The sequence below is a fragment of the Chitinimonas lacunae genome (genome assembly GCF_042650885.1).
GTDB lineage: Bacteria > Pseudomonadota > Gammaproteobacteria > Burkholderiales > Chitinimonadaceae > Chitinimonas_A > Chitinimonas_A lacunae.
Map to the genome: position 1 here is coordinate 2,467,431 of NZ_JBHSBU010000001.1, position 54,704 is coordinate 2,522,134.

Annotated in this window: 65 protein-coding genes (1 of these 65 only partly in view); 19 read left to right on the forward strand and 46 right to left on the reverse strand. The window is 60.0% G+C overall.

Translation table 11 applies throughout. The features are described 5' to 3' along the window. Positions 1–15 precede the first annotated feature (15 nt). The 5 genes from phoU to ACFOW7_RS10305 all read left to right on the forward strand — a co-directional run bounded on the left by phoU (position 16) and on the right by ACFOW7_RS10305 (position 6,362). The gene (phoU, locus tag ACFOW7_RS10285; protein ID WP_378163813.1) at positions 16–717 is read left to right on the forward strand and encodes a phosphate signaling complex protein PhoU; all 702 of its coding nucleotides are present in this window, start codon (positions 16–18) and stop codon (positions 715–717) included. Positions 718–818: 101 nt separating this feature from the next. Beyond that, positions 819–2,315 carry an exopolyphosphatase gene (gene ppx, locus ACFOW7_RS10290; RefSeq protein WP_378163815.1) on the forward strand — a complete coding sequence of 499 codons (1,497 nt, stop codon included), beginning with the start codon at positions 819–821 and terminating at the stop codon, positions 2,313–2,315. A gap of 2 nt (positions 2,316–2,317) precedes the next feature. Then, the gene (gene corA, locus ACFOW7_RS10295; protein ID WP_378163817.1) at positions 2,318–3,403 is read left to right on the forward strand and encodes a magnesium/cobalt transporter CorA; all 1,086 of its coding nucleotides are present in this window, start codon (positions 2,318–2,320) and stop codon (positions 3,401–3,403) included. Positions 3,404–3,915: 512 nt separating this feature from the next. Continuing rightward, entirely contained in the window at positions 3,916–4,851 is a 936-nt protein-coding gene (locus ACFOW7_RS10300) for a DMT family transporter (RefSeq protein ID WP_378163819.1), read from the forward strand. A gap of 125 nt (positions 4,852–4,976) precedes the next feature. Then, entirely contained in the window at positions 4,977–6,362 is a 1,386-nt protein-coding gene (locus tag ACFOW7_RS10305; protein WP_378163821.1) for a NupC/NupG family nucleoside CNT transporter, read from the forward strand. Between the two features lie 13 nt (positions 6,363–6,375). Here ACFOW7_RS10305 and ACFOW7_RS10310 read toward each other — a convergent pair whose 3' ends face one another. Continuing rightward, positions 6,376–7,341, reverse strand: a complete 966-nt coding sequence (locus ACFOW7_RS10310; RefSeq protein ID WP_378163824.1) for a LysR family transcriptional regulator — start codon at positions 7,339–7,341, stop codon at positions 6,376–6,378. Between the two features lie 122 nt (positions 7,342–7,463). On the opposite strand from ACFOW7_RS10310, the gene ACFOW7_RS10315 reads away from it, so the two are divergent. Then, positions 7,464–8,063, forward strand: coding sequence for a short chain dehydrogenase (locus ACFOW7_RS10315; protein WP_378163826.1), 600 nt, complete (start codon positions 7,464–7,466; stop codon positions 8,061–8,063). Positions 8,064–8,162: 99 nt separating this feature from the next. Here the strand turns inward: ACFOW7_RS10315 and aceK are convergent, their stop codons facing one another. Continuing rightward, positions 8,163–9,920 carry a bifunctional isocitrate dehydrogenase kinase/phosphatase gene (gene aceK, locus ACFOW7_RS10320; protein ID WP_378163829.1) on the reverse strand — a complete coding sequence of 586 codons (1,758 nt, stop codon included), beginning with the start codon at positions 9,918–9,920 and terminating at the stop codon, positions 8,163–8,165. Positions 9,921–9,986: 66 nt separating this feature from the next. Then, positions 9,987–10,580: a pseudouridine synthase gene (locus tag ACFOW7_RS10325; RefSeq protein ID WP_378163831.1), complete on the reverse strand. Its 594-nt coding sequence runs from the start codon at positions 10,578–10,580 to the stop codon at positions 9,987–9,989. 158 nt (positions 10,581–10,738) lie between these two features. Between ACFOW7_RS10325 and icd the strand changes: the two genes are divergently transcribed. Next, entirely contained in the window at positions 10,739–11,986 is a 1,248-nt protein-coding gene (gene icd / locus ACFOW7_RS10330) for an NADP-dependent isocitrate dehydrogenase (protein WP_378163833.1), read from the forward strand. A 93-nt stretch (positions 11,987–12,079) separates the two neighbouring features. Here the strand turns inward: icd and ACFOW7_RS10335 are convergent, their stop codons facing one another. After that, positions 12,080–12,283, reverse strand: a complete 204-nt coding sequence (locus ACFOW7_RS10335) for a cold-shock protein (protein ID WP_378163835.1) — start codon at positions 12,281–12,283, stop codon at positions 12,080–12,082. A 286-nt stretch (positions 12,284–12,569) separates the two neighbouring features. Here ACFOW7_RS10335 and clpS point away from each other — a divergent pair, with 286 nt between their 5' ends. Beyond that, a complete protein-coding gene (gene clpS, locus ACFOW7_RS10340) occupies positions 12,570–12,878 on the forward strand; it encodes an ATP-dependent Clp protease adapter ClpS (RefSeq protein ID WP_378163837.1) in 309 nt (102 codons plus the stop codon). After that, positions 12,878–15,148: an ATP-dependent Clp protease ATP-binding subunit ClpA gene (gene clpA, locus ACFOW7_RS10345; RefSeq protein ID WP_378163840.1), complete on the forward strand. Its 2,271-nt coding sequence runs from the start codon at positions 12,878–12,880 to the stop codon at positions 15,146–15,148. Before clpS ends, clpA begins: the two co-directional genes overlap by 1 nt. Positions 15,149–15,441: 293 nt before the next feature. Here the strand turns inward: clpA and xerD are convergent, their stop codons facing one another. From xerD to ffh, 7 genes are all read right to left on the reverse strand, one after another. After that, positions 15,442–16,410 carry a site-specific tyrosine recombinase XerD gene (gene xerD / locus ACFOW7_RS10350; protein ID WP_378163842.1) on the reverse strand — a complete coding sequence of 323 codons (969 nt, stop codon included), beginning with the start codon at positions 16,408–16,410 and terminating at the stop codon, positions 15,442–15,444. A gap of 302 nt (positions 16,411–16,712) precedes the next feature. Then, entirely contained in the window at positions 16,713–17,090 is a 378-nt protein-coding gene (gene rplS / locus ACFOW7_RS10355; protein ID WP_378163844.1) for a 50S ribosomal protein L19, read from the reverse strand. Between the two features lie 5 nt (positions 17,091–17,095). Then, positions 17,096–17,881, reverse strand: coding sequence for a tRNA (guanosine(37)-N1)-methyltransferase TrmD (trmD, locus tag ACFOW7_RS10360; RefSeq protein ID WP_378163846.1), 786 nt, complete (start codon positions 17,879–17,881; stop codon positions 17,096–17,098). A gap of 3 nt (positions 17,882–17,884) precedes the next feature. Next, on the reverse strand, positions 17,885–18,367 hold the full coding sequence (gene rimM, locus ACFOW7_RS10365; protein WP_378163848.1) for a ribosome maturation factor RimM: 483 nt from the start codon (positions 18,365–18,367) through the stop codon (positions 17,885–17,887). A 98-nt stretch (positions 18,368–18,465) separates the two neighbouring features. Beyond that, positions 18,466–18,714 carry a 30S ribosomal protein S16 gene (gene rpsP / locus ACFOW7_RS10370; RefSeq protein ID WP_378163850.1) on the reverse strand — a complete coding sequence of 83 codons (249 nt, stop codon included), beginning with the start codon at positions 18,712–18,714 and terminating at the stop codon, positions 18,466–18,468. 117 nt (positions 18,715–18,831) lie between these two features. Further along, the gene (locus tag ACFOW7_RS10375; protein ID WP_378163852.1) at positions 18,832–20,025 is read right to left on the reverse strand and encodes a DUF805 domain-containing protein; all 1,194 of its coding nucleotides are present in this window, start codon (positions 20,023–20,025) and stop codon (positions 18,832–18,834) included. Positions 20,026–20,172: 147 nt separating this feature from the next. Then, on the reverse strand, positions 20,173–21,525 hold the full coding sequence (gene ffh, locus ACFOW7_RS10380; protein WP_378163855.1) for a signal recognition particle protein: 1,353 nt from the start codon (positions 21,523–21,525) through the stop codon (positions 20,173–20,175). A gap of 132 nt (positions 21,526–21,657) precedes the next feature. Between ffh and ACFOW7_RS10385 the strand changes: the two genes are divergently transcribed. The 9 genes from ACFOW7_RS10385 (at position 21,658) to ACFOW7_RS10425 (ending at position 30,266) form a co-directional block, all read left to right on the forward strand. Next, entirely contained in the window at positions 21,658–22,470 is an 813-nt protein-coding gene (locus tag ACFOW7_RS10385; RefSeq protein WP_378163857.1) for a cytochrome C assembly family protein, read from the forward strand. A gap of 427 nt (positions 22,471–22,897) precedes the next feature. Then, positions 22,898–24,607, forward strand: a complete 1,710-nt coding sequence (gene pilB, locus ACFOW7_RS10390) for a type IV-A pilus assembly ATPase PilB (RefSeq protein ID WP_378163859.1) — start codon at positions 22,898–22,900, stop codon at positions 24,605–24,607. A 25-nt stretch (positions 24,608–24,632) separates the two neighbouring features. Beyond that, positions 24,633–25,865 (forward strand): type II secretion system F family protein, encoded by a 1,233-nt coding sequence (locus ACFOW7_RS10395; protein WP_378163861.1) that lies wholly within the window; start codon positions 24,633–24,635, stop codon positions 25,863–25,865. Beyond that, the gene (locus tag ACFOW7_RS10400; RefSeq protein WP_378163863.1) at positions 25,855–26,727 is read left to right on the forward strand and encodes a prepilin peptidase; all 873 of its coding nucleotides are present in this window, start codon (positions 25,855–25,857) and stop codon (positions 26,725–26,727) included. Before ACFOW7_RS10395 ends, ACFOW7_RS10400 begins: the two co-directional genes overlap by 11 nt. Next, a complete protein-coding gene (gene coaE, locus ACFOW7_RS10405) occupies positions 26,715–27,380 on the forward strand; it encodes a dephospho-CoA kinase (RefSeq protein ID WP_378163865.1) in 666 nt (221 codons plus the stop codon). Before ACFOW7_RS10400 ends, coaE begins: the two co-directional genes overlap by 13 nt. Positions 27,381–27,434: 54 nt before the next feature. After that, entirely contained in the window at positions 27,435–28,193 is a 759-nt protein-coding gene (gene zapD / locus ACFOW7_RS10410) for a cell division protein ZapD (protein WP_378163867.1), read from the forward strand. Further along, positions 28,190–28,399, forward strand: coding sequence for a DNA gyrase inhibitor YacG (locus ACFOW7_RS10415; protein ID WP_378168007.1), 210 nt, complete (start codon positions 28,190–28,192; stop codon positions 28,397–28,399). Before zapD ends, ACFOW7_RS10415 begins: the two co-directional genes overlap by 4 nt. Positions 28,400–28,630: 231 nt before the next feature. Beyond that, positions 28,631–29,389 carry a GNAT family N-acetyltransferase gene (locus tag ACFOW7_RS10420; RefSeq protein ID WP_378163869.1) on the forward strand — a complete coding sequence of 253 codons (759 nt, stop codon included), beginning with the start codon at positions 28,631–28,633 and terminating at the stop codon, positions 29,387–29,389. Positions 29,390–29,414: 25 nt separating this feature from the next. Further along, the gene (locus tag ACFOW7_RS10425) at positions 29,415–30,266 is read left to right on the forward strand and encodes a lysophospholipid acyltransferase family protein (RefSeq protein ID WP_378163871.1); all 852 of its coding nucleotides are present in this window, start codon (positions 29,415–29,417) and stop codon (positions 30,264–30,266) included. Here ACFOW7_RS10425 and ACFOW7_RS10430 read toward each other — a convergent pair. After that, positions 30,199–31,023 (reverse strand): symmetrical bis(5'-nucleosyl)-tetraphosphatase, encoded by an 825-nt coding sequence (locus ACFOW7_RS10430; RefSeq protein ID WP_378163873.1) that lies wholly within the window; start codon positions 31,021–31,023, stop codon positions 30,199–30,201. The genes ACFOW7_RS10425 and ACFOW7_RS10430 overlap by 68 nt on opposite strands. Before the next feature lie 91 nt (positions 31,024–31,114). Here ACFOW7_RS10430 and ACFOW7_RS10435 point away from each other — a divergent pair, with 91 nt between their 5' ends. Further along, entirely contained in the window at positions 31,115–31,996 is an 882-nt protein-coding gene (locus tag ACFOW7_RS10435; RefSeq protein WP_378163875.1) for an HDOD domain-containing protein, read from the forward strand. A 140-nt stretch (positions 31,997–32,136) separates the two neighbouring features. Here the strand turns inward: ACFOW7_RS10435 and rplQ are convergent, their stop codons facing one another. From rplQ to rpoC, 34 genes are all read right to left on the reverse strand, one after another. Next, positions 32,137–32,529 (reverse strand): 50S ribosomal protein L17, encoded by a 393-nt coding sequence (gene rplQ, locus ACFOW7_RS10440; RefSeq protein WP_378163877.1) that lies wholly within the window; start codon positions 32,527–32,529, stop codon positions 32,137–32,139. Between the two features lie 26 nt (positions 32,530–32,555). Further along, positions 32,556–33,539, reverse strand: coding sequence for a DNA-directed RNA polymerase subunit alpha (locus tag ACFOW7_RS10445; protein ID WP_378163878.1), 984 nt, complete (start codon positions 33,537–33,539; stop codon positions 32,556–32,558). A gap of 40 nt (positions 33,540–33,579) precedes the next feature. Then, entirely contained in the window at positions 33,580–34,200 is a 621-nt protein-coding gene (gene rpsD, locus ACFOW7_RS10450) for a 30S ribosomal protein S4 (protein ID WP_378163880.1), read from the reverse strand. 15 nt (positions 34,201–34,215) lie between these two features. Beyond that, positions 34,216–34,608: a 30S ribosomal protein S11 gene (gene rpsK, locus ACFOW7_RS10455; RefSeq protein ID WP_378163882.1), complete on the reverse strand. Its 393-nt coding sequence runs from the start codon at positions 34,606–34,608 to the stop codon at positions 34,216–34,218. 15 nt (positions 34,609–34,623) lie between these two features. Further along, positions 34,624–34,986, reverse strand: coding sequence for a 30S ribosomal protein S13 (rpsM, locus tag ACFOW7_RS10460; RefSeq protein WP_378163887.1), 363 nt, complete (start codon positions 34,984–34,986; stop codon positions 34,624–34,626). 75 nt (positions 34,987–35,061) lie between these two features. After that, a complete protein-coding gene (gene rpmJ / locus ACFOW7_RS10465; protein ID WP_018748524.1) occupies positions 35,062–35,175 on the reverse strand; it encodes a 50S ribosomal protein L36 in 114 nt (37 codons plus the stop codon). 29 nt (positions 35,176–35,204) lie between these two features. Further along, the gene (infA, locus tag ACFOW7_RS10470; protein ID WP_378163890.1) at positions 35,205–35,423 is read right to left on the reverse strand and encodes a translation initiation factor IF-1; all 219 of its coding nucleotides are present in this window, start codon (positions 35,421–35,423) and stop codon (positions 35,205–35,207) included. A gap of 42 nt (positions 35,424–35,465) precedes the next feature. After that, a complete protein-coding gene (gene secY / locus ACFOW7_RS10475) occupies positions 35,466–36,764 on the reverse strand; it encodes a preprotein translocase subunit SecY (RefSeq protein WP_378163892.1) in 1,299 nt (432 codons plus the stop codon). A gap of 35 nt (positions 36,765–36,799) precedes the next feature. Further along, positions 36,800–37,234, reverse strand: coding sequence for a 50S ribosomal protein L15 (gene rplO / locus ACFOW7_RS10480; RefSeq protein WP_378163894.1), 435 nt, complete (start codon positions 37,232–37,234; stop codon positions 36,800–36,802). A gap of 2 nt (positions 37,235–37,236) precedes the next feature. After that, positions 37,237–37,422, reverse strand: a complete 186-nt coding sequence (gene rpmD / locus ACFOW7_RS10485; protein ID WP_378163896.1) for a 50S ribosomal protein L30 — start codon at positions 37,420–37,422, stop codon at positions 37,237–37,239. Continuing rightward, positions 37,415–37,936: a 30S ribosomal protein S5 gene (gene rpsE / locus ACFOW7_RS10490; protein WP_378163898.1), complete on the reverse strand. Its 522-nt coding sequence runs from the start codon at positions 37,934–37,936 to the stop codon at positions 37,415–37,417. The genes rpmD and rpsE overlap by 8 nt, the downstream gene beginning before the upstream one ends. Before the next feature lie 12 nt (positions 37,937–37,948). Continuing rightward, complete coding sequence (gene rplR / locus ACFOW7_RS10495; protein ID WP_378163900.1) at positions 37,949–38,302, reverse strand: 50S ribosomal protein L18; 354 nt, start codon at positions 38,300–38,302, stop codon at positions 37,949–37,951. A gap of 15 nt (positions 38,303–38,317) precedes the next feature. Continuing rightward, a complete protein-coding gene (gene rplF, locus ACFOW7_RS10500) occupies positions 38,318–38,851 on the reverse strand; it encodes a 50S ribosomal protein L6 (protein WP_378163902.1) in 534 nt (177 codons plus the stop codon). Positions 38,852–38,862: 11 nt separating this feature from the next. Then, entirely contained in the window at positions 38,863–39,258 is a 396-nt protein-coding gene (gene rpsH, locus ACFOW7_RS10505; protein ID WP_378163904.1) for a 30S ribosomal protein S8, read from the reverse strand. An 11-nt stretch (positions 39,259–39,269) separates the two neighbouring features. Further along, complete coding sequence (gene rpsN / locus ACFOW7_RS10510) at positions 39,270–39,575, reverse strand: 30S ribosomal protein S14 (protein WP_378163906.1); 306 nt, start codon at positions 39,573–39,575, stop codon at positions 39,270–39,272. Positions 39,576–39,582: 7 nt separating this feature from the next. Further along, positions 39,583–40,122, reverse strand: coding sequence for a 50S ribosomal protein L5 (gene rplE / locus ACFOW7_RS10515; protein WP_378163909.1), 540 nt, complete (start codon positions 40,120–40,122; stop codon positions 39,583–39,585). Between the two features lie 10 nt (positions 40,123–40,132). After that, positions 40,133–40,450, reverse strand: coding sequence for a 50S ribosomal protein L24 (rplX, locus tag ACFOW7_RS10520; protein ID WP_378163911.1), 318 nt, complete (start codon positions 40,448–40,450; stop codon positions 40,133–40,135). A gap of 11 nt (positions 40,451–40,461) precedes the next feature. Beyond that, positions 40,462–40,830 carry a 50S ribosomal protein L14 gene (gene rplN, locus ACFOW7_RS10525; protein WP_028446080.1) on the reverse strand — a complete coding sequence of 123 codons (369 nt, stop codon included), beginning with the start codon at positions 40,828–40,830 and terminating at the stop codon, positions 40,462–40,464. 206 nt (positions 40,831–41,036) lie between these two features. Next, the gene (gene rpsQ / locus ACFOW7_RS10530; protein ID WP_378163914.1) at positions 41,037–41,300 is read right to left on the reverse strand and encodes a 30S ribosomal protein S17; all 264 of its coding nucleotides are present in this window, start codon (positions 41,298–41,300) and stop codon (positions 41,037–41,039) included. Positions 41,301–41,302: 2 nt separating this feature from the next. Next, on the reverse strand, positions 41,303–41,491 hold the full coding sequence (gene rpmC / locus ACFOW7_RS10535; RefSeq protein ID WP_378163916.1) for a 50S ribosomal protein L29: 189 nt from the start codon (positions 41,489–41,491) through the stop codon (positions 41,303–41,305). Between the two features lies 1 nt (position 41,492). Next, the gene (gene rplP / locus ACFOW7_RS10540; RefSeq protein WP_378163919.1) at positions 41,493–41,909 is read right to left on the reverse strand and encodes a 50S ribosomal protein L16; all 417 of its coding nucleotides are present in this window, start codon (positions 41,907–41,909) and stop codon (positions 41,493–41,495) included. Further along, positions 41,893–42,597, reverse strand: coding sequence for a 30S ribosomal protein S3 (gene rpsC, locus ACFOW7_RS10545; RefSeq protein WP_378163921.1), 705 nt, complete (start codon positions 42,595–42,597; stop codon positions 41,893–41,895). The genes rplP and rpsC overlap by 17 nt, the downstream gene beginning before the upstream one ends. Positions 42,598–42,604: 7 nt before the next feature. Further along, entirely contained in the window at positions 42,605–42,934 is a 330-nt protein-coding gene (rplV, locus tag ACFOW7_RS10550) for a 50S ribosomal protein L22 (RefSeq protein ID WP_378163923.1), read from the reverse strand. A 9-nt stretch (positions 42,935–42,943) separates the two neighbouring features. Beyond that, a complete protein-coding gene (gene rpsS / locus ACFOW7_RS10555) occupies positions 42,944–43,219 on the reverse strand; it encodes a 30S ribosomal protein S19 (protein ID WP_378163925.1) in 276 nt (91 codons plus the stop codon). 6 nt (positions 43,220–43,225) lie between these two features. After that, positions 43,226–44,056: a 50S ribosomal protein L2 gene (gene rplB / locus ACFOW7_RS10560; protein ID WP_378163927.1), complete on the reverse strand. Its 831-nt coding sequence runs from the start codon at positions 44,054–44,056 to the stop codon at positions 43,226–43,228. 12 nt (positions 44,057–44,068) lie between these two features. After that, the gene (gene rplW / locus ACFOW7_RS10565; protein WP_378163929.1) at positions 44,069–44,374 is read right to left on the reverse strand and encodes a 50S ribosomal protein L23; all 306 of its coding nucleotides are present in this window, start codon (positions 44,372–44,374) and stop codon (positions 44,069–44,071) included. Beyond that, the gene (gene rplD / locus ACFOW7_RS10570) at positions 44,371–44,994 is read right to left on the reverse strand and encodes a 50S ribosomal protein L4 (protein WP_378163931.1); all 624 of its coding nucleotides are present in this window, start codon (positions 44,992–44,994) and stop codon (positions 44,371–44,373) included. The genes rplW and rplD overlap by 4 nt, the downstream gene beginning before the upstream one ends. Next, on the reverse strand, positions 44,994–45,638 hold the full coding sequence (gene rplC, locus ACFOW7_RS10575; RefSeq protein ID WP_378163933.1) for a 50S ribosomal protein L3: 645 nt from the start codon (positions 45,636–45,638) through the stop codon (positions 44,994–44,996). Before rplC ends, rplD begins: the two co-directional genes overlap by 1 nt. A gap of 131 nt (positions 45,639–45,769) precedes the next feature. Beyond that, entirely contained in the window at positions 45,770–46,081 is a 312-nt protein-coding gene (rpsJ, locus tag ACFOW7_RS10580) for a 30S ribosomal protein S10 (protein WP_378163935.1), read from the reverse strand. A 12-nt stretch (positions 46,082–46,093) separates the two neighbouring features. Next, complete coding sequence (gene tuf / locus ACFOW7_RS10585; RefSeq protein ID WP_378163937.1) at positions 46,094–47,284, reverse strand: elongation factor Tu; 1,191 nt, start codon at positions 47,282–47,284, stop codon at positions 46,094–46,096. Between the two features lie 62 nt (positions 47,285–47,346). Further along, on the reverse strand, positions 47,347–49,440 hold the full coding sequence (gene fusA / locus ACFOW7_RS10590) for an elongation factor G (protein WP_378163939.1): 2,094 nt from the start codon (positions 49,438–49,440) through the stop codon (positions 47,347–47,349). A gap of 62 nt (positions 49,441–49,502) precedes the next feature. After that, on the reverse strand, positions 49,503–49,973 hold the full coding sequence (rpsG, locus tag ACFOW7_RS10595; RefSeq protein WP_378163942.1) for a 30S ribosomal protein S7: 471 nt from the start codon (positions 49,971–49,973) through the stop codon (positions 49,503–49,505). Between the two features lie 144 nt (positions 49,974–50,117). After that, positions 50,118–50,492, reverse strand: coding sequence for a 30S ribosomal protein S12 (rpsL, locus tag ACFOW7_RS10600; RefSeq protein WP_378163944.1), 375 nt, complete (start codon positions 50,490–50,492; stop codon positions 50,118–50,120). Between the two features lie 163 nt (positions 50,493–50,655). Continuing rightward, a protein-coding gene (gene rpoC / locus ACFOW7_RS10605; protein ID WP_378163946.1) for a DNA-directed RNA polymerase subunit beta' crosses the window boundary here: on the reverse strand, positions 50,656–54,704 show its 3' portion. Its footprint extends 139 nt past the window's final position; the window shows 4,049 of its 4,188 coding nt (coding positions 140–4,188); its start codon lies beyond the right edge, outside the window — the gene reads right to left on this strand; the stop codon is at positions 50,656–50,658.

Consider the following 54,704-nt stretch of genomic DNA (forward strand, 5'->3'; position numbering starts at 1 on the left):
AAGAGGAAAATTCCGATGTCAGAGCATATTTCCAAGCAGTTCGACGCCGAACTCGAATCGATCCGCGGCAACGTGCTCGGCATGGCAGGACTGGTCGAGGAGCAGTTCCGCGACGCCATGAAAGCGCTGGCCGAAGGCGATGCCAATCTGATCGAGAAGGTCGTCACCACCGAGGTCCAGGTCGATGCCCTGCATCTGCGCATCGACGACGAATGCACCCTGATGATTGCCCGCCGCCAGCCGGCTGCGAGCGATCTGCGCATGGTGCTGACGGTGATCAAGGTCATCAACGATCTGGAGCGGATCGGCGACAAGGCCGCCAAGATCGCCCGCCGTGCCAGACAGATCAACGAAGCCGGCCGGGTCCATGTGCCGCGTTTCCGCGATCTGGAGCATCTGGCCGAACTCGCCACCGATATGCTCCATGTGGCGCTCGACGGCTTCGCCCGGCTCGACCCGAGCGTGGCGGCCCAGGTGGCACGCGACGATCTGCGGCTCGATGAGGAATTCAAGGGCCTGCAACGTCAACTGATCACTTTTATGATGGAAGACCCGCGCACCATCAGCCTGTCGCTCGAAATCATCGAAGTGGCCAAGGCGATCGAACGGGTCGGCGACCATGCCAAGAATGTGGCCGAGTATGTGGTCTATCTGGTCAAGGGCGTCGATGTGCGCCATGCCGATGTCGAGACCATCGTCCGCAAAGCCGCCAACTGAGCTCCCTCACACCGATAAGCCCCCGCGCCGATGCTGCGGGGGCTTGTTTTTCATCCGGCCGCTTCCGACAATTCGCCGATGCCTGCCGGAAAATCCATACCATGACCCATTGCCCGACCATCGCCGCCGTCGATCTCGGCTCCAACAGTTTCCGCCTCCAGGTTGCCCGGGTGGTGGACGACCAGCTCTATATGCTCGACTCGCTCAAGGATACGGTGCGCTTCGGCGCCGGCCTCGATGCGCGCGGCCATCTCGACGAGAAAAGCCAGACCCGGGCACTTGCCGCGCTGGCCCGCTTCGGCGAGCGATTGCGCGGTCTGCCGCGCGAATGCGTGCGGGCCGTTGCCACCAATACCTTGCGGGTGGCACGCAACAGCAGCGATTTCCTGCCCCGCGCCGAAGCGGCGCTGGGCTTTCCGATCGAAGTGATCGCCGGGCGCGAGGAAGCGCGGCTGATCTATCTGGGCGCCTCGCACAGTCTGCCGGCCAGTCGCGACAAGCGGCTGGTGGTCGATATCGGTGGCGGCTCGACCGAGTTCATCATCGGTCAGCAATTCAAGCCGCTCAAGACCGAAAGCCTGTTGATGGGCTGCGTCAGCTACAGCCTCAAATATTTCCCCGACGGCCGGATCAGCAAGCAGGGCCTGCGCGAAGCCGAACTGGCCGCCCGGGCCGAATTGCAGGCGATCGCCGGCGAATTCGGCCACGAGCACTGGCAGCTCGCCATCGGCACTTCAGGCACCGCCCGCTCGCTGTCCGACATCATGGAACTCAATGATTTCAGCAGCGGCGGCATCACCGTCGAGGGGATGGAGCGGCTGCGCCAGCATCTGCTCAAGGCCGGCCAGATCGATGCCGTGCAGCTCAACGGCCTGCGCCCCGACCGCCGGCCGGTGCTGCCGGGCGGTTTCGCCATCATGGCCGCCGTGTTCGCAGAACTCGGCATCGAGCGGATGACCATCACGCTCGGCGCCCTGCGCGACGGCGTGCTGTATGACCTGATCGGCCGCCAGCACCAGCGCGATCTGCGCGAAGTCACCGTGTCGCAATTCAAGCGCCGCTACCATGTCGATGTGGCCCAACAGGCCCGGGTCGCCCGGCTGGCCGAGCAGTTCCATCGCCAGTTGAGCAGCAGCCTTGGCATCGACCCCGAACCCGAACTCAATCTGCTGCTGTGGGCAGCCAAGCTCCATGAGCTCGGACTGAGCGTGTCGCACGCGAGCTATCACAAGCATTCGGCCTATATCCTGCAACACGCCGATATGCCCGGTTTCTCCAGCCCCGAACAGGCCAGACTGGCGCAACTGGTGCTCGCCCATCGGGGCGGGCTCAAAAAGCTCGGCAGTCAGATTCCGCACAGCAAATGGGCACAGATCCTGGCCCTGCGGCTGGCGGTGCTGTGCTGCCGCAACCGAACCGATGGCCCGGCGCCGCCGCTGACGCTTGAAGCCAATAAGCAGGGTTTCGCGCTCAGTGCACCTGATGACTGGCTCGACAGCAGCCCGCTGACCCATACCGCCTTGCAGCAGGAAGCCGAAATCTGGCGCGATATCGGGGTACCCCTGACCCTGTCGGCCAATTTCGCTCACTGGGCCTGACGATGGTCCGGCCAGCGTCGTCACCGTCCGACCGCCGCCATCTGGTCGGCCGTTTCAGTCGCGAAGCCGGCCAGCCTCCCGGTGCCCTGAATCTGACCCGTGAGGCCGAATCCGACACCGAAACCACGCTGATCGGATACGGCCCCGAGGCCGACGCCTGGCACGAGACGGCCTTCGGCGCAGCCGACCAGAGCGAAGCCTCGGCCTATCCGGTGCAATGGCTCGATGTCCACGGCCTTGGCAACTCCGAACTGCTCGAAGCGATCGGCCGGCGCTTCCGGCTCCACCCGCTGACCCTCGAAGACATTCTGAACACCGACCAGCGTCCCAAGGTCGAGATCTACGACAACTATCTGTATCTGGTGGCCAAGCTGGTGCGCTACGAAGCCGACCAGGTCCATGCCGAACAGATCAGCCTGGTGCTGGGCCAGCAATTCGTGCTGACCTTCCGCGAAGGCCCCGGACCTGCGTTTGACGATCTGCGCGAGCGCTTGCAGCGCCATACCGGGGTGATGCGCCAGTTCGGCGCCGATCATCTGGCCTATGCCCTGTTCGATAGGATCGTCGACAGCTACTTTATGGTGATCGAGGCGCTGGGCGAGCGGGCCGAGGCGCTCGAAGACGAGCTGGTCGGGCGTCATCAGACCGGACTTTTGCGCCATATCCACAACTTTCGGCGCGAACTGCTCCATCTGCGCCGGGCGCTGTGGCCGCTGCGCGATATGCTCAATGCCCTGCAACGCGACGATATGGGCTACTTCCAGCAGGAAACCCAGCTCTATCTGCGCGATGTCTACGACCATAGCGTCCATCTGATCGAATCGATGGAAGCGCTGCGCGATCTCGCCGCCAGCCTGAGCGATCTGTATATGTCGCACCAGAGCAATCGGCTTAACCGCGAAATGCGCTTTCTGACCGTGATCGCCACCATCTTCATGCCGCTGACCTTTATTGCCGGGGTCTATGGGATGAACTTCCAGAACATGCCCGAGCTCAAGTGGCCGTGGGGTTACTACACCGTGCTGCTGGTGATGGCCTTGATCGGCGGCTCGATGGGGGTGTTCTTTTGGCGGCGGCGGTGGTTGTAGTGGAAGCCGTCGAGGAGGCAGCACTGCAAGTTTTATTTATTTTTATTTTTATACCGCCCCATATATAGCAGACGTCTTTCCGGTATTTTTCATGTCAGCCTTTTTTCTTCGTCTTCCCTCTATTTCACCGTCCTGCTGCGCCCTTCCCTGCGTCCCGAACCGCCGAACACCGTACCCGTCGCGATAGCGCCATCGGCGAAAGCCGTGACGAGCCGGCCAATTGGCGTGCTGGCGGCTCACTGAACAACGTAGTCCTCTTGTTGCTGCAAGCGGGCGAGCCATTCGGCCGGCGCTGCATCGCAGCAAGTTTCCGCGCTTTTCATAGCAGGCTTCTGCGAAAAAACAAGGTGTTCCCGCGCCAAGTGCCTGGAAATCTTGCTGCAATGCGCAATGATCTGGGCTACACTGCGCCCCCTCGTCATCCCGACACCCGGGATGGCCAGCCACCCGATTCGCCCGGCGCCACAAGTGCCGGGTGGCTTATCTACCTCGACCAGAGGCGATTCATACCGATGTTGTCCCTCCCCCTGCCGCCTGGGGCGGCCGTGCCGTATCTGCTGCTCGTCTTTGCCACCCTTTGCTGGGCTGGAAACTTTGTCCTGGCGCGCGCCCTGCACGCCGATATCTCACCGATCACCCTGGCCTTTGGCCGCTGGCTTACTGCCTTGCTGGTGCTGTTGCCGCTGGCCTGGCCGCGTCTGATGGCGCAGAAAGCCCTGTTGCTGCAAGTGAAGAAGCGCCTGCTGTGGCTGGCGCTCTATGGGATCGCCATCTCCAATACGCTGATCTATATCGGGCTGCGCTCGACCAAGGCCACCAATGCCGTGCTGTTCAATGCCCTGGTGCCGCTGATGGTGATGCTGCTCGCCTGGGTCGCCTGGCGCCGGCCGCTGTCCAGTCGCGAATGGGGCGGCACGGCTGCCTCGCTGGTCGGGGTGCTGGCCATCGTCTGCCAGGGCGATCTGACGCGGCTGCTGGCCTTGAATTTCAATCCGGGCGATATCTGGGTCTGTGTCGGCCTGGGCTGCTGGGCGGTCTATACCCTGCTGCTGCGTGGTCTGCCCGAAGGGCTGGACAGGCTGGCGGTGCTGACGGTCACGGTAGCGCTTGGGCTGGCGATCCTGTTGCCGTTCTGCCTGTTCGACATCTCGCGTCACGGCCTGCCGGCGGCCAGCGTGGCCAATTTCGCCAGTGTGGCCTATCTGGGGATCTTCCCCTCGGTGCTGGCGCTACTGTCCTATATGCGGGCAGTGCAGCATCTGGGTCCGACCCAGGCGGCCGGGTTCCTCCATCTGATCCCGGCTTTTGGTGCCCTGCTGGCCATGCTGTTTCTCGATGAACAGTTGGCCTACTACCATGTCGCCGGCCTTGCGGCGATTTTCGCCGGCCTCTACTGGGCCCAGAGTGCCGCTCCGGCACCCGCCCCGGCGGCAATCCGGCCGCGCTGAGCAAAGGCGGCGACGCTACTGTTGTATCCCGCTGAAAACTCGATAGAAATCGGACGAAAAAGCTGCGGCGGAGGTGCGCTTTGCGTACAATCCGCCGCTTTGTTTTCAGGGGAGCAGGAAAAACGATGATCAGCATCGCTCAATCGCTGATAGGCATGGTCTGCCTGTTAGCGCTGGCCTACCTATTTTCCGCCAATCGCAAGGCCATCAACTGGCGGCTGGTGGGTTTCGGCGCACTATTGCAGATCATCCTGTGCTTGGTGATCAACTACTTCCCGCCGGCCCGGGAAGCCTTCACCAGCATCAGCATGAGTTTCGTCAAACTGCTCAGCTTCGCCGGCGAAGGTGCCCGTTTCGTGTTCGGTAACGACCTGGCCTCGCCAGGCGGCAAACTCGGCTTCATCTTCGTCTTCAACGTGATGCCGATCATCATCTTCTTCTCGGCCTTCACTGCCCTGCTCTATCACTTCGGCATCCTGCAACGGATCGTGGTGGTATTTGCCTGGGTGATGCAGCGCACCATGCGCCTCACCGGCGCCGAGAGCCTCGCGGTGGCCGGCAATATCTTCCTGGGTCAGACCGAAGCCCCGCTGCTGGTCAAACCGTTTATCAAAGGCATGAGCCGCTCCGAGCTGATGACCATGATGACCGGTGGCCTGGCCCACCTGTCCGGTTCGGTGCTGGCGGCCTACGTCAGCTTCCTGGGCGGTGCCGACCCGAACGAGCAGGCCCGTTTTGCTTCCTTCCTGCTGCTGTCGTCGGTGATGAACGCCCCGGCCGCCATCATGTTTGCCAAGATGCTGCTGCCTGAAACCGAGCGCGATGCGGCCAAGGATGGCGAGAAGTTCGAATACGACCACGGCCATCACGGTCACTTCATCAACGCCGTGGTGCAGGGCACGATCGACGGCGTGCGGCTGGCAGTGATCGTCGCCTCGATCCTGATCGCCTTCGTTTCGCTGATCGCCATGTGCAACTACCTGCTGCACGATGTGGTGGGCGTGTGGACCGGCCTCAATGCCGTGATCAAGGAATCGACCGGTGGCGCCTTCGACGGCCTGACCATGCAATACATCTTCGGTCAGCTGTTCCGGGTGATCGCCTTTGCGATCGGCGTGAGCTGGAACGAGTCGCTCCACGTCGGCTCGCTGCTCGGTCAGAAGATCGTGATCAACGAATTCGTGGCCTATCTTGATCTGGCCCGGATGAAGAGCGAAGGTCTGCTGTCCGATCGCGCCATCGTGATCTCGACGTTTGCCCTGGCTTCGTTCGCCAACTTCAGCTCGGTCGGTATCTGCGTGGCCGGTATCGGCTCGATGGCCCCGAACCAGCAGAAGAACCTGGCCCAGATCGGCATGCGAGCGCTGTTTGCTGCCATCCTGGCCGGTCTGTGCACCTCGTGCATCGCCAATATCTTCCTGTACTCCAACCAGACTGCCGCCCCGGCACCCAAGGTCGAAGTGGTCAAGCCGGCTGCGCCGGCCAGCACGCCGGCACCGGCTGCCCACTAAAAGCTGAGCAGTCCTATCCGGTTACGGCCGGCGGTGCGATGACACCGCCGGCCGTTTTTCCCTGGCGCACCGGAGTGCGTCTGGCCGGGTCGGCGAACCAGTCCTCGATAAACGCCACCAGGGCGCGCAGCTTGGGCGGTTGCGGCTGGCGGTAAGGGTAGGCCAGATAAAGCGGCAAGGACGGCAGCTCGAAGCCTTCGAGCAGACGCACCAGACGACCTTCCGCCACATCGCGCTCGACCAGATAGCTCGGCAATCGGGTGACGCCGGCGTGCAGCAGCGCCAGTTGGCGCATCATCATGTAATCGTTGACCGCAAACCAGGCCTGCACCTCGACCGGATGCGGCTCGCCATCGCGGCTGAACAGCCAGCGGTTCGGTTCCTTGAAATGGGAATTGACCAGACAGGGCCAGCCCGCCAACGCCGCCGGCCGCTCGGGGTAGTCGCGCCCGATCAATAACTGCGGACTTGCCACCACCCAATCGCGCAGCACACCGAGCGGCCGCGCCACCAACCGCTCATCGATGCCTCGACTGAGCCGCAGCGCCAGATCGAAACCCTGCGCCACCAGATCGACCGGTGTGCGGTCGAGATCGAGCGACAGCTCGACCAGCGGGTAGCGCTGGCGGAACGCCATCAGCATCTCGGCCATGAAATACGGGCCAAAGCTGGTCGGCGCGGTGATGCGCAACCGTCCGGTCACTTCCTCGCGCAGCCCGGCCAGCGCCTGTTCCGATTCCTGCCAGGTCGCCCGCAGGCGGCGGCAATAGTCAAGATAGACCAGCCCGGCCTCGGTCGGCCGCAGGGAGCGCGTCGTGCGATAGAGCAGCTGTGCCCCGAGCGAGCGTTCCAGTTGCGCCACCTGCTTCGACAACTGGGTCTTCGACAGCCCGGCCTGCGCCGCTGCGGCGGTAAATCCCCCCTGCTCCACTACCTGCAAAAACGCCATGGCCCAGTCGAAACGGGTCTTGTCCTGCATTGATTGTTTCCTATTTGTTGACAGTGAATCCGGCCCAGCCAGGCTTTTCGCCGATCAATGCCTTGCTATGCTGTGGGCCTGCTTGTGATTACTGCGTGATTATCAACAATAGGAGCAAAACCATGAAGATCGTCCTGATCGGCGCCCACGGCGCCATCGGTTCCGCCGTCGCCGCCGAACTGGGCCAGCGCCACCAGATCATCCCCGTCAGCCGAAGCCGCGGCGACTACCAGGCCGATATGGCCGACCTCGACTCGGTACGTGCGCTCCTGCACAGCATCGACGACATCGACGCCGTGGTCGCCACGGCCGGCGCCGTCCATTTCGGCCCGCTGACCGAAATGACGCCAGAACAGATCGGCGTGGGTCTGCGCGAAAAGCTGATGGGTCAGGTCAATCTGGTGCTGACGGCCCAGCAGGTACTCAAGGACGGCGGTTCGATCACCCTGACCAGCGGCATCCTCAGCAGCGATCCGATCCGCTACGGCAGCGCCGCTTCCCTGGTCAACGGTGGCCTCGACAGCTTTGTGCGCGCCGCCGCCATCGAGCTGCCGCGCGGCCTGCGCATCAATATCGTCAGCCCCAATCTGTTGCAGGAGTCGGTGCCCGATTACGGCGACTACTTCCCGGGCTTCGACCCGGTTCCGGCCGCTCGGGTGGCCAAGGCCTATGCCAAGAGTGTCGAGGGGGCACAGACGGGGCAGATCTATACGGTGTGGTGAGGGTAGTCAGGAGAGAAGGAAGTTGCGGATAATATTTTCCAAGATCAATATTGTCCGCCCTCTTATTTGCAGTCTTTTTACAGGTATTTTTCCATTTGCCTAGTCGGCGCTCTCCGGGAACAGATGGGCAAAGCGCAGGGACTCGGGATAGGGGAAAAAGTCCTCGACATGGCCGCGGGCGATCCGGCTCTGCCGCTCGCGCCAGAACTCGGCCGACAGCAAGTCGGCATGGTGGTGCATGAACACGCGGCGGATCGCCGGCGGGCCGAGCAGGAAGCGGCCGAACTCTTCGGGAAACACATCGTTTCTGGCGATCGGGTACCACGGCTCGGCCGCCATCTCCATCTCGGGCGTCGGCGCTTCGGGAATCGTGCGGAAATGGCAGTCGGTCATGTACTCGATCTCGTCGTAGTCGTAGAACACGACCCGGCCGTAGCGCGTAATGCCGAAGTTCTTGAACAGCATATCGCCCGGAAAGATATTGGCCGAGGCAAGTTCGCGGATCGCGTTGCCGTATTCCCAGACCGCATGCTCGAGCTGTACCGGCGTGGCCCGATTGAGGAACAGATTGAGCGGCTCCATCCGCCGTTCGATATAGAGATGCTTGATCACGACGGTGTCGTCTTCCTCCTCGACCACGCTGGGCGCCAGCTCATGCAATTCGCGCAGCAGCTCGGCGGTGAAGCGGGCCTTGGGCAGGGCGACATTGGAGAATTCCAGCGTATCGGCCATCCGCCCGACCCGGTCGTGCTGCTTCACCAGCAGATATTTGGCCCGGACGATGTCCTTGGTGACTTCCTTGGTGGGCGCGATCTCGTCCTTGATGATCTTGAACACATAGGGAAACGACGGCAGCGTGAACACCAGCATCACCAGACCGCGGATCCCGGGCGCCACGATGAAGTCGTCGCGCGAATAGCGCAGATGGGCCATCAGATCGCGATAGAACACCGTCTTGCCCTGCTTTTGCAGACCCAGCATGGTGTACAGCTCGGCCTTGGACTTGAACGGCATCATGCTGCGCAGAAAGCCGACGTAGGCCGATGGCACTTCCATGTCCACCATGAAGTAGGCGCGGTTGAGCGAGAACAGCACGGCAATGCGACGGATTTCCAGCAGCACCGTATCGAGATAGAGCCGGCCGTCGTCGTCGTGCAGCACCGGCACGGCAAACGGGTATTCATGGGCACCGTTGACCGCCTTGCCGATGATATAGGCGGCCTTGTTGCGATAGAACGCCGAGGACAGCACCTGAATCTGGAAATTGGCCGCGACTTCGGGCCAGCCTTGCAGATGGCGCCGCACCGCTTCGATCACATAGCCGATATCGCGCTTCAGATCGGCAAAGCGGCGACGCCAGCCGAAGTCGTGCACGATCTGGAACAGGGTCTTGACCAGGCCGTTGCTGGCCGGGTAGTAGCTGCGATAGGTGGGTGGGTCCGACTCGATATATTCCGTCGAGACGGCCGGGCGCACGAAGATGAAGTCGTTATGGAAGTAATTGCGGTGCAGGATGCGGCAGAACACCGAATTGAAGAAGGTTTCGGCCAGTTCGGGCTGCTTGTGGTTGATCAGCATCCCGATGAACAGCAGCTTGGCCTGCTGCCAGATCGCATCGTCGAGCCAGTCGGCCTGGAATTCGCTGTGGAGCCGCTCGACGCATTCCTCGACCCGCTCGTCGTAGAAACGGATCCGCTCGCGGGCAGCCTGCTGCACCGCATGCCAGTCACCGGCCTCGAAGCGGTGGCGGGCGGCACTGCTGACCTGACGGAAGATGCGGTAATGCTTGTCAAAGCCCTCGATCAGGGCACGGGCGATGGCAAGCGCGGTCGGATGTTGGCCGGAAGGAATCAGCATGGCGGGCCTGGCAGGAAAGCGAAGGAACCGCCCGACCTTACCCGAAAGCCCGCCGCAGCCGCCAGTTCAGCGCCGGGGCCGTTGCGGACGCGCGACGGCAGGCATCGGCCGGCGCGACAGCTCGACCTCGAGCCGGCGCATCTGGCCCGGCTCCAGTCCATCGAGCTGCCAATCGCCGATCCGGACCCGCACCAGCCGCAAGGTCGGCAGGCCAACCTTGGCCGTCATGCGGCGCACCTGCCGATTCTTGCCTTCACGAATGGTCAGCTCGATCCAACTATCGGGAATCGATTTGCGCACCCGTATCGGTGGCTGGCGCGGCCATAGTGCCGGCGGCGCCATCAGCCGTACCTCGGCCGGCAGGGTATGGAAGTCACCCAGATCGACCCCCCGGCGCAGCGCTTCGAGCGCCGCCTCATCGGGCACGCCTTCGACCTGGACCCAGTAGGTCTTGGGCAGCTTGTGGCGCGGATCGGCGATCCGGGCCTGCAAGGGGCCGTGGTCGGTGAGCAGCAGCAATCCTTCGGAATCGGTGTCGAGCCGGCCGGCCGGATAGAAGCCGGGCGCCTCGATATAGCTCGACAGGGTGGGATGAAGCGGATGGTCGGAAAACTGGCAGATCACGCCATAGGGCTTGTTGAACAGGAGGAGTTCGGGCATGGCGGGCAACTGGCGACGAAACGGTATTTCCCGGATAATAACAAGGTTCGGCGCGCCGCCAGCCAGCGGGCGCCCCGATTTCCAGAAAAAGCAGCGCGAGCCGTCCGTCCGGACGGCTCGCTGTTCTCCCCAAGCACATCCTCGTCCACGGAGTAGGCATGAGCACCCAATCCCACATCAAGATCCCCGCCAGCGGCCAGAAAATCATCCCGGGCCAAGCGATTCCCGACCAGCCGATCATTCCGTACATCGAAGGTGACGGCATCGGCATCGATATCACGCCGGTGATGAAGAAAGTGGTCGACGCCGCGGTCGAGAAGGCTTACGGCGGCGTCAAGAAGATCCACTGGATGGAGATCTACGCCGGCGAGAAATCGACCAAGGTCTACGGCAGCGACGTCTGGCTGCCCGAAGAGACCATGGCCGCCCTCAAAGACTACGTCGTGTCGATCAAGGGCCCGATGACCACCCCGGTCGGCGGCGGTATCCGTTCGCTCAACGTGGCACTGCGCCAGGAACTCGACCTCTACGTCTGCCTTCGCCCGGTGCGCTACTTCCAGGGCGTGCCCTCGCCGCTGAAGCAGCCTGAGCTGACCGATATGGTGATCTTCCGTGAGAACACCGAAGACATCTACGCCGGTATCGAATGGGCCGCCGAATCCGAAGGCGCCAAGAAGGTGATCAACTTCCTGCAAACCGAAATGGGCGTGAAGAAGATCCGCTTCCCGGGCACCAGCGGCATCGGCATCAAGCCGGTTTCGCGCGAAGGCACCGAACGCCTGGTGCGCAAGGCCATCCAGTACGCCATCGACAACGATCGCAAGTCGGTCACGCTGGTGCACAAGGGCAATATCATGAAGTTCACCGAAGGTGGCTTCCGTGATTGGGGCTATGAGCTGGCCAAGAACGAATTCGGCGCCCAACTGATCGACAACGGTCCGTGGTGCAAATTCGTCAATCCCAAGACCGGTCGCGAGATCGTGGTCAAGGATGCGATCGCCGACGCCTTCTTGCAGCAGATCCTGCTGCGTCCGGCTGAATACGATGTGATCGCCACCCTGAACCTCAACGGTGACTATATCTCCGACGCGCTGGCAGCCCAGGTGGGCGGCATCGGCATCGCCCCGGGTGCCAACCTGAGCGACAACGTCGCCATGTTCGAAGCCACCCACGGCACCGCGCCCAAGTACGCCGGTCAGGACAAGGTCAATCCCGGTTCGCTGATCCTGTCGGCCGAAATGATGCTGCGCCATCTGGGTTGGGCCGAAGCGGCCGATCTGATCATCAAGGGCATGGAAGCCGCGATCGCCGACAAGCAAGTCACCTATGACTTCGCCCGTCTGATGGACGGCGCCAATGAGGTCAGCTGCTCGGCCTTCGGCGATGCCATGATCGCTCGCATGTAATAACACTACGTCCGGGTCATTGCCCGGGCGTAGTCGTCATCAAAAAGAAAAACCCCGTGCGATGCGGGGTTTTTCTTTCCAATCCAGGCAGATTTAGGCCGACTGGATATTGGAGGCTTGCTTGCCCTTCGGACCTTGGGTGACGTCGAACGACACTTTCTGGCCTTCCTTGAGGGTCTTGAAGCCGCTCATATTGATGGCCGAGAAATGGGCGAACAGGTCTTCGCCGCCGTCATCCGGCGTGATGAAGCCATAGCCCTTGGAATCGTTGAACCACTTGACGGTACCAGTTGCCATCGTTGTTTCCTCTAATCGTGTTGCAGTGTTGGGGGCGAACCCCGCTTTTGTTATGGTTCCATGCTCGCAAGACTGGCAACTCGGGTACTGCGTCATGTCCGTACAGCCTACCGCCGGTACTGCAAGTTGAAGCCAAACGCGGCTATTTACGTTGTTTTCAAACTGAGCGTCAAGCAAAGGGCCATGGCCAGCCACAGCTGTAGGAGAAATACGTCACTTGAAAAAGCTCCCCGACGCGCCAAAATTACGGTACGGTAGCAAGCGCTCTTATTAACGCTTCAGGACTATGGCCACCCAGCACGACGATGGCGTTGAACTCGCCAAATCGCCCACCCGCGTCAAACCGCCGCCGCTCTACAAAGTGCTTTTGTTGAACGACGACTATACGCCGATGGACTTCGTGGTAATTGTCCTCCAACAGTTTTTCAGCCTGGACCGTGAACGAGCCACTCGGGTAATGCTCAAAGTCCATACTGAAGGCAAGGGCGTCTGTGGTGTCTTCCCTAAAGACATCGCCGCCACCAAGGTCGCGCAAGTGACCGACTTTTCGCGGCAGCACCAGCATCCGCTGCAATGTGTCATGGAGGAAAACTGATGATCGCCCAGGAACTCGAAGTCAGCCTGCATATGGCGTTCATGGAAGCAAGGCAGAAACGCCATGAGTACATTACGGTGGAACACCTGCTGCTTGCCATGTTAGACAATCCGAGCGCCGCTGAGGTACTGCGTGCCTGTGGCGCCAATATCGAGCAGCTCCGCAAGGAACTCACCGATTTCGTCGCCGAGCACACCCCTCTGGTGGCCGGCACCGGCGAAGTCGAAACCCAGCCCACCATCGGCTTTCAGCGCGTTATCCAGCGCGCCATCCTGCATGTGCAGTCTTCGGGCAAGAAGGAAGTCACCGGCGCCAATGTGCTGGTAGCAATCTTCGGCGAGAAGGATTCACACGCGGTGTATTTCCTGCACCAGCAGGGCATCACCCGGCTTGATGTGGTCAACTACATCTCACATGGCATCAGCAAGGTGTCGCCGCAGCAGACCAATCACAGCACGCCCAAACACGAACACGAGCACGAGAACGAGAACAGCGAAAGCGGTCACGGCGCGCTCGAAAGTTTCACCCAGAACCTCAACCAATCGGCCCTGCAAGGCCGGATCGACCCGCTGATCGGCCGCGATGCCGAGCTGGAACGGGTGATTCAGGTCCTGTGCCGCCGTCGCAAGAACAATCCGCTGCTGGTCGGCGAAGCCGGCGTGGGCAAGACCGCCATTGCCGAAGGGCTGGCCAAACGGATCATCGATGGCGAAGTGCCCGATATCCTCGCTGATGCCACCGTCTATGCACTCGATATGGGCGCTCTGCTGGCCGGCACTAAATACCGCGGCGATTTCGAGCAGCGGCTGAAAGCCGTGATCAAGCAGCTCTCCGAAGACCGCAACGCAATCCTGTTTATCGACGAGATCCATACGGTCGTCGGTGCAGGTGCCGCGTCAGGCGGTACGCTCGATGCCTCCAACCTGTTGAAGCCCGCCTTGTCCAACGGCTCGCTCAAATGTATCGGTGCCACCACCTATACCGAGTTTCGCGGCATCTTCGAGAAAGACAATGCCCTGTCACGTCGCTTCCAGAAGATCGATGTGGCCGAGCCGTCGATCGAGCAGACAGTGGAAATCCTCAAGGGCCTCAAGTCACGCTTTGAAGAGCATCACGGCGTCAAATACACCGCTGCCGCACTCGCCACCGCAGCCGAGCTGTCGGCTAAATATATCAATGATCGTCATCTGCCCGACAAAGCCATCGACGTCATCGATGAGGCAGGCGCTGCACAAAAGATTCTGCCAAAGTCTCGCCAGAAGAAAACCATTGGTAAAGGCGAAGTGGAAGAAATAGTCGCCAAGATTGCGCGCATTCCACCGAAGAACGTCTCGTCCAATGACCGCGATGCACTCAAGACGCTCGATCGCGATCTGAAGAACGTGGTGTTTGGTCAGGATAAGGCCATCGATGCGCTGGCTGCCGCCATCAAGATGGCACGGTCTGGGCTTGGCAATCCGCAAAAGCCGATCGGCTCCTTCCTGTTCTCCGGCCCAACCGGGGTCGGCAAGACCGAAGTGGCACGTCAGCTTGCCTATGTGCTCGGCATCGAGCTGATCCGCTTCGATATGTCGGAATATATGGAGCGCCACGCCGTTAGCCGCCTGATCGGCGCCCCCCCCGGCTATGTCGGCTTCGACCAGGGCGGCCTGCTGACCGAGGCGATCACCAAGCATCCTTATGCAGTGCTGCTGCTTGATGAGATCGAGAAGGCCCATCCCGATATCTTCAATGTGCTGCTGCAAGTGATGGACCACGGCACCCTGACCGACAACAACGGGCGCAAGGCCGACTTCCGCAACGTCATTATCGTGATGACCACCAACGCAGGTGCCGAGGCCCTCAACAAGACCAGCATCGGCTTTACCTTCAATAAGTCGGTGGGCGACGAGATGGCCGAGATCAAGCGGCTGTTCACCCCGGAATTCCGCAACCGTCTCGACGCCATCGTCTCGTTCGCGGCGCTCGATCAGGAAATCATCCTCCAGGTGGTGGACAAGTTCCTGCTGCAACTCGAAGCCCAACTGCACGACAAGAAGGTCGAGGCCCACTTCACCCCGGCGCTCAAGGCTTTCCTGGCCAAGAAGGGGTTCGACCCGCTGATGGGCGCGCGGCCGATGTCGCGCCTGATCCAGGACACCATCCGCAAGGCTCTGGCCGACGAGCTGCTGTTCGGCCGGCTGGCAAGCGGTGGCGAAGTCACCATCGACATTGACGACAAGGACCAGATCCTGCTCGATATCAAGGAAACTGCCGCCGAACCGGCCTGAACCTGCTGAGGTTCTCACTGAAAAACCCCGCTCCGGCGGGGTTTTTTATTGACTGGTGCCTTCCCCTTCAAGTCGGAATCACTAGTAATGCTGCTTGGTCGGCCTGCACCGGACACTCCGTGTCCGGCTCCACTGACTCCAAGTTTTCAGAAATGCTCCAGCAAGCTTCCTGCTCCGAGGTCATCGGCGACTCCCGAGCAAAGGCTTATGAGAAACACAAGGCGGATAGGCTGCCGCCGCCAGCCCGACAATCTCCTCCGCTCAGCACGCGGACAGCTGGAGCGATACAAACGCTACCCACGCGGATGATGTTCGGCATGCAGGCGTTGCAGCCGCTCCTTGGCCACATGGGTGTAGATCTGGGTGGTGGAGATGTCGGCATGGCCCAGCAGCAACTGCACGACCCGCAGATCGGCCCCATGATTGACCAGATGGGTGGCAAAAGCATGCCGCAGCACATGCGGGCTCAGCCGCTCAGCCGCAATGCCAGCCTGGCCGGCGTAGCGTTTGACGATAAACCAGAAGCCCTGCCGGGTCATCGCTTCGCCGTGGTGATTGAGAAAGGCGGCGGTATCGGTCCGCCCGCCCGATAACAGCGGCCGAGCCTGTTCCAGATAACGCTGGCACCATAGCTGTGCCGGCTCGCCCATCGGCGTCAGCCGGGTCTTGTCACCCTTGCCCTGCTCGATCCGCACCACGCCTTCACGCCAGCCGAGCGCCACCTGGGGCAGCGTCACCAGTTCCGACACCCGCAGCCCCGTGGCATACATCAATTCAAGCATGGCACGGTCGCGCAGGCCCAAGGGGGTGCTGACATCGGGCGCGGCCAGCAGCGCCTCGACCTCGGCTTCCGACAAGGTCTTGGGCAAGGGTCTTACCAGTTTGGGGTTGTACAGGTCGGCGCTGGGATCGATGGGCAGCACATGCTGCTCTACCCAGAAACGGTAATAGCGGCGCAGGGCCGCCAGCAGCCGGGCACGCGAGGCGGCGTTCTTGCCGCGTTTGAGTGGAGGCAGTGCTCGCTTGTCCGATTCGGACAAGCCTTGGCTTGCCTGATAGTCGTGTGCCAGCGTGGCCAGATAGTCGCGGATATGGTCGGCACTGGCCAGGAAGCTATCGAGCCGGCGCTCGGCCAGCCAACCACACCATTGCACCAGATCGCGCCGGTAATTGCTCGCGGTATGCTCGGCCAGACCGTCGGAGAGCCAGACCGCGTCAAGAAAATAGTCGATCCGGGCAGAATCGTTGTCGGGCGGCGTCATCGCTGTGGACCTGAAACGGAAACAGCAAAATTATATGTCCTGCCCTGTATAGAGCGGGGGCTGTTTTGCTGTCAGCGGCCAGCTTTACCAGACAGCGGCTGTGGAGGCGGAGAAAAGAGAGGACGACAGAGGAGAGAGTGGAGGCTAAGGCAGATAGAAAATTTTATGCAAAACATCTGCAAACATTGTAGAGATAAGTATCAAAAAATATAAAAATCAGGCCTTCACACAATTACTCACCCCAACCCTCCGGACAATAAAAAACGCGGGCCGCAGCCCGCGTTTCATTACCGCACAACCAATTATTCTGCTGCGGCAGCCTTGCGGGCCGGCAGTTTTTCCTTGATACGAGCCGACTTGCCCGAACGCTCGCGCAGGTAGTACAGCTTGGCGCGACGCACATCGCCGCGACGCTTCACTTCGATGGCGGCCACCAGCGGCGAGTAGGTCTGGAAGGTACGCTCAACGCCTTCGCCCGACGAGATCTTGCGGACGATGAACGAGCTGTTGAGGCCGCGATTACGCTTGGCGATCACCACGCCTTCGTAGGCTTGCAGACGCTCACGGTTGCCTTCCTTCACCTTGACGCTCACCACCACGGTGTCGCCCGGGGCGAATTCGGGGATGGTCTTGCCCAGACGGGCGATTTCTTCCTGTTCCAGCTTAGCGATAAGATCCATGCTGATTAGCTCCGTTGTGAGGCTTGTTCCTTCGGGTCGGCTTGGCTGGATTCAGCCTGGAATTCCGCCAGAAGACGAGCCTCCTCTTTTGTCAGCTGGCGCTCACTCAGCAGATCGGGGCGACGCAACCAAGTGCGACCCAGGGACTGCTTCAGACGCCAGCGCCTGATTGCGGCATGGTTGCCGGACAGTAGGATGTCCGGCACGGGCATGTCGCGGTAAACCTCGGGACGGGTGTAATGCGGGCAATCGAGCAACCCATCCACGAAACTGTCTTCCTGCGCCGACAGGGCGTCGTTGAGCACCCCCGGCAATTGCCGCACGATCGCATCGATCAGCACCATCGCCGGCAGTTCGCCGCCCGACAGCACATAATCGCCGATCGATACCTCTTCATCGACCTGACGCACCAACAGACGCTCATCCACGCCTTCGTAGCGTCCGGCCAGCAGCACCAATCCAGGTTCAGCAGCCAGCCGCATCACTGTGGCATGGGTCAGCGGCGCGCCTTGCGGCGACAGATAGACCACGCGTGAAGTCGGCACCCCGGCCTCACGCTGCGCCGCCTTGGCAGCCTCGATGGCTGCTTCGAGCGGGCCAGGCAGCATTACCATGCCCGGACCACCGCCATAGGGACGGTCGTCTACGGTACGGTAATTGTCGTCGGCATAATCGCGCGGATACCAGGTCGCCAGACTGAAACGCCCCTGCTCCAGCGCCCGCCGGCTGACGCCGTGTTCGGAGATCGCCGCGAACATCGCGGGAAACAGGGTGACGACGTCGAAACGCACGATCTAGTAGTCCAGACCCCAGTCGACCTTGATCTTGCCCGCCGCCAGATCGACGTCGAGCACAACCGTGGCAACAAAGGGCAACAGTCGCTCGATCGAGCCGTCGCGAACCACCAGCACATCGTTGGCGCCGGTTTCGAACAGCTTGTCCACCCGGCCAAGGCTTTCGCCGGCCAGATTGACCACTTCCAGGCCAATCAGATCGGCCCAGTAATATTCGCCTTCCTCGGCAGCCGGCATGGCAGAACGCGGCACGGCAATCGTCATGCCTTTGAGCGCAAACGCTGCATCGCGGTCATTGATACCGCTTAGCTTGGCGATCACATTCTTGGGCTGGAGACCGGCCTCTTCGAGTTCGAAGGCTTGCCATTGGCCATCACGGCCAAGCCACCAGGTCGAATAATCGAACAGGCTGTCGGCGTATTCGGTATCGGCCACGACCTTGACCCAGCCCTGGACGCCGAATGCCGCAGCGATGTAACCCATAGGAACGAGGTCCACCGGCACTGCATTGGGGGTTGCTCGTTGGGCAGTCATCGCTTGGAAGGAATATCAGTTAGATAAATCAACACCGACGCCAGCAATTAGGCAACGGCGGGAACGCGCTTGACCAGCTTCTTGACGCTGTCAGCGAGTTGGGCGCCTTGGCCAACCCAGTGGTTCAGGCGGTCCATAGCGATACGCACGCCTTCTTCGCCATCCTTGGCCAGCGGGTTGTAGAAACCGACGCGCTCGATAAAGCGGCCGTCACGACGGCAACGCTTGTCGGTCACGATGATGTTGTAGAAGGGGCTATCCTTGGCGCCGCCACGGGCAAGACGAATCACGACCATTGTTGAGCTCTTCCTAAAAGAGAATGCGGTTGTGCGGAAAAAGGCCGAGATTTTAGCGCCGCGCGCTGCGCGGAGCAAGAAAATCTTGTAACTCAAGCGATTAGGGTTGCGTAGCGCTTATTCTTCGCTGTCTTCGATGACCACCTCGCCAGCAGGCGCTGGGGCGCCGTTCATCTGCTGGTTGACCAGGACCTCGGCTTCGGGCCGCGTCATCCCCTGTTTGACCAACTCCTCGACTGCCGCCTCGCGCGCTTCCTGCTGCTGCTCAGGCGTCAGCTGCTGGAAATGCTTGCCGATCAAGGGCAGGACTGCACTCACTGCCACCACACTCAGAAAGATCGCCAGCACCGGTGCCACCGCCGCGCCGACCATCACGGCCGGCGTATTGACGTCAGGCGGCAGGCCATAGTCGTTTTCCTTCTCATTGCCGGGCCAGAACAGCAGCACCAAATACGGTACCAGACCTATATAAGGAAGCAGCAGGGTCAGGCTCCACCAACCGCTGAAGCCGATATCGTGCAGCCGATGGGCGGTCATACGCAGAGACAGATAGGTCAGGGCGACCCATCCGATGCCAAACAGCAGCAGAAACGAGGCCGCGCTACCGAACAGCGCCTGCTGCCAGGCGATCAGCGCCAGCGGGACCATCACCGCCGCCAGCGCGACAAAACCATAGGTCCAGTAACGTACCCGGCCGATCCGGCCATCGAAGCTCCAGCCCAGCGGCATTGGCGTGCCCGATTCAATGGTTTCGGCCACGGCACCGATGCGACGCAGCACTTCAGGCGGATTTTCCTGATCGCGCCGCACTTCGAGCTTGGCACGCAGGAAACGCGGCATATCGACCCCACAGCTACGGCACAGCGTCCGCTTGGGCTGGCGCATTCCGCATTGTGGACAATCCACCTCTTCGACCGGCTCCTCGATCAAGGCAGACTGGCTCACCGGAGCGGAAGCTTCCGCGACCGCTGGTGGCGGAGGCGGCTCAGCCTGACGCCAGGGAGGCGGCGGCTCCTCCCGGTCAACCGCGACGGCCGGCCATCGACTATGACCTTCGGTGGCGACCACCGCCTCTTCGAGCGGCTCGACCCGGATCCTCGCCCCCGCCTGGCCCAGCAGTTCGACATAGGTCGAGACCTGACTCACCGGCAGGGACTTCTTGATCGTTACCGGCGAGCCGCTGAACAACCGTTCGGCCTGCTCGGCAGAAATCTTCAGCAGCTCTGCCAAACGCTGCTTGACACCAGCTACTTCATGACCTGGCAGGATTTCGCCAGCGAATACCAGACGTACCTTCCCGTCCCGCGCCATCTCGGTCAATTTTTTCTCCAAAGCAATCAACAGATATTAGAAAACTACAGCCAAGGCACCTTATCAGGTGCCGATCAATACTTCCGTCGTGCTCAGACAAAACCGGGAACACAGGGTCTGAGCACGACGGATAGGGCGATCAACGGTTTACATCCCCGGCAATACGCCACGCATACCCTTGAGCAGCTTGAACATGCCCTTACCCGAGAACTGCTTCATCATCTTCTGCATCTGCTCGAACTGATTCAGCAGCCGGTTCACTTCCTGCACCGACACGCCGGCACCCGCGGCAATACGCCGCTTGCGGCTGGCCTTGAGCAGTTCGGGCTTGCGCCGCTCTTCCGGCGTCATCGAATTGATGATGCCTTCGATCCGCGCCACCGCCTTATCAGCGCCCGCCCCTTCGATTCCCTGCGCCATCTGGCTCAGTTGGCCCGGCAGCTTGTCCATCAGCGCGCCCATGCCGCCCATGCGCTTCATCTGCTGGATCTGCATCTTGAAGTCTTCCAGATCGAAGCCCTTGCCGGCCTTCATCTTCTTGGCGAGCTTTTGCGCTTCTTCGACATCAACGGTTTTTTGCACATCCTCGATCAGCGACAGCACATCGCCCATGCCGAGAATCCGCGAAGCCATCCGCTCGGGATGGAACGGCTCCAGTCCGCCGACCTTCTCGCCCACACCGATAAACTTGATCGGCTTACCGGTGACATGGCGCACCGACAGGGCTGCACCGCCACGGGCGTCGCCGTCCATCTTGGTCAGGATCACCCCGGTCAGCGGCAGGGTTTCATTGAAGGCCTTGGCGGTATTGACCGCATCCTGGCCCTGCATCGCGTCGACCACGAACAAGGTCTCGATCGGATTGAGCCGGGCGTGCAGGGCCTTGATCTCGGCCATCATTGCCTCGTCGATGGCCAGGCGACCGGCCGTATCGACGATCAATACATCAAAGAAATGACGCTTGGCATAGTCGAGAGCCGCCACGGCGATATCGACCGGCGCCTGTGACGGGTCGGAGGCGAACCATTCGACCCCGATCTGGCCTGCCAGCGTCTTCAACTGCTCGATAGCGGCCGGGCGGTAGACGTCGCAACTGACCACCATCACCTTCTTGCGTTGCTCTTCCTTGAGTCGCTTGGCCAGTTTCCCTGTGGTGGTGGTCTTACCGGCGCCTTGCAGACCGGCCATCAGCACGATGGCCGGCGGCACGGCGGCGAGATTGAGGGCGTCGTTCTGCTCGCCCATCAGCTTTTTCAGCTCATCGTGCACCACGCCGATCACGGCCTGACCCGGTGTCAGGCTGCCCATCACCTCTTCGCCGATGGCGCGCTGGCGCACATGGTCGATAAAGGTCTTGACCACCGGGAGCGCCACATCGGCTTCAAGCAGCGCCATGCGCACTTCGCGCATCGCATCTTTGATATTGTCTTCGGTCAGCCGCGCATGACCGCGCAGGGTTTTGACGACTGTCGCCAGCCGGCCGGAAAGATTATCGAACATCGCTGCAACACCCTTTCGGCCGCGCGCCGTGGAAGCGGACGCCGACCCTCGTGTTAGACTGCCACCGTCGCTCCGGCACAAGCCCGGACCGACGCTGATTAAAATCATATAGTTTACCCGAGTTCGCAGGTGATGCCTTCCGCGCCCATCGTAGCCTTTGTCGTCTGGTTCGCCTATCTGCTGCTGGCCGTCTGGCTGCTGCTCGGCCGGCGCCGTCCGCATGCCCGGCCGGACCAACGGCAACGACTGGAGCATCTGCTGCTCGGGCTGCTGCTGGCCCTGCATGCACCGCTGGTGTTCTATCCGCTGCTGGGACCAGTGCCGCACTTCGGCGCCCGCGAAGCACTGACTCAATTGACCTGGCTCGCCACCCTGATCTACTGGTCGGCGGCCTTTCTGATCCGGCTTGAAGGGCTACAGACCATCCTGGTCCCGGTCGCCGCCGCCAGCCTTGGCCTATGCCTGCTGTTGCCACCGGGCCATCCCACGCCTCACCTGGCCCGGCCGCTGACCCAGATGCATTTCGCCATCGCCATGCTGTCCTATGGTTTTCTGGCGGTGGCCGCTGGACTGGCCGTATTGATGCGCCTGGCCGACCGTGCCCTGCATGACCCGGCGCATGGACTATGGCGCCAACTGCCACCCTTGCTGGCGCTCGAGCGGCTGCTGTTCACCACCTTGACCCTGGGCTTTGTGCTGCTGACGGCCACCCTGCTCACCGGTATCTGGTTCGGCGAGCAACTGTTCGGCGCTGTACCGGGGCTGGGACATAAAGCCATCTTCTCCCTGGCAGCCTGGCTGATCTTTGCCGTGTTGCTCTGGGGCCGCCATCGTCATGGCTGGCGCGGCAAACTGGCGGTGAACTGGACCCTGGCCGGCTTTACCGTAATGCTGCTGGCCTATGTCGGCAGCCGTTTCGTGGTGGAAACCCTGTTACGGCGCTAAAATCCGCCAGCACGTCTACCGGCAACCGACTGCCGGCAAGGTTTCGGATATTTTTATAAAACTTTCTAATTCCGATATCTCCCGCTGTGCGTCTTGCACAGATATTTCCTGATTTTTTCTATTTACAACAATCCGCCAAGCGGAGTGTCGTCTTGTCGCGCCCGGACCGGCGTTGGCCCGGCGACGGATGGCCGATCGCCTAAACTGAAGCGTCCGCTATCCGCATGGGCGGCTTGATTGGACTGCGTTTCAGGACTATTCCGGAGACTGGGACCGGGCGCCACGGCCACGACCATGGCACACGGGTCTTGTTTAACTTTACAAGCCGACTTGACAAAGGCATTATTTGGGCGGTCCGAACCATGGCGCACGTCATGACGTGCAGATCAAAGCGGGCTTTATTTCGGCAATATCGATCGAGTTCATCATGGCGCAAGCCCCTTCCATTTCCGGTATCGCGCGCGCCCTGGTCCAGCAGGGCAAGCTGCTGGACGCCGACGCCGAAGCGATTCAGGCTCAGGCGCAGTCGTCCAATGTTGGCTTTATCCAGGCACTGATCAGCAGTAAAAAGCTGAACGGCCTGCAGGTCGCGGAATTCGCAGCCAATACCTTTGGCTACCCGATGTTCGACCTGGCCCAGATCGACACCGCCTATATCCCGCAAGGCGTGCTCGACCCCAAATTGATGCAGAGCCGGCGCATTGCGCCCCTGTTCAAACGTGGCACCAAGCTGTTCGTCGCCACCGCCGACCCGACCAATCTGCAAGCGCTCGAAGATGCCAAGTTCCAGACTGGCATGATGATCGAGCCCATCGTGGTCGAAGACCCCAAGCTCGGCCAGCTGATCGAGAAACTGATCGAAGCCAGCGGCGGCAATATGAAGGATCTGGCCGTCGATCAGGACGAGCTGGAACTCGCCGGCGGCGAACAGGAAGAAACCCAGCCCGAGGTTGCCACCCTCGACGTCGATGACGCCCCGGTGGTGAAGTACATCCAGAAGATCCTGCTCGACGCCATCAATAGCGGCGCCTCGGATCTGCACTTCGAGCCCTACGAGAAGTTCTACCGCATCCGTATCCGGATCGACGGCGTATTGCGCGAAATCGCCCAGCCGCCGCTGGCCATCAAGGAAAAGATCGCTTCGCGGATCAAGGTGATCTCCAAGCTCGATATCTCGGAAAAGCGCATTCCGCAGGACGGCCGGATGAAGCTCGTGCTGTCGAAGAACCGCGCCATCGACTTCCGGGTATCAACGCTGCCCACGCTGTTCGGCGAAAAGATTTGTATGCGGATTCTTGATCCGTCTTCCGCCACGCTCGGCATCGATGCGCTGGGCTACGAGCCGGAGCAGCGCGCCGCGCTGCTGGAAGCGATCCACCGCCCCTACGGCATGGTGCTGGTGACTGGCCCGACCGGTTCGGGCAAGACGGTGTCGCTCTATACCTGTCTCAATATCCTTAACGAGCCGGGCATCAATATCTCGACCGCCGAAGATCCGGCGGAAATCAACCTGCCCGGCATCAACCAGGTCAACGTCAACGACAAGGCCGGCCTAACCTTCTCGGCCGCACTGAAATCGTTTCTGCGGCAGGATCCGGACATCATCATGGTCGGTGAGATCCGTGACCTCGAAACCGCCGATATCGCGATCAAGGCCGCCCAGACGGGCCATATGGTGTTCTCCACCCTGCACACCAACGATGCGCCGGCCACATTGTCGCGGATGCTCAATATGGGCATCGCTCCGTTCAATATCGCCTCGTCGGTGATTCTGATCACTGGCCAGCGGCTGGCCCGCCGGCTGTGCAGCAACTGCAAGAAGCCGGTCGATGTGCCGGTCGAAGCCTTGCTGGCCGCCGGCTTTAGCGAGGCCGATCTCGATGGCAGTTGGCAGCCTTATGGTCCGGTCGGCTGCGATGTCTGCAAAGGCTCGGGCTACAAGGGTCGGGTCGGTATTTATCAGGTGATGCCGATCAGCGACGAGATGCAACGTATCATCATGCGCCAAGGCACTTCTCTCGATATCGCCGACCAGGCGAGGCGCGAGGGCGTACGCGACCTGCGGCAATCGGGGTTGCTGAAAGTGAAACAAGGCTTGACCTCGCTGACCGAGGTGGAAGCCGTCACCAACGAATGAGCGCCGAATCGAAGGAGCAACCGCGATGGCGGTAAACACCAAGAAAACAGCAGCAACGGTCAAGGAACAGATCTTCACCTGGGAAGGCCGCGACCGCGCCGGCAAGGTGATGCGCGGCGAAATGCGCGCGGCTAGCGATGCCGTGGTGCGTGCGAGTCTGCGCCGCCAGGGTGTCAACGTCACCAAGATCAAAAAACAGTCGCGCAGCGTCGGCCGCAAGATCACCGACAAAGACCTGACCATGTTCACCCGGCAGCTCGCCACCATGCTGAAATCGGGCGTGCCGCTGCTGCAAGCCTTCGATATCGTGGCCAAGGGCCATGCCAACCCCAGCATGACCCGGCTGCTGCTCGATATCAAAAACGATGTGGAGACCGGTAGCAGCCTGACCCAGGCCTTCCGCAAGCATCCGCTCTATTTCGACCAGTTGTTCTGCAACCTGGTCCAGGCCGGCGAACAGGCCGGTATTCTGGATTCGCTGCTCGATCGTCTTGCCACCTACAAGGAAAAAATCCTGGCGATCAAGGGCAAGATCAAATCGGCCCTGTTCTACCCGACCGCGATTATCGTGGCGGCGGTGATCGTGGTGGCGGTGATCATGATCTTCGTGATCCCGGCCTTTAAGGAACTGTTCTCGGGCTTTGGTGCCGACCTGCCAGGGCCGACCCAGTTGGTGATCACCATGTCCGACTTCTTCGTCGAATACTGGTGGGCCATGTTCCTCGGCGTTGGTGGTTCGATCTACGGCTTTATCCAGGCCAAGAAACGCTCCAAGAAGCTGCAAGAGTCGCTTGACCGCACCTTGCTCAAGCTGCCGGTGTTCGGCGATATCATCCGCAAGGCCACGATCGCCCGCTGGACCCGTACCATGTCCACCATGTTCGCCGCCGGTGTGCCGCTGGTTGAAGCGCTCGATTCGGTCGGGGGGGCTTCGGGCAATGTGGTGTATCAGAATGCCACCCGGAAAATCCAGACCGAGGTCAGCACCGGTACCAGCCTGACGGTTGCGATGCAGAACAGTGAAGTGTTCCCGAGCATGGTGCTGCAGATGGTGGCCATCGGTGAGGAATCTGGTGCGCTCGACTCGATGCTGGGCAAGATCGCCGACTTCTTCGAACGCGAGGTCGATGATGCGGTCGATGCGCTGACCAGCCTGATGGAACCGATGATCATGATGACACTGGGTCCACTGATCGGTGGTCTGATCGTCGCCATGTATCTGCCGATCTTCAAGATGGGTGCTGCGATTGGCGCCTGATTTCCTGTTGTTGCTGGCGCACCAGCCGTTCTGGCTGGTGTCGGCTGTCTTTGTGCTGGGCCTGCTGATCGGCAGTTTCCTCAATGTGGTGATCCATCGCCTCCCGCGCATGCTGGAGGCCGATTTCCGCCACGAGTGCGCCAATCTCGACCGCTCCGAACACGACCAGATTCCGCGCGGTCCCACCTACAACCTGGTGGTGCCGCGTTCGGCCTGTCCGAGCTGCGGCACCTTGATCGCCGGTTACGACAATATCCCCGTGTTGTCCTGGCTGCTGCTGCGCGGCAAATGCCGTCATTGCAAGGCGCCCATCTCGGTACGCTATCCGCTGGTCGAACTCATCACCGGGCTGATCTCGGCCGGGCTCGCCTGGCATTACGGCTGGGGTCTGATGCTGGCAGGCGCCCTGTTGTTTGCCTGGGTATTGATCGCGCTGTTCATGATCGATCTCGATACCTTTTACCTGCCCGATAATCTGACTTTGTCGCTGTTATGGCTGGGTCTGCTGTTCAATCTGTATGAGGTATTTGTTCCGCTGAAAGCGGCTGTGCTGGGCGCAGCGGCCGGCTACCTCACCCTATGGGGTTTTGCCAAGCTGTACGAATTGATCCGGCGTCAGCCAGGTATGGGCAATGGCGACTTCAAACTGCTGGCAGCCATCGGTGCTTGGCTTGGTGTGCTGTCGCTGCCGGCTGTGATTGTGCTGTCAGCGCTGGTTGGATCGTTGATCGGTATCAGCCTGATCCTGGCTGGTAAGCGCTCCTGGACCAACCAGCTTCCCTTCGGTCCTTATCTGGCCGGAGCGGGCCTGGCAGCCTTGCTGCTCAAACCCTATTGGATGCGTCTGATATGGGGCGTCTGAGCCGAATCATCGCCCTGACCGGCGGCATCGGCAGCGGCAAGACCGCTGTATCCGACCACTTCGCCAGGCTTGGCGTCCCGGTCATCGATACCGATGTGATCGCCCGTGAACTGGGCAAGGCTGGCGCCGCCGGCACCGAAGCGGTGGCGGCCTGGCTGGGACGCGAGTATCTGACGGCCGATGGCGCCATCGATCGCGCCCGGCTGCGCGCCCGGGTGTTTGGCGACGCGGAAGCCAAGCGCCAGCTCGATCAGTTGTTCCACCCGCTGATCCAGCGCCAGGTCGAACAGGACCTCGCTGCCGTGGCACCGGACCACTCCTATTGCCTGCTGGTGGTGCCGCTGCTGTTTGAAACCGGCACCTATGTCGCCATTGCCGACCGGATTCTGGTGGTCGATTGCGATCCGGACATCCAGATAAGTCGGGTTCAGGCGCGCAGCGGGCTTGATATTGCCCAGATTCAGGCCATCATGTCGCATCAGATCGATCGCGACAGCCGTCGCCGTCGCGCCGACGATCTGATCGATGGCAACCAGCCGCTGGAAAAAGTCCAGCAGCGTGTCGCCGAATTGCACGAGTTCTATCTCAGTTGGGCAGGAGACAGAAATGCCGTTCAAGACAGCCAATCCGCCGCACCCGATTTGTCAAACTAGGGTGAATCTTGCACAATTCCAGGATCGCCTGTTAACCAGCAGCTGCGGCCTGCCGTGATTAGTTACGAATTCCCCATCAACGAACGTATCCGCATCCTGCTGCGGCTGGAGGATTTGTACGATCGCGTCAGCATTTTCTCCAGCAAGGAACACTGGCTGGAACATCATGCCTCGCTGCTGGTGCTGTTTGAAATCATGGAGGTAGCCAGCCGGGCCGACCTCAAATCCGATCTGCTGCAAGAGCTGGAACGACAGCGCCAGGCACTCGAAGGTCTGCGTGACAATCCGCAGATTTCCGAACAGGCGCTCGACATGGTGCTGGCCGATATCGAACACACCCACAGCCGCCTGCTCGACACCACCGGCAAATTTGCCCAGCACCTGCGTGAAAACGAATGGCTGATGGCCATCAAGCAACGTTCCACCATTCCCGGTGGCGTATGCGAGTTTGACCTGCCCTCCTACCATTACTGGCAGCAACAGCCGGTCGAGCGGCGCCAGCAGGATATCCACCAGTGGCTGCGGCCGATGCTGCCGATCAAGGAAGGCGCCGAAATCGTGCTGCGCCTGCTGCGCAACAGCGCCAAGGTCTGCCATTACACTGCCAAGGCCGGCACATTCCAGCAGATGTCGGGCGGCAAGACGGTGCAGTTGCTCAAGATCAGCGTGCCGAGCGATCTGCCTTATGTGCCTGAGCTGTCGGCCAATAAATACGCCATCAATATCCGCTTCGTGAGTCCGGCCTCCAATAGCGCCCGACCCAAACCTTGCGAGCAGGATGTCGATTTCGTGCTCGCCTACTGCAATCTATAGCTATCGTGTCCGCCACTTCGCGCCAAATCCCCTGTCCTGCTTGCGGCACCCGTGCCGAATGGAGCCCTGCCAATCCTTATCGTCCGTTCTGTAGCGAACGCTGCCGGATGGTCGATCTCGGCAACTGGGCCAGCGAGCGCTATAGCGTCCCGGCACCGCTTAATGCTGACGACCTTGACCAGTTGATCGACGAACTGCCGCAGTAAATCTGGCCGTGTCAGCGCAGTCAGTTGCGTCCGGAGATTTTTAGAAAATTTTCGGACAGGCCGTCGCAAGACTCATAGGTATTTACTGACGGAAATCATCTATTTCTGCCTCTCCCTAGCCAACTCTCCCTCCCTCGTCTCACATAAAACCTTCACCATCCGTTCAAGCGGCTGTCACGGTCGCCGCCTAATTTGCCAGGCAGCGTTTCCCTTCCATAGGACACCCTTGCCATGCCGCAATCGGATTTCTTGCCCCGGCCCGCCAGAACCCGCCCGCTGACGGTCCGGCTCGCTCATCATGCTGACCAGGTCAAGGCAGCCCAGGCGCTGCGTTACCAAGTCTTTGCCGAAGAGCTGGGCGCCCGGCTCGACAGCCGCACACCGGGACTCGATATCGATCTGTTCGACGCCTACTGCGACCATCTGCTGGTATGCGACGAGGAAAGCGAGCAAGTGGTCGGCACCTACCGCATCCTGCCGCCAGCCCAGGCACAGCGGCTTGGCAGCTATTACTCCGATGCCGAATTCGATCTGATCCGCTTACAGTCGATCCGCCCTTATCTGGTCGAATTGGGCCGCTCCTGTGTCCATCCCGACTACCGCACCGGTGCCGCCATCGCCCTGCTATGGGGCGGCCTGGCCGACTATATGAGCCGTTACCGTCACCGCTATCTGATCGGCTGCGCCAGCATTGGCATGGGCGACGGCGGCTATCAGGCGGTCAGTGTGGCGCGGCAACTGCTGCAAAGGGGGCTCGCCCCGGTGGAATGGCGGGTACAGCCGCGCCAGCCTCTGCCCAACACGGCCTTCAGTGCGCAAGGCGGAGACGCGGCGATTCCGCCGTTGATCAAGGGGTATCTGCGTGCCGGGGCTTATCTGTGCGGGGAACCGGCCTGGGATGAGCGATTCAATAGCGCGGACCTGCTGCTATTGCTGCCGATGGAACGGATCGACCGACGTTACGCCCGCCATTTTTTCAAGTCCGTCTAAGTCGGGTCGGTGTGCTGGCAAGCGCGTGGCTGACGGGGTAAACTCGGGCTGGCTCAGCTACTGCATTCCCATGCCCAAGTCCTCGCTTCCCGTCCGGATCTGGCGCTTTCTGCGCTTGGTATTTCATCTGCTGGCAGGCGTTATTGAAGTCGGCCTGTATTTTCCGGGCCGTTCCGCCATGGCGCGGCGCCATGCCGTGGCGCGCTGGTCGCGCCGGTTGGTGAGTATTGCGGCTATCGAGGTCCGGGCCCAGGGTCATATTCCGGCCCCCACGGTCGAGGCAGCCATCCTCGTTGCCAACCATGTGTCCTGGCTCGATATTTTCGTGATGAATGCGGTAGTGGCTTCTCGCTTCGTGGCCAAATCGGAAGTGCGCAACTGGCCGCTGATCGGCTGGCTATGCGAACGTACCGGCACCCTGTTTATCAGCCGCGAGCGACGCCAGGATGCAGCCCGGGTCAATCAGGCCATCGCTGGCGCGCTCAACGATGGCGACTGCGTGGCAGTGTTTCCCGAAGGAAGCACCAGCGATGGCTTTACCCTGAAGCCCTTCAATGCCGCCTTGCTGCAACCGGCCGTTCAGGCCGGAGCGCCGATCATTCCGGTGGCGTTGCGCTATCTCGATGCCTATGGCCGCCAGACCGATATTCCAGCTTATGTAGACGATCTATCGCTGGTGGAATCGGTGCTGCGCATCCTGGCGCAGCGGCGTCTGATCGCCGAATTGACCTTTCTGTCGCCGCTTCCTGCCGATGGCCGTCACCGGCGCGAACTGGCCAAAGCCGCCGAAGCCGCGATTGCCGAGGTACTTAGTCCGCCCCCAGCCGTGCCGGCTGCTGAGAAGGTATCTGAAATACGCGCCGGTCTTCCAGCCTGACGGCGGTAAGCTGACGCCCCCAGATACAGCCGGTATCGAGCGCGATCAATTGCGGCTCAAGCCGCAGCCCCAGCGCCGACCAATGGCCAAATACCACGGTATGGCGCTCCACTGGCCGCCCGGGCCAGGCAAACCAGGGCATCAGGCCTGATGGAATATCGGCAGGCTCGCCCTTGAATTCGAAATCGAGTGCGCCGTCGGCATTGACCAGCCGCATTCGGGTACAGGCATTGATGATCAGGCGCCAGCGTTCGTAGCCCTGAAGACGAGGAGACCAGGTGCGGGGCGAATTGCCATACATATTGCCAAGCAGGTCCCGATAAGCCTTGCCGCGCAGTTCCGCCTCCACCTCAGCGCACAAGACCTGGGCCTCGGCCAACTCCCAGCAGGGGAGAATGCCGGCATGGACCAGGGCATAGTCATCAAGGGTCAACAGCAGGCGTTGTTGACGCAGCCAGTCGAGCAGCAGCTCGCGATCCTCGGCCGCCAGCACGTCGTCGCAGGTGTCCTTGCCCTTGAGTTTGGCTTTGCCCGCTGCCACCGCCAGCAGATGCAGATCGTGGTTGCCGAGCACCACCTCGACCGCAGCGCGCTGACGATAGGCCCAGCGCAAAACTGCCAGCGAGTCCGGGCCGCGATTGACCAGATCGCCGATCAGAATCAAGCGGTCACGCTCAGACGAAAAACCGATATGGCCCAACAAGGCCTGGAATTCGTCATTGCAACCCTGGATATCTCCCACCGCGTAAGTCGCCATATCCTCTCCCGTGCCGCCTTAGCTGGTATGGTTAAAAACGGCTACTTGTCTACCCGCTGCGCCAGTCGCTATGCTGGCCCAGGGAGGTCGCATGATCGAGCAACCCTTATCCGGTGTTCCCGCCTGGGTCGATTGGCTCGACGGCCAGTCTTTGCCGCTGCTGGCACCGATCCGTGCCGCCCTGCCGCGTTTGTTGGCGCGCGAGGCCGATGTCCACGCCGTTACCAATCTGGCCTATCGCGATGCCTTGTTGGCGGCTGGACTGTGGAGCCTGCTGCCACCCGTCCGACGCCAGAACAAAGCCGGCGACCTCAGCACCCTGGAGCGGGTGGTGTTGATGACCGGTATCGATACCGTCCTGCAAGCCTGCCTGAAGCGTCCCATCTTGCCTGATCTGCTGGGGCAGCAGCGCGCTGCGCTGTCCTGGGCCCATCTGCTGCTGCAACGCAGTCGCCTTGCCACCGTCTGTGCCGAGCTGCTGGCCAAACAGCGCCATGATATCGATGCGCATGAGGTGATGACGGCGGCGCTGCTGCGTGATCTGGTCGAAATCCTGCTGACCATCCACGCCCCGAAACTGGTGGGCCGTATCGTGGCGCTACAGCGCAACGATTCCCAACTGCGCAGCGGCATGGCCCAGAAGATGGTGTTCGGCTTTCCCTTTGTGGAGCTGCAACTGGCGCTGGTCGAACACTGGCATCTGCCGGCGGTATTGCTGCAACTGATGGACGAGCGCCACGCCAATGTACCCCGGGTGCGTACCGTAGCGACCGCCGTGGCCTTTGCCCGCCATGTCACACGTGGCTGGCATGATACCGCGCTGCCCAGCGACTATCAGCAGATTGCCGATCTGTGTCGCATCCCGGCCGATGCCGCCTACCGGCTGGCCCAGTCAGCCGCCATTCGTGCTGCCCGCGACTGGCGCTGGTATGGCATAGCCCCGCCGGCGGCCATGCTGCCGGCTTTGTCTTAAAGGAAAATAATAAGACTTATACCTGCAAGACACGGTGAGCCAGAAAATAATTTCTGAAAAATTTTCGCCTTAATAGTCTCAGAAAGCGAAAATGAAAAAGCCAACCCTAGGGTTGGCTTTCCAGCTGGGATGCGAAACGCTTATTCAGCGGCTTCGACGATCCCGGCATCTTCCGGACGGTCTACCAGTTCGACCAGCGCCATCGGGGCATTGTCGCCCTGACGGAAGCCGTACTTCAGAATACGCAGGTAGCCGCCATTGCGAGCCTTGTAACGCGGGCCCAGCACATCGAACAGCTTGATCACGATCTCGCGGTCGCGAGTGCGATCGAAGGCCAGACGCAGGTTGGCCACGGTGCGTTCGCGCTTGCCGAGCGTAATCAGCGGCTCGGCGACGCGGCGCAGTTCCTTGGCCTTCGGCAGCGTGGTCTTGATGACCTCGTGCTTCAGCAGCGCGTTGGTCAGGTTGCGCAACATCGCCAGACGATGGCTCGTCGTGCGATTGAGTTTGCGATTGCTCAAACGGTGACGCATGGTTTAATCCTTTCTTCGAGCCCGGATCACGCCTTGTCCAGGCCGACCGGCGGCCAGTTTTCCAGCTTCATACCGAGCGTCAGACCCTTGGAGGCCAGCACTTCCTTGATTTCATTCAAGGACTTGCGACCCAGGTTCGGGGTCTTCAGCAGTTCGGTTTCGGTACGCTGGATCAGGTCGCCGATATAGTAGATGTTCTCCGCCTTCAGGCAGTTGGCCGAGCGGACGGTCAGTTCGAGATCGTCGACCGGACGCAGCAGGATCGGGTCGACCTGCGGCGCACGCGGCGCCTCGGGTTCGACCGTCGTGCCCTTGAGGTCGGCGAAGACCGACAGCTGCTCGACCAGTACCCGGGCGGCATAGCGAACAGCCTCTTCCGGGTCGATCGCACCGTTCGTTTCAATCTCCATCACCAGCTTATCCAGGTCGGTACGCTGCTCGACGCGAGCGCTTTCGACCGAATAGCTGACACGACGGATCGGGCTGAAGGAGGCGTCGAGCGGGACGGCGCCAATGCTACGGCCCTCGTCCTTGTTGTGGCGCACCGTCGCGGGCTGATAGCCACGACCACGTTCGATCTTGATTTCCATCGCCAGCTTGCCGCCGGACGAAAGATTGGCGATCACGTGATCCGGATTGACGATCTCGACGTCGTGCGGCAGCTCGATATCACCGGCACGGACCACACCTTCGCCGTCTTTCTTCAGCGTCAGCATGGCTTCGTGGCGACCGTGCAGCTTGAGGACAACGCCCTTCAGGTTCAGGAGAATGTCGACCACATCCTCTTGCACGCCGTCGAGCGCCGAATACTCGTGCAGCACGCCTTCGATCTTCACCTCGGTGGGGGCGAAGCCGGGCATCGACGACAGCAGGATGCGGCGCAACGCATTGCCGAGCGTATGGCCGTAACCACGCTCGAACGGCTCCATCACGACACGCGCCTGGGTCGGCGAGGATGCCTGCACATCGATGATGCGCGGCTTCAGCAGGTCATTCGCGTTGCTTTGCATAAACAAACAATCCCTTTATCGAAACGAACTGGAGCGACGATTACTTCGAGTAGTACTCGACGACGAGCTGCTCGTTGATATCGCTCGACAGGTCGTTCCGCTCCGGCGTAGCTTTGTACACGCCTTCCATTTTCTTGGGATCGATGCTGACCCAGCTCGGGAAGCCGATCTGTTCGGCGAGCGCCAGGGCTTCCTGGATGCGAACCTGTTTCTTGGACTTCTCGCGGATCGCGATCACGTCACCAACCTTGACTTGGTAGGACGGGATATTGACGACCACGCCGTTGACGGTCAGCGCCTTATGGCTGACCAGCTGACGCGCTTCAGAGCGAGTCGAGCCGAAGCCCATGCGATACACGACGTTGTCGAGACGCGATTCCAGCAGCTTCAACAGGTTTTCACCGGTCGAACCTTTGCGGCGGGCCGCTTCTTCGAAATAACGACGGAACTGGCGTTCGAGTACGCCGTAGATGCGGCGAATCTTTTGTTTTTCACGCAGTTGGGTACCGAAGTCGGACAGACGGGGCGTTTTAGCGCCGTGCTGACCAGGAGCGGTATCCAGCTTGCATTTGGTATCCAAGGCGCGACGGGCACTCTTCAAGAAGAGATCAGTGCCTTCCCGGCGCGACAGTTTACATTTCGGTCCGATATAACGTGCCATCTCGGGTCTCCGGAATTAGATACGGCGCTTCTTCGGCGGACGGCAGCCGTTGTGCGGAATCGGGGTTACGTCAGAAATGCTGGTGATCTTGAAGCCCAGCGCATTCAACGCACGCACGGCCGAGTCGCGGCCGGGGCCGGGACCTTTGATTCGAACTTCGAGATTCTTTACACCGTATTCTTGGGCAACTTTACCAGCGTGCTCCGCAGCCACCTGGGCCGCGAAAGGTGTACTTTTACGAGAGCCTCTAAAACCAGCACCGCCCGAGGTAGCCCAAGATAACGCATTCCCTTGGCGATCGGTGATGGTCACGATCGTGTTGTTGAAGGAAGCGTGCACATGCACGATGCCTTCCGACACGCTCTTTTTGACTTTCTTCCGTACACGCACTGTGTTTGCTTTAGCCATTGTCAGTCCTTTAGATTACTTCTTCGCACCGAGCGGCTTCTTCGGTCCTTTACGGGTCCGAGCATTGGTGCGGGTGCGCTGGCCGCGCACGGGCAGGCCGCGACGGTGGCGCAGGCCACGATAGCAGCCCAGGTCCATCAAGCGCTTGATGTTCATCGTCGTTTCGCGGCGAAGATCACCTTCGACCGTGAATTTGCCGATCTCTTCGCGCAGCTTGTCCATTTCGGCGTCCGTGAGGTCCTTGATCTTGCGATCGGTCGGCACGCCGGCCGAGGCGCAAATCGCCTTGGCGCGGGTCGCACCGATACCATAGATCGCTTGAAGACCGATCACGGCATGCTGATGATTGGGAATGTTTACCCCAGCAATACGGGCCATGTTCGTTACCCTAAATTCAAAAAGTTGCGGATTCTAGCACCGAAACCAGTCAGCGGCAATTCCAGCCACTGATCCTTAGCCTTGGCGCTGCTTGTGCCGCGGATCGGTACAGATCACGCGCACCACGCGATTGCGGCGGATGATCTTGCAATTGCGGCAGATCTTCTTGACCGAAGCTTGCACTCGCATCGTTCTACCCTTTCAATTAAAAACCCGCGTTACTTGGCGCGGAAGACGATACGGGCGCGGGAGAGATCATAAGGTGTCAGTTCGACCGTCACCTTATCGCCAGGCAGGATACGGATATAGTGCATCCGCATCTTGCCGGAAATGTGGCCGAGCACCACATGACCATTCTCCAACTTCACCCGGAACGTCGCGTTGGGCAAGTTCTCAACGATCTCGCCCTGCATCTGAATTACGTCTTCCTTCGCCATGACTCGCTCTGGACCCTGTGCACCGTATCAACCCGGTTCGGATCAGCCGGCCTTGAAATTGGCCTTTTTCAACAAGCTCTCGTACTGATGCGACAACAGATACGATTGAACCTGCGCCATAAAGTCCATCGTGACCACTACCACGATCAGCAAGGAAGTACCACCGAAATAGAACGGCAGGCTCCATTGCAGGATCAGGAATTCAGGAATCAGACAGACGATGGTGATATAGATCGCACCGATCAAGGTCAGGCGAAGGATCACCCGCTCGATATACTTGGCCGTCTGCTCGCCCGGACGGATGCCCGGAACGAAAGCACCACTCTTCTTCAGGTTATCTGCCGTCTCTTTGGGATTGAACACCAGAGCCGTATAGAAGAAGCAGAAGAAGATAATCGCGGCGGCATACAGCATCACATACACCGGCTGGCCGGGATGGAGCATGTTGCCGATCGGCTTGAGCCAGTCGAACGATTGGTTGTTACTGGTCCAGGACAATAACGTCGCTGGGAACAGGATGATGCTCGATGCAAAGATCGGCGGAATGACGCCAGCCATATTGAGCTTAAGCGGCAGATGCGTACTTTGACCTTGCACCATGCGGCGGCCGACCTGGCGCTGGGCGTAATTGACCAACACCTTGCGCTGACCGCGCTCCACAAATACCACGACCCATGTCACCAGCACGACGCCGACCGCCAGACCGATCACCAAGAGCGAAGACAACGAGCCTTGGCTGGCCAGTTCCAGCGTTTTACCGATCGAACTGGGGATACCGGCGGCAATACCCGCGAAGATCAGAATCGAGATACCGTTACCCAGTCCCCGTTCAGTCACCTGCTCGCCCAGCCACATCAGGAACATGGTGCCGGTAACCAGCGCCACGACCGTGGTGAGATAGAACTCCGCAGGACCGATCAGTACCATATTCGGCATGCTGAGCAGCAGACGTGCAGCAAAGAAGCTCTGCACCGTTGCCAGCAACACCGTCGCATAGCGGGTGTACTGGGTGATCTTGCGTCGTCCTGCCTCGCCTTCCTTCTTCAGCTCCTTGAGACTGGGCAGCACTTCAGAAGCAAGCTGCAGGATGATCGATGCCGAGATATACGGCATGATGCCAATCGCAAACACAGTAAACTTGGAAAGCGCGCCGCCGGAAAACATGTTGAACATGTTCAGCAAGCCCGCCCCGCTCTTCGACATGTCGAAGAGCTTGGCGAGCTCGACCGGGTTGATACCCGGTACGGGAATGTGCGCCCCAATGCGATAGACGATCAAAGCACCAATCAGGAACCAGATCCGTTTCTTCAGATCCGCGAATTTACTCGCGGTACTGGCCATCGCGGGATTCGCCACAGGTAAACCCTTATTCTGCCTTACTCGGTAATGCCGCCACCGGCAGCCTCAAGCGCCGCCTTGGCGCCGGCAGTTGCCGACACACCGCGGAGCTTGACTGCACGTTCGACCTTGCCTGCCAGAATGATCTTGGCAGCCTTGGCCGACAGCGGCACCAGGCCAGTCTGTTTCAGAACCAGCAGATCGGCCTCATCGACCGGCAGCTTGTTCAGGTCACCGCTGCGGACTTCCGCAGTCAGGTGCTTGGTCAGCGACACGAAACCGCGCTTGGGCAGGCGGCGTTGCAGCGGCATTTGACCGCCTTCAAAACCGACCTTGTGGAAGCCACCCGAACGCGACTTCTGACCCTTGTGGCCACGGCCGCAAGTCTTGCCCAAACCGGAACCGATACCGCGACCGACACGCTTCTTCGCATGCTTGGCGCCATCAGCGGGCTTGATCGTATTGAGTTCCATGATTAGCCCTCGCTTTTCACCAGATAGCTGATCTTATTGATCATGCCGCGGTTTTCCGGGGTATCGAGCACTTCAACCGACTGGTTGATCTTCTTCAGGCCCAGGCCGCGGGCGCACGCCTTGTGCGACTCCAGACGACCGATCAGGCTCTTGACGAGCGTGACCTTCACTTTGCGAGCGTCAGCCATTTGCCTCTACCCCCAGCATCTGTTCGACCGTCAGGCCACGCTTGGCAGCCACTTCGGCCGGCGAACGCAGCTTCATCAGACCGTCCAAAGTGGCACGGACGATGTTGTACGGATTGGTCGAGCCATGGCACTTGGCCGAGATGTTATGCACGCCCATCACTTCGAAAACAGCACGCATCGGGCCACCGGCCTTGATACCACTACCTTCGGGAGCAGGCTGCATAAACACCGTGGTGGCGCCATGCTTGCCGAACACTGCGTGATGAACGGTACCGTTCTTCAGCGCGATCTTGACCATCTTGCGACGGGCTTCTTCCATCGCTTTTTGCACGGCAGCGGGCACTTCTTTGGACTTGCCCTTGCCCATGCCGATACCACCATCACCATCGCCAACCACGGTCAGTGCAGCGAAGCCGAGAATACGGCCACCCTTCACCACCTTGGTCACGCGGTTGACGCTGATCATCTTCTCCCGCAGGCCATCGCCGCGATCTTCGATATCAGTCTTCGCCATGTTTGACTCCAATTAGAATTCGAGGCCGTTTTCGCGAGCGGCTTCAGCCAGCGCCTTGACGCGGCCATGGTAGAGGAAACCGGAGCGATCGAAGGCAACCTTGGTAACACCGGCAGCCTTGGCCTTCTCGGCGATGCGCTTACCAACCAGGGCAGCAGCGGCGACATTGCCACCATTTGCCAGGTCCTTGCGCACATCGACTTCCAGAGTCGAAGCGCTGGCAAGCACTTGGCTGCCATCGGCGTCGATGATCTGGGCGTAGATATGGCTGTTGGTGCGATGCACGGCCAGGCGTACCATCTTCAGCGCTGCGATGCGAGCACGAGTTTTGCGGGCCCTGCGCAAGCGAGTTTGCTTTTTGTCCATGATGTTCAGCCTCGATTACTTCTTCTTGGTCTCTTTCAGGACCACGACCTCGTCGGAGTAACGGACACCCTTGCCCTTATAGGGCTCCGGAGCACGGTAAGCGCGGATCTCGGCGGCCACTTGGCCGATCTGCTGCTTGTCGACGCCTTTGAGGATGATTTCCGTCTGCGAGGGGGTTTCCACCTTCACACCGGCCGGCATCTTGTGTGCCACCGGATGGGAGAAGCCCAGGGTCAGGTTCACCGTGTCGCCTTGGGCCTGGGCACGATAGCCCACGCCAACCAGCTGCAGCTTGCGCTCGAAACCCTTGGAAACACCCGTCACCATATTGGCCAGCAGAGCGCGCAACGTACCAGACATGGCACGGGCGTGCTTGCTTTCGTCGACGGCCTTGAACACCAGCTCGTTGTTCTCGAGCTTGATTTCAACGGCGGGGTCGAGCGGCCGGGCAGCAGTGCCCAGCGGGCCCTTCACAACGATCTGGCCATCGGCCAGTTTGACTTCGACACCGGCCGGCAGGGCGACCGGGTTCTTAGCTACGCGAGACATCGTCTACCCCCTTAAGCCACGATGCACAGCAATTCGCCGCCAATACCATTGGCACGCGCCTTGCGGTCAGTCATCACGCCCTTGGAAGTCGACACGATGGCGACACCCAAACCGTTCATCACGCGCGGGATGTCATTGACACCCTTGTAGATGCGCAGACCCGGCTTGGAGACACGCTCGATGCGGTCGATCACCGGGCGACCGGCGTAATATTTCAGATCGATCGACAGAACCGGCTTCTTGTCGGCGTCGGCGATCGAGAAATTTTCAATGTAACCCTCGTCCTTCAGCACTTGGGCGATAGCCACCTTGAGCTTGGACGACGGCATGGAAACCGAAGGCTTGTCCGCGCGTTGGGCGTTGCGGATACGGGTCAGCATATCGGCAATAGGATCATGCATACTCATTCGTGATCTCCTTACCAGCTGGCCTTGACGACGCCCGGGATCTCGCCACGCATGGCGATTTCGCGCAGCTTGTTGCGGCCCAGACCGAATTTACGGAACACGCCACGGGGACGGCCGGTCACGGAGCAACGATTGCGCAGACGGGTCGGATTGGCGTTACGCGGCAGTGCCTGCAGTTTCAGGCGAGCTTCGAAACGCTCTTCTTCGCTGAGGTTCTGGTCGTTGATGATCGCCAGCAGCTTCTCGCGCTTGGCGGTGAATTTCGCCACCAGTTTGCGACGCTTGTCTTCGCGGTTAATCAATGCGAGTTTGGCCATGGCAACCTCAATTCTTGAACGGGAACTTGAACGCGGCGAGCAGCGCACGAGCTTCTTCGTCGGTCTTCGCGGTCGTGGTGATGGTGATGTTCATGCCACGCAGCGTATCGATCTTGTCGTATTCGATTTCCGGGAAGATGATCTGCTCTTTGACGCCCATGTTGTAATTGCCACGACCGTCGAACGATTTGCCCGAGATACCACGGAAGTCGCGGATACGCGGCATGGCGATGGTGATCAGGCGATCGAGGAATTCGTACATCCGGTCACGGCGCAGGGTAACCTTGCAACCCACCGGATAGTTGTCACGAATTTTGAAGCCGGCGATCGACTTCTTGGCCAGGGTCACGACCGGCTTTTGGCCTGCGATCTTCTGCAGGTCGCCAACGGCGTGTTCCATGACCTTCTTATCGGCCACGGCTTCGCCAACGCCCATATTGATCGTGATCTTTTCGATCCGCGGCACTTCCATGATCGACTGGTAGCCGAACTGCTGTTGCAGTTGCGGGACCACGGTTTCTTTGTAGAAATCTTGCAAACGAGCCATATTCTACCCCTTAGCCCCCGACCACTTCGCCGTTCGACTTGAAGATCCGGACCTTCTTGCCATCTTCGAGCAGCTTGAAACCGACACGGTCAGCCTTTTGCGTCGCCGGGTTGAAGATGGCAACATTGGAGACCTGCAGCGGCAGGGTTTTTTCAACGATACCGCCGGCCACGCCACGCATCGGATTGGGACGCTGGTGCTTCTTCACCACATTCACGCCCTCGACAACCACTTTGTCGTCCACCAACACGCGCAACACCGTGCCGCGCTTACCTTTGTCTTTGCCGGTGATGACGATAACCTCGTCACCTTTGCGAATCTTTTTCATTTACGCACCCCTTACAGCACTTCCGGCGCCAGCGAAACGATCTTCATGAAGCGCTCAGTGCGCAGTTCACGCGTCACCGGTCCGAAGATGCGGGTACCGATCGGCTCGAGTTTATTGTTGAGGAGCACAGCGGCGTTGCCGTCAAACTTGATCAGCTGGCCATCAGGACGGCGCACGCCTTTGGCGGTACGAACCACCACAGCGTTGTACACGTCACCCTTCTTGACCCGACCACGCGGGGCAGCATCTTTGATGCTGACCTTGATGATGTCGCCAACCGAGGCGTAACGACGCTTGGAGCCGCCCAATACCTTGATGCACATAACCGTACGCGCACCGGTATTGTCAGCAACCTCCAGCATGGATTGCATTTGAATCATGTAGAAACCTCCAACTTAACCCGTCATATCCGCCGACTTACTCGGCGACGCCGCAGCAAGCCACGGCACAACGGCCAGTTTTGGATCCCGTACGGGAGAAATGCCTCTTCGTTTGCACAAAGAGGCACGATGAAAACAGGGCATTATACAGATCGTATAATGCCCTGACAAGCATCAAGCTCTAAAAGTCTTTTTAATTTCGACGTTTAGGCGCTGCGTGCTTTTTCCACCAGACTCACCACCACCCAGGACTTGGTCTTGGACAGGGGGCGAGTCTCTTGGATAGTTACCACGTCGCCCTCGCCATAGGCGTTGGCTTCGTCATGCGCGTGGTACTTCTTCGACAGACGGATGACCTTGCCGTAGAGCGGGTGCTTGACCTTACGCTCAACGAGCACAGTGACGGTCTTGTCCATCTTGTTGCTGACCACTCGGCCGGTCAGCGTGCGCTTGAGTTTGCTCTCGGTCATGATTACGCCGCCTTGTCAGCCAGGATGGTTCGCACGCGCGCGATATCGCGGCGCACACGCTTCAGTTCGCTGGTCTTGGCAAGCTGCTGGGTAGCCAGCTGCATGCGAAGACCGAACTGGGCCTTAAGGAGCGAGTGGAGCTCGTTCTTGAGCTCTTCGACCGATTTGTTACGCAGTTCGCTCGCTTTCATCTCACTGCCCCACATGTCTGGTCACGAAAACCGTCGGGATCGGCAACTTGGCAGCAGCCAGACGGAAAGCTTCGCGAGCGAGTTCTTCGCCCACGCCGTCCATCTCGTACAGCACTTTACCAGGTTGAATCTCGGCGACGTAGTATTCCGGGCTACCCTTACCGTTACCCATCCGGACTTCGGCAGGCTTGGAAGAGATAGGCTTATCCGGGAACACACGAATCCACACGCGGCCGCCCCGCTTGATATGACGGGTCATGGCACGACGGGCAGCTTCGATCTGGCGGGCGGTCAAACGACCACGGCCGATAGCCTTCAGGCCCCACTCGCCAAAGCTAACCTTGTTACCACGGGTAGCGATGCCGGTGTTGCGGCCCTTCTGCTGTTTGCGATATTTGAGTCTAGTTGGCTGCAGCATTTCGAGCCCCCTTTCTAGGCTTGCGCTCGGCTTGCTCCGGCTGGGCAACCACTTGTTCGCCCGCCTTCACTTCGCCCTTGTACACCCATACCTTGATACCGATAACGCCGTAAGTGGTCTTGGCTTCAGACACAGCGTAATCGATATCAGCACGCAAGGTGTGCAGCGGCACGCGACCTTCACGGTACCATTCGGTACGAGCGATTTCGATGCCGTTCAAGCGGCCCGAGGACATGATCTTAATGCCTTGAGCACCCAGACGCATGGCGTTCTGCATCGCGCGCTTCATGGCACGACGGAACATCACACGCTTTTCCAGCTGGGCGGCGATGGAATCAGCAATAACCTGAGCATCGATTTCCGGCTTGCGGATCTCTTCGATGTTGATGTGCACCGGCACACCCATCAGCTTGGTCAGCTGACCCTTCAGGATTTCGATATCCTCACCCTTCTTACCGATCACCACACCCGGACGGGCGCTATGGATCGTAATGCGGGCGTTCTTGGCCGGACGCTCGATAACGATACGACCAACCGAGGCATGCGACAGCTTCTTCTTCAGGAAGTCGCGAACCTTGATGTCCTCAGCCAGCATGGCCGGGAAATTACGGCTGTTCGCGTACCACTTCGATGCCCAGTTCTTGTTCACTGCAAGACGGAAACCCGTCGGATGAATTTTCTGGCCCATATCGTCCTCACTCGCCCACGGTCAGGGTGATGTGGCAGGTCTGCTTCTCGATGCGGTTGCCACGGCCTTTGGCACGGGCAGTGAAACGCTTGAGACTCGGACCCTTGTCCACATAAATGGTCGTCACCTTGAGGGCGTCGATATCGGCGCCATCGTTGTGTTCGGCATTGGCGATAGCCGACAGCAACAATTTCTTGATGAGGACCGCGCCCTTCTTCGGGCTGAAGGTCAGAATGTTGAGCGCTTGCTCAACCGGCTTACCGCGCACCAGGTCAGCAACCAGGCGCGCTTTTTGCGCCGACAAGCGAGCGCCAGTCAAAACAGCGGATGTTTGCATAGCGTCACCTTACTTCTTGGCTTTCTTGTCGGCGGCATGACCCTTAAAAGTACGGGTCAGCGAGAATTCGCCCAACTTGTGGCCTACCATGTTCTCGTTGATATAAACGGGAACATGTTGCTTACCGTTGTGCACGGCGATGGTCAGGCCAACAAAATCAGGCAGCACGGTCGAGCGACGCGACCAGGTCTTGATCGGACGCTTGTCGCTAGTAGCGCGCACTGCTTCGATCTTCTTGAGCAGGTGAGCGTCGACGAACGGGCCTTTTTTAACGGAACGAGCCATCTTTAATTACCCCTTATTCGAGAACCGACGGCGCACGATCATATTGCTAGTGCGCTTGTTGCGGCGGGTACGGTAGCCCTTGGTCGGCTGGCCCCACGGGCTGACCGGCACACGGCCTTCACCAGTACGGCCTTCACCACCACCATGCGGGTGGTCGATCGGGTTCATTGCCACACCGCGAACGGTCGGACGGATACCACGCCAGCGCTGGGCACCGGCCTTACCGATCTTGCGCAGGTTGTTTTCTTCGTTACCAACCTCACCGATGGTAGCGCGGCAGTCCACATGGACCTTGCGGATTTCGCCGGAACGAAGACGCAGCTGAGCGTAGGCACCTTCACGAGCCAGCAGTTGCACGCCGGCACCAGCCGAACGGGCCAGCTGAGCACCTTTGCCCGGTTGCAGCTCGATGCAGTGGACCGTGGTACCCACCGGAATATTGCGCAGCGGCAGGGTATTACCAACCTTGATCGGGGCTTCGGAGCCGCTGACCACTTGCATGCCCACCTTCACACCTTTGGGGGCGATGATGTAGCGGCGTTCGCCATCGGCATAGCACAGCAGGGCAATATGGGCGGTACGGTTGGGGTCGTACTCGATACGCTCGACCTTGGCGACGATACCGTCCTTGTTACGACGGAAGTCGATGGTCCGATAGTGTTGCTTATGGCCACCACCCTTATGACGGCAGGTGATCACGCCACGGTTGTTACGGCCGGCAGTCTTGCTTTGCGATTCGACCAAGGCTGCGAGCGGACGGCCCTTATACAGCTCAGGATGAACGACCTTGACGACAGCGCGACGGCCAGGAGAAGTCGGTTTTACTTTTACGAGCATCTTGGCACTCCCTTATTGCGCAGCCTGGAGGTCAATCTCTTGACCCGGCTTCAGAGCAACATAGGCCTTTTTCCAGCCCTTACGCCAGCCGACGCTGCGGCCAAAGCGCTTTTGCTTCGGCTTCACATTGCTGATCTGCACGGAATCGACCTGCACTTTGAACAGCAGCTCAACAGCCGCCTTCACTTCCTGCTTCGTCGCGTCGTTGACCACCCGGAACACCACCTGTTCGTGTTTTTCTGCCACGAAGGTGCTCTTCTCGGAGATCACCGGCGCCAGGATCACCTGGAGCAAACGTTCCTGATTCAGTTGGGTCATGCCAGCATCTCCTCGATCTGCTTCAGCGCTTCACGGGTCACAAGGACCTTCTTGAAGCGGACCAAGCTCACCGGGTCGGTCTGCGACGGCTCGAGCACGAGCACGTTGGGCAGGTTACGCGATGCCAGGTAGAGGTTCTCGTCGAGATTGTCGGTAACGATCAAGGTCTTCTCATTGAGGCCCATGGCGGCCAGCTTCTGTGCAAACGCCTTGGTCTTGGGCGTATCGGCAACAAAGCTGTCGACCACATTCAGCCGGTCTTCACGCACCAGTTGCGACAGGATGGTCGCGATACCAGCGCGATACATCTTGCGGTTGACCTTGTGGCTGAAGTTCTCTTCCGGGCTGTTCGGGAAGGTCCGACCACCACCACGCCACAGCGGCGAGGAAGTCATACCAGCACGGGCGCGACCCGTACCTTTCTGACGCCAGGGCTTTTTGGTGGTGTGCTTGACTTCGCTACGATCCTTCTGAGCGCGGTTGGCGCTACGGGCGTTTGCCAGATAGGCAGTAACGACCTGGTGGACGAGCGCTTCGTTATAGTCGCGACCGAACAGGACGTCGGAAGCGGTCACGCTGGCGGCGGCTTGGCCGCTTGCATTGATGACTTTCAGTTCCATTACGCACCTGCTTTCACGCTGGGACGGACGACCACGTCGTTGCCCTTGGCACCGGGAACGGCACCCTTGACGAGCAACAGACCACGCTCGGCATCAACACGCACCACTTCCAGATTTTGCACGGTACGCTTGACGTTACCGTACTGGCCAGCCATGCGCTTACCCGGGAACACACGACCCGGATCCTGCGCCTGACCGATCGAGCCAGGAGTGTTGTGCGACACGGAGTTACCGTGCGACGCGCGGTTGGAACTGAAGTTGTGGCGCTTGATCACGCCCGAGAAACCCTTACCTTGCGAGGTACCGGTCACATCGACCTTTTGGCCGACCGAGAAAATCTCGACAGTGATTTGGGCACCAGGCTGGAACTTGGACAGTTCTTCGGCACTGAGGGCAAACTCGTGAAGACCACGACCAGCCTCGACAGCGGCCTTGGCAAAATGACCGGCTTCGGCTTTGTTGACGCGGCTAGCGCGGCGTTCGCCGTAGGTCACCTGCACGGCGCTGTAGCCGTCGGTTTCTTGAGTTTTGATTTGCGTGACGCGGTTAGCGGACAGATCCAGCACCGTCACCGGAATGGAAGCACCATCCTCGGCGAAGACGCGGGTCATACCGACCTTGCGCCCGACAAGTCCTAAGCTCATCGTTCTTTCCTTTCGAAGGGCTGGCTACGATTGGCCAGCGATCTATAAAGACCGCGAAACCCATTGACACTTAAAAGTATCGCGGGCTCGCCGTTTGCAGCGAGCCCGCGATTATACGGCAACGTCTTGAATTACTGCAACTTAATCTCGACGTCAACGCCAGCCGGCAGATCCAGCTTCATCAGGGCATCCACGGTCTTGTCGGTAGGATCGACAATATCCATCAGACGCAGATGGGTACGGATTTCCAGCTGGTCACGCGAAGTCTTGTTCACGTGGGGCGAACGTAGCACATCGAAACGTTCGATCTTGGTGGGCAGGGGCACCGGACCCTTGACCACAGCGCCGGTACGCTTAGCGGTATCGACGATTTCCTGAGCCGAACGATCGATCAAGGCATAGTCGTAAGCCTTGAGACGGATACGGATTTTCTGGCTTTGCATGACCGGCTCCGCTTATTCGATGATCTTGGCCACGACGCCGGCGCCGACGGTACGGCCGCCTTCGCGGATGGCGAAGCGCAGACCTTGTTCCATGGCGATCGGAGCGATCAGGGACACGGTCACTTCGACGTTGTCACCCGGCATCACCATTTCGGTGCCGGCCGGCAGTTCAACCGCACCGGTCACGTCGGTGGTACGGAAGTAGAACTGCGGGCGGTAGCCGTTGAAGAACGGGGTGTGACGGCCGCCTTCGTCCTTGGACAGCACGTACACGCTGCCAGCGAACTTGGTGTGCGGGGTGATCGAACCCGGCTTGGCCAGCACTTGACCACGCTCGACGTCTTCACGCTTGGTACCACGCAGCAGGGCGCCGATGTTGTCGCCAGCCTGACCTTGGTCCAGCAGCTTGCGGAACATTTCCACGCCGGTACAAGTGGTCTTGACGGTGGGCTTCAGACCCACGATCTCGATTTCTTCACCGACCTTGATGATGCCGCGCTCGACACGACCCGTCACCACGGTACCGCGACCGGAGATCGAGAACACGTCTTCCACCGGCATCAGGAAAGCGCCATCCACAGCGCGCTCCGGTTCCGGAATGTAGCTGTCCAGCGCTTCGGCCAGACGGAAGATCGCCGGCTCACCGATTTCGCTTTGATCGCCTTCCAGCGCCTTCAGGGCCGAGCCCTTGATCAGCGGCAGGTCGTCGCCCGGGAATTCGTACTTCGACAGCAGTTCACGCACTTCCATCTCGACCAGCTCGAGCAGTTCAGCGTCGTCAACCATGTCGCACTTGTTCATGAACACGATGATGTACGGCACGCCCACCTGGCGGGCCAGCAGGATGTGTTCACGGGTTTGCGGCATCGGGCCGTCAGCAGCCGACACCACCAGGATGGCGCCGTCCATCTGGGCAGCACCGGTAATCATGTTCTTCACGTAGTCGGCGTGACCCGGGCAGTCCACGTGCGCGTAGTGCCGGTTAGCCGTTTCGTACTCAACGTGAGCAGTGTTGATCGTGATACCGCGAGCCTTCTCTTCCGGCGCGCTGTCGATCTGGTCGTAGCCCTTGGCTTCGCCGCCGAACTTCTTCGACAGAATCGTGGTGATCGCTGCAGTCAGGGTGGTCTTGCCGTGGTCCACGTGACCAATGGTGCCAACGTTAACGTGCGGTTTTGTCCGCTCGAACTTTTCCTTAGCCATTTCTCGAAATCCTTAGTGTCGAAATCAATATTCAGGGGCCGGGCCTATGCCCGGCACCCGATTTACTTCTTGTTGATGATCGCGTCGGCGACGTTCTTGGGCGCCTCGGAGTAGTGCTTGAACTCCATCGAGTAGGTGGCACGACCCTGCGACATCGAGCGCAGCACGGTCGAATAGCCAAACATCTCGGCCAGAGGCACTTCAGCCTTGATCATCTTGCCGCCGGCCGGGTTGTCATCCATGCCCTGGACGATACCGCGACGGGAAGACAAGTCGCCCATGATGTCGCCCATGTACTCTTCCGGAGTTTCCACTTCCACCGCCATCATCGGCTCGAGCAGGACCGGGCTGGCCTTGCGCATACCATCCTTGAAAGCCATGGAGCCGGCCAGTTCGAAGGCGAGCTGGGACGAGTCCACATCGTGATAGGAGCCGTCGAACAGCGCGACCTTGACGTCCACCACCGGGAAGCCAGCGAGAATACCGGCCTTCATGGTGTCCTGAATACCCTTGTCCACCGACGGGATGAATTCACGCGGCACAGTACCGCCCTTGATTTCATCCAGGAAGGCATAACCACCGCCTTCAACGTTCGGCTCCACCCGGATCCAGACGTGACCGTATTGACCCTTACCACCGGACTGCTTGACGTGCTTGCCTTCCACTTCAACCGACTTGCGGATGGTTTCACGGTAGGCAACCTGCGGAGCACCAACGTTGGCTTCAACGCCGAACTCACGACGCATACGGTCAACGATGATTTCGAGGTGCAGTTCGCCCATGCCCGAAATGATGGTCTGGCCGGATTCTTCGTCGGTACGGACGCGGAACGACGGATCTTCCTTAGCCAGACGGTTCAGGGCGACGCCCATCTTTTCCTGGTCGGCCTTAGTCTTGGGCTCAACGGCAACGTGAATCACCGGATCCGGGAATTCCATGCGCTCGAGCGTAATCACGCTATTGAGGTCACACAGGGTTTCACCGGTGGTGACTTCCTTCAGACCGATGGCGGCGGCGATATCGCCAGCGCGCACTTCTTCGATCTCTTCGCGGTTGTTGGCGTGCATCTGCACGATACGACCAACCCGCTCCTTCTTGCCTTTGACCGGGTTGTAGACGGTATCGCCCGACTTCACCACGCCCGAATAGACGCGGAAGAAGGTCAGTTGGCCGACGTACGGGTCGTTCATCAGCTTGAAGGCCAGAGCCGAGAAAGGCGCCTCGTCGGAAGCCTCGCGGCTGTCTTCCTGGTCCTTGTCATTGGTGCCCTTGACCGGCGGAATGTCGACCGGGGACGGCAGCAGCTCGATCACGGCGTCGAGCATGCGCTGCACACCCTTGTTCTTGAAGGCAGTACCGCACAGCATCGGCTGGATTTCACAGTTGATGGTACGGGTGCGCAGGCCACCAAGAATCTCTTCTTCGGTCAGTTCACCGGTTTCGAGATACTTGTTCATCAGCTCTTCGCTGGCCTCGGCAGCAGCCTCGACCATCTTTTCGCGCCATTCATTGGCGGTATCAGCGAGATCAGCCGGCACATCGACGTAGTCGAACTTCATGCCTTGGGAAGCCTCATCCCAAATGATGGCCTTCATCTTCAGAAGGTCAATCACACCGGTGAAGGTATCTTCAGCACCGATCGGGATGACGACGGGGACGGGGTTGGCACGCAGACGCAGACGCATCTGCTCAACCACACGGTAGAAGTTGGCGCCCTGGCGGTCCATCTTGTTGACGAACGCCAGGCGCGGCACACCGTACTTGTTGGCTTGACGCCAAACGGTTTCGGACTGCGGCTGCACACCACCCACGGCGCAATACACCATGCACGCGCCATCGAGCACGCGCATCGAACGCTCAACCTCGATCGTGAAGTCGACGTGGCCCGGGGTATCGATGATGTTGATCCGATGTTCCGGGAAATTGCCGCCCATGCCCTTCCAGAAGCAAGTCGTCGCAGCGGAGGTGATCGTGATGCCACGCTCCTGCTCCTGCTCCATCCAGTCCATGGTCGCCGCGCCGTCGTGAACCTCACCAATCTTGTGGTTCACACCGGTGTAGTAAAGAATGCGCTCGGTCGTCGTGGTTTTACCCGCGTCGATATGCGCGCTAATACCGATGTTACGGTAGCGTTCGATGGGTGTCTTACGTGCCACAGCCAATACCTTTTAAAGAACGTGACGTAGTAAATCTAATGTTTGCCGGCAACAGTGCCGCATTAGAAACGATAGTGGGCGAAGGCCTTGTTGGCTTCGGCCATGCGGTGGACTTCGTCGCGCTTCTTCATCGCGCCGCCGCGACCTTCGGCCGCGTCGAGCAGTTCACCGGCAAGCCGTTGACCCATCGACTTTTCACCGCGCTTGCGAGCTGCTTCGCGCAGCCAACGCATGGCCAGAGCCATACGACGAGCCGGACGCACTTCGACGGGCACCTGATAGTTGGCACCACCGACGCGACGGCTCTTCACTTCAACGACCGGACGCACATTGCCGAGGGCTTGGGAGAACACCTCGAGGGGGGCCTTGCCGGTCTTTTTCTCGATGATTTCGAGCGCACCGTAAACGATGCGTTCGGCCACCGATTTCTTGCCGTCCTGCATGACAACGTTCATGAACTTGGACAGCTCTTCGCTACCGAATTTCGGATCCGGCAACACTTCGCGCTTGGGGACTTCTCTGCGTCTTGGCATTTCAAAAACCTCTTTGTGTTCAGCTGAGCGGAGAGTCTTCCGCTCGCGACCACCCAATAGGATGACCACTTACTCGATGGTCCCGTCTGTACAGGATCCCACCGTCGTCGCGATATCGGGCCCGCGACCCTGCCCTGCCGTTTATTAGGCCTTCGGACGCTTGGCGCCGTACTTCGAACGGGCCTGCTTCCGGTCCTTGACGCCAGCGGTATCGAGGGAACCGCGCACGGTGTGGTAACGCACACCCGGCAAGTCCTTCACACGACCACCACGGATCAGAACGACCGAGTGTTCCTGCAGGTTGTGGCCTTCACCACCGATATACGAAATCACTTCGAAACCGTTGGTCAGACGCACCTTACAAACCTTACGCAGAGCCGAGTTCGGCTTCTTCGGGGTCGTGGTGTAAACGCGGGTGCAGACACCGCGTTTCTGCGGGCAGGATTCGAGCGCCGGAACCTTGCTCTTAGCCTTGTCCGCGACACGTCCTTTACGGACGAGCTGGTTGATGGTTGGCATTATGTTGTTCCCAAAAGTAAAAAACGGCGACCCCGCCCCAAGCACGGTGGGAGACCGCCCCCAAAAAGATCGCGGATTATATGGAAATCAAGCGCTTAATGTCAAGCCGGCGCACAGGGCGCCGGCTTGACAAGCACTAGATCGGTTTATCCATCCTAGCTGATCACTGCTGTACGCGCTCGGTTTCCATCGCCGGATCACTGCTTTCGATCACCGCAGCCGGTTCGCCGATGCGCTGGCGACGACGGTTGTTGTGGTAAGCGAGACCCGTACCGGCCGGAATCAGACGGCCGACGATCACGTTTTCCTTCAGACCGCGCAGATCGTCCTTCTTGCCCATGATGGCGGCTTCGGTCAGCACGCGCGTGGTTTCCTGGAACGACGCGGCAGAGATAAACGAATCGGTCGACAGCGAAGCCTTGGTAATACCCAGCAAGATATTGTCGAACTGGGCAAGCTCCTTGTTCTCCGCCGCCAACCGGTCGTTGGCCTGGAGCACTTCGGCTCGCTCCACCTGTTCACCCTGGATGAAGTCGGAATTACCCGAATCGGAGATCACCACACGACGCAGCATCTGGCGAACGATCACCTCGATGTGCTTATCGTTGATCTTCACACCTTGCAGACGATAGACCTCCTGCACTTCCTGAACGATATAGGTCGCCAGGGCCTCGATACCTTGCAAGCGCAGGATATCGTGCGGATCGACCGGGCCGTCGACGATGGTTTCGCCACGGTTCACCACCTGACCGTCGTGGACCAGCACATGCTTGTCCTTCGGAATCAGGTATTCGTGCGGCGTACCGTCGAGATCGGTGATGATCAGACGCTGCTTACCCTTGGTGTCCTTACCGAACGAGATCGTACCCGTCACCTCGGCCAGCATACCGGCATCCTTGGGCGAGCGAGCTTCGAAAAGCTCGGCCACGCGCGGCAGACCACCGGTAATGTCGCGGGTCTTGGCCGATTCCTGCGGAATCTTGGCCAGCACTTCACCGACCCCTACCACCTGACCGTCCTTAACGGTAATGATCGATCCCACCTGGAAGGTGATGTTGACCGGTGTCTCGGAACCGGCGAGCTTGACCTCCACGCCACGTTCGTCGAGCAGCTTTACCTGCGGACGCACGCTCTTGGTCACACCGGCCTTACGCTTCGGATCGATCACCACCAGCGTGGACAGACCCGTCACGTCATCGGTCTGCTTGGCAACGGTCACGCCTTCCTCGACGTTCTCGAACTTCACCTGACCGGCGTACTCGGTAATGATCGGGCGGGTGTGCGGATCCCAGGTCGCCAGCACCTGGCCAGCCTTGATCGTCTGGCCGTCAGTGACCATCAGGGTCGCGCCATACGGTACCTTATGCCGTTCACGCTCGCGGCCGTTGTCGTCGAACACCACGACTTCGCCCGAACGGGTGATCACGATCTGCTCGCCCTTGGTATTGGTGACGTAGCGCATCGTGCCCGAGAAGCCGATCTTACCGTTCGACTTCGATTCGACCTGGCTGGCTGCTGCCGCCCGCGAAGCTGCACCACCGATGTGGAAGGTACGCATGGTCAGCTGAGTGCCCGGCTCACCGATCGACTGGGCAGCGATCACACCGACAGCTTCGCCCACGTTGACCAGATTGCCGCGACCCAGATCGCGGCCATAGCACTGGGCGCACAGACCGTAGCGGGTTTCGCAGGTCAGCGGCGTGCGGACCTTGACCTCGTCGATACCGAGTGCCTCGATCTTTTCCACCACGTCTTCGACCAGCAGCGTACCGGCTTCGAACACCGTTTCCTGCGAGCTCGGGTCGATCACATCGGTTGCCGCCACACGGCCGAGGATACGGTCGCGCAGCGCTTCGATCACATCACCGCCCTGCACCACCGCCTTCATCGCCACACCGTTTTTGGTGCCACAATCCTGGCCGGTCACGACCAGATCCTGGGTCACGTCGACCAGACGACGGGTCAGATAGCCCGAGTTCGCGGTCTTCAAGGCCGTATCCGCCAGACCCTTACGTGCACCGTGGGTCGAGATGAAGTACTGAAGAACCGTCAGACCTTCACGGAAGTTGGTGGTAATCGGTGTCTCGATAATCGAGCCATCCGGCTTGGCCATCAGGCCACGCATACCGGCCAGCTGACGAATCTGTGCCACCGAACCCCGGGCACCGGAATCGGCCATCATATAGATGGAGTTGAACGATTCCTGATCGACTTCGTTGCCGTGACGATCGACCACCTTTTCCTTGCCCAGGTGTTCCATCATCTTCTTGGCGACTTGATCGCCACAGCGGCCCCAGATATCGACCACCTTGTTGTAGCGCTCGCCTTGCGTCACCAGACCCGAGGTGTACTGGGCCTCGATCTCTTTCACTTCCTTCTCGGCATCGGCGAGCAGCTTGACCTTCTCGGCCGGCACCAACATATCGTCGATGGCGATCGAGATACCGGCACGGGTCGAATAGGTGAAACCGGTATACATCAGCCGGTCGGCCAGGATCACGGTCTCACGCAGGCCGCAACGGCGGAACGAGACGTTGATCAGCTTGGAAATCTCTTTTTTCTTCAGCGGCTTGTTCAGCACTTCGAAGGGTAGGCCCTTGGGCAGGATTTCCGACAGGATGGCACGACCAACCGTGGTTTCGCGCCGCACCAGTCGGCTCTGCCATTCGCCCTGCTCGTCCTTGTACCAGTCCTTGAGCCGCACGGTGATCCGGGCATTGAGCTCGACCTGACGGGTCTCATAGGCACGCCCCATCTCATCGATATCGGCGAACTGCAGGCCTTCGCCCTTGCCGTTGATGCGCTCGCGGGTCATGTAATACAGACCCAGCACGATATCCTGCGACGGCACGATAATCGGCTCGCCGTGGGCGGGCGACAGCACGTTGTTGGAGGCCAGCATCAAAGTGCGGGCTTCCATCTGGGCTTCGAGGCTCAGCGGCACGTGGACGGCCATCTGGTCACCGTCGAAGTCGGCGTTGAAGGCGGTACAGACCAGCGGGTGAAGCTGGATGGCCTTGCCTTCGATCAGCACAGGCTCGAACGCCTGGATACCAAGTCGGTGCAGGGTCGGTGCGCGGTTCAGCAGCACCGGATGCTCGCGGATGACTTCTTCCAGGATGTCCCAGACTTCCGGCACTTCCTGCTCGACCAGCTTCTTCGCCGCCTTGATGGTGGTGGCAAGCCCCAGCACTTCGAGCTTGTGGAAGATGAACGGCTTGAACAGCTCGAGCGCCATCTTCTTCGGCAGGCCGCACTGGTGCAGCTTGAGGGTCGGGCCCACCACGATGACCGAACGGCCCGAGTAGTCCACCCGCTTGCCCAGCAGGTTCTGACGGAAACGACCGCCCTTACCCTTGATCATATCGGCCAACGACTTGAGCGGACGCTTGTTGGCGCCGGTCATGGCCTTGCCACGACGGCCGTTGTCGAGCAGCGAATCGACCGCCTCTTGCAGCATGCGCTTTTCGTTGCGCACGATAATTTCGGGCGCACGCAGCTCCAGCAGGCGCTTCAGACGGTTGTTACGGTTGATGACGCGACGATAGAGATCGTTCAGGTCCGAAGTGGCGAAACGACCCCCATCGAGCGGCACCAGCGGACGCAGTTCGGGCGGCAGCACCGGCAGCACGTCCATAATCATCCATTCGGGCTTGATGCCGGAACGGTGGAAGGCCTCCAGCACCTTGAGGCGCTTGGCGATCTTCTTAATCTTGGCTTCGGAACCGGTCGATTCCAGCTCATGACGGAGGTTGTCCATCTCGGCGTGGATATCGAGCGTCTTCAACAGCTCGCGTACCGCTTCAGCGCCCATCAGAGCGATGAATTCGTCGCCGTATTCTTCCACCTTGTTCAGGTAGTCGTCTTCGGACAGCAGTTGGCCGCGGTTGAGCGGGGTCATGCCCGGCTCGATCACCACAAAGCCTTCGAAGTACAGCACGCGCTCGATATCGCGCAGCGTCATATCGAGCACCATGCCCAGACGCGACGGCAGCGACTTCAGGAACCAGATATGGGCGACCGGGCTGGCCAGCTCGATATGGCCCATACGCTCACGGCGCACCTTGCTCAGGGTGACTTCGACGCCGCACTTCTCGCAGATCACACCGCGATGCTTGAGGCGCTTGTACTTGCCGCACAGGCACTCGTAGTCCTTGATCGGGCCGAAGATACGGGCACAGAACAGACCATCACGTTCCGGCTTGAAAGTGC

What these genes read in the sequence shown, in the direction of transcription:
- phoU (WP_378163813.1), top strand. Translation starts at nt 16, where the DNA reads ATGTCAGAGCATATTTCCAAGCAGTTCGACGCCGAACTCGAATCGATC.
- ppx (WP_378163815.1), top strand. Translation starts at nt 819, where the DNA reads ATGACCCATTGCCCGACCATCGCCGCCGTCGATCTCGGCTCCAACAGT.
- corA (WP_378163817.1), top strand. Translation starts at nt 2,318, where the DNA reads ATGGTCCGGCCAGCGTCGTCACCGTCCGACCGCCGCCATCTGGTCGGC.
- ACFOW7_RS10300 (WP_378163819.1), top strand. Translation starts at nt 3,916, where the DNA reads ATGTTGTCCCTCCCCCTGCCGCCTGGGGCGGCCGTGCCGTATCTGCTG.
- ACFOW7_RS10305 (WP_378163821.1), top strand. Translation starts at nt 4,977, where the DNA reads ATGATCAGCATCGCTCAATCGCTGATAGGCATGGTCTGCCTGTTAGCG.
- ACFOW7_RS10310 (WP_378163824.1), bottom strand. Translation starts at nt 7,341, where the DNA reads ATGCAGGACAAGACCCGTTTCGACTGGGCCATGGCGTTTTTGCAGGTA.
- ACFOW7_RS10315 (WP_378163826.1), top strand. Translation starts at nt 7,464, where the DNA reads ATGAAGATCGTCCTGATCGGCGCCCACGGCGCCATCGGTTCCGCCGTC.
- aceK (WP_378163829.1), bottom strand. Translation starts at nt 9,920, where the DNA reads ATGCTGATTCCTTCCGGCCAACATCCGACCGCGCTTGCCATCGCCCGT.
- ACFOW7_RS10325 (WP_378163831.1), bottom strand. Translation starts at nt 10,580, where the DNA reads ATGCCCGAACTCCTCCTGTTCAACAAGCCCTATGGCGTGATCTGCCAG.
- icd (WP_378163833.1), top strand. Translation starts at nt 10,739, where the DNA reads ATGAGCACCCAATCCCACATCAAGATCCCCGCCAGCGGCCAGAAAATC.
- ACFOW7_RS10335 (WP_378163835.1), bottom strand. Translation starts at nt 12,283, where the DNA reads ATGGCAACTGGTACCGTCAAGTGGTTCAACGATTCCAAGGGCTATGGC.
- clpS (WP_378163837.1), top strand. Translation starts at nt 12,570, where the DNA reads ATGGCCACCCAGCACGACGATGGCGTTGAACTCGCCAAATCGCCCACC.
- clpA (WP_378163840.1), top strand. Translation starts at nt 12,878, where the DNA reads ATGATCGCCCAGGAACTCGAAGTCAGCCTGCATATGGCGTTCATGGAA.
- xerD (WP_378163842.1), bottom strand. Translation starts at nt 16,410, where the DNA reads ATGACGCCGCCCGACAACGATTCTGCCCGGATCGACTATTTTCTTGAC.
- rplS (WP_378163844.1), bottom strand. Translation starts at nt 17,090, where the DNA reads ATGGATCTTATCGCTAAGCTGGAACAGGAAGAAATCGCCCGTCTGGGC.
- rimM (WP_378163848.1), bottom strand. Translation starts at nt 18,367, where the DNA reads ATGGGTTACATCGCTGCGGCATTCGGCGTCCAGGGCTGGGTCAAGGTC.
- rpsP (WP_378163850.1), bottom strand. Translation starts at nt 18,714, where the DNA reads ATGGTCGTGATTCGTCTTGCCCGTGGCGGCGCCAAGGATAGCCCCTTC.
- ACFOW7_RS10375 (WP_378163852.1), bottom strand. Translation starts at nt 20,025, where the DNA reads ATGGCGCGGGACGGGAAGGTACGTCTGGTATTCGCTGGCGAAATCCTG.
- ffh (WP_378163855.1), bottom strand. Translation starts at nt 21,525, where the DNA reads ATGTTCGATAATCTTTCCGGCCGGCTGGCGACAGTCGTCAAAACCCTG.
- ACFOW7_RS10385 (WP_378163857.1), top strand. Translation starts at nt 21,658, where the DNA reads ATGCCTTCCGCGCCCATCGTAGCCTTTGTCGTCTGGTTCGCCTATCTG.
- pilB (WP_378163859.1), top strand. Translation starts at nt 22,898, where the DNA reads ATGGCGCAAGCCCCTTCCATTTCCGGTATCGCGCGCGCCCTGGTCCAG.
- ACFOW7_RS10395 (WP_378163861.1), top strand. Translation starts at nt 24,633, where the DNA reads ATGGCGGTAAACACCAAGAAAACAGCAGCAACGGTCAAGGAACAGATC.
- coaE (WP_378163865.1), top strand. Translation starts at nt 26,715, where the DNA reads ATGGGGCGTCTGAGCCGAATCATCGCCCTGACCGGCGGCATCGGCAGC.
- ACFOW7_RS10420 (WP_378163869.1), top strand. Translation starts at nt 28,631, where the DNA reads ATGCCGCAATCGGATTTCTTGCCCCGGCCCGCCAGAACCCGCCCGCTG.
- ACFOW7_RS10430 (WP_378163873.1), bottom strand. Translation starts at nt 31,023, where the DNA reads ATGGCGACTTACGCGGTGGGAGATATCCAGGGTTGCAATGACGAATTC.
- ACFOW7_RS10435 (WP_378163875.1), top strand. Translation starts at nt 31,115, where the DNA reads ATGATCGAGCAACCCTTATCCGGTGTTCCCGCCTGGGTCGATTGGCTC.
- rplQ (WP_378163877.1), bottom strand. Translation starts at nt 32,529, where the DNA reads ATGCGTCACCGTTTGAGCAATCGCAAACTCAATCGCACGACGAGCCAT.
- ACFOW7_RS10445 (WP_378163878.1), bottom strand. Translation starts at nt 33,539, where the DNA reads ATGCAAAGCAACGCGAATGACCTGCTGAAGCCGCGCATCATCGATGTG.
- rpsD (WP_378163880.1), bottom strand. Translation starts at nt 34,200, where the DNA reads ATGGCACGTTATATCGGACCGAAATGTAAACTGTCGCGCCGGGAAGGC.
- rpsK (WP_378163882.1), bottom strand. Translation starts at nt 34,608, where the DNA reads ATGGCTAAAGCAAACACAGTGCGTGTACGGAAGAAAGTCAAAAAGAGC.
- rpsM (WP_378163887.1), bottom strand. Translation starts at nt 34,986, where the DNA reads ATGGCCCGTATTGCTGGGGTAAACATTCCCAATCATCAGCATGCCGTG.
- rpmJ (WP_018748524.1), bottom strand. Translation starts at nt 35,175, where the DNA reads ATGCGAGTGCAAGCTTCGGTCAAGAAGATCTGCCGCAATTGCAAGATC.
- infA (WP_378163890.1), bottom strand. Translation starts at nt 35,423, where the DNA reads ATGGCGAAGGAAGACGTAATTCAGATGCAGGGCGAGATCGTTGAGAAC.
- secY (WP_378163892.1), bottom strand. Translation starts at nt 36,764, where the DNA reads ATGGCCAGTACCGCGAGTAAATTCGCGGATCTGAAGAAACGGATCTGG.
- rplO (WP_378163894.1), bottom strand. Translation starts at nt 37,234, where the DNA reads ATGGAACTCAATACGATCAAGCCCGCTGATGGCGCCAAGCATGCGAAG.
- rpmD (WP_378163896.1), bottom strand. Translation starts at nt 37,422, where the DNA reads ATGGCTGACGCTCGCAAAGTGAAGGTCACGCTCGTCAAGAGCCTGATC.
- rpsE (WP_378163898.1), bottom strand. Translation starts at nt 37,936, where the DNA reads ATGGCGAAGACTGATATCGAAGATCGCGGCGATGGCCTGCGGGAGAAG.
- rplR (WP_378163900.1), bottom strand. Translation starts at nt 38,302, where the DNA reads ATGGACAAAAAGCAAACTCGCTTGCGCAGGGCCCGCAAAACTCGTGCT.
- rplF (WP_378163902.1), bottom strand. Translation starts at nt 38,851, where the DNA reads ATGTCTCGCGTAGCTAAGAACCCGGTCGCCCTGCCGGCCGGTGTCGAA.
- rpsH (WP_378163904.1), bottom strand. Translation starts at nt 39,258, where the DNA reads ATGAGTATGCATGATCCTATTGCCGATATGCTGACCCGTATCCGCAAC.
- rpsN (WP_378163906.1), bottom strand. Translation starts at nt 39,575, where the DNA reads ATGGCCAAACTCGCATTGATTAACCGCGAAGACAAGCGTCGCAAACTG.
- rplE (WP_378163909.1), bottom strand. Translation starts at nt 40,122, where the DNA reads ATGGCTCGTTTGCAAGATTTCTACAAAGAAACCGTGGTCCCGCAACTG.
- rplX (WP_378163911.1), bottom strand. Translation starts at nt 40,450, where the DNA reads ATGAAAAAGATTCGCAAAGGTGACGAGGTTATCGTCATCACCGGCAAA.
- rplN (WP_028446080.1), bottom strand. Translation starts at nt 40,830, where the DNA reads ATGATTCAAATGCAATCCATGCTGGAGGTTGCTGACAATACCGGTGCG.
- rpsQ (WP_378163914.1), bottom strand. Translation starts at nt 41,300, where the DNA reads ATGACCGAGAGCAAACTCAAGCGCACGCTGACCGGCCGAGTGGTCAGC.
- rpmC (WP_378163916.1), bottom strand. Translation starts at nt 41,491, where the DNA reads ATGAAAGCGAGCGAACTGCGTAACAAATCGGTCGAAGAGCTCAAGAAC.
- rplP (WP_378163919.1), bottom strand. Translation starts at nt 41,909, where the DNA reads ATGCTGCAGCCAACTAGACTCAAATATCGCAAACAGCAGAAGGGCCGC.
- rpsC (WP_378163921.1), bottom strand. Translation starts at nt 42,597, where the DNA reads ATGGGCCAGAAAATTCATCCGACGGGTTTCCGTCTTGCAGTGAACAAG.
- rplV (WP_378163923.1), bottom strand. Translation starts at nt 42,934, where the DNA reads ATGCAAACATCCGCTGTTTTGACTGGCGCTCGCTTGTCGGCGCAAAAA.
- rpsS (WP_378163925.1), bottom strand. Translation starts at nt 43,219, where the DNA reads ATGGCTCGTTCCGTTAAAAAAGGCCCGTTCGTCGACGCTCACCTGCTC.
- rplB (WP_378163927.1), bottom strand. Translation starts at nt 44,056, where the DNA reads ATGCTCGTAAAAGTAAAACCGACTTCTCCTGGCCGTCGCGCTGTCGTC.
- rplW (WP_378163929.1), bottom strand. Translation starts at nt 44,374, where the DNA reads ATGACCCAACTGAATCAGGAACGTTTGCTCCAGGTGATCCTGGCGCCG.
- rplD (WP_378163931.1), bottom strand. Translation starts at nt 44,994, where the DNA reads ATGGAACTGAAAGTCATCAATGCAAGCGGCCAAGCCGCCGCCAGCGTG.
- rplC (WP_378163933.1), bottom strand. Translation starts at nt 45,638, where the DNA reads ATGAGCTTAGGACTTGTCGGGCGCAAGGTCGGTATGACCCGCGTCTTC.
- rpsJ (WP_378163935.1), bottom strand. Translation starts at nt 46,081, where the DNA reads ATGCAAAGCCAGAAAATCCGTATCCGTCTCAAGGCTTACGACTATGCC.
- tuf (WP_378163937.1), bottom strand. Translation starts at nt 47,284, where the DNA reads ATGGCTAAGGAAAAGTTCGAGCGGACAAAACCGCACGTTAACGTTGGC.
- rpsG (WP_378163942.1), bottom strand. Translation starts at nt 49,973, where the DNA reads ATGCCAAGACGCAGAGAAGTCCCCAAGCGCGAAGTGTTGCCGGATCCG.
- rpsL (WP_378163944.1), bottom strand. Translation starts at nt 50,492, where the DNA reads ATGCCAACCATCAACCAGCTCGTCCGTAAAGGACGTGTCGCGGACAAG.